Source organism: Helicobacter sp. MIT 21-1697 (assembly GCF_026241255.1).
GTDB lineage: Bacteria > Campylobacterota > Campylobacteria > Campylobacterales > Helicobacteraceae > Helicobacter_C.
The window spans coordinates 1-56,313 of record NZ_JAPHNC010000006.1 but is presented as its reverse complement, the minus strand read 5'-3'; the positions used below and the strand labels follow the sequence as shown (position 1 = coordinate 56,313).

Annotated in this window: 65 protein-coding genes and 1 pseudogene (1 of these 66 only partly in view); 31 read left to right on the top strand and 35 right to left on the bottom strand. The window is 36.8% G+C overall.

Translation table 11 applies throughout. The features are described from left to right. The 6 genes from OQH61_RS06920 to OQH61_RS06895 form a co-directional block, all read left to right on the top strand. Positions 1-404 carry the 3' portion of an HNH endonuclease gene (locus OQH61_RS06920; protein WP_266026646.1) on the top strand. 205 nt of this gene lie to the left of the window's left edge, so the window shows 404 of its 609 coding nt (coding positions 206-609); its start codon lies beyond the left edge, outside the window; it ends in the stop codon at positions 402-404. Between the two features lie 232 nt (positions 405-636). Beyond that, entirely contained in the window at positions 637-1,068 is a 432-nt protein-coding gene (locus tag OQH61_RS06915; protein WP_266026645.1) for a hypothetical protein, read from the top strand. Positions 1,069-1,105: 37 nt separating this feature from the next. Further along, a complete protein-coding gene (locus OQH61_RS06910; RefSeq protein WP_266026643.1) occupies positions 1,106-2,287 on the top strand; it encodes an MFS transporter in 1,182 nt (393 codons plus the stop codon). A 68-nt stretch (positions 2,288-2,355) separates the two neighbouring features. After that, entirely contained in the window at positions 2,356-4,110 is a 1,755-nt protein-coding gene (locus tag OQH61_RS06905) for a DUF262 domain-containing protein (RefSeq protein WP_266026642.1), read from the top strand. A 134-nt stretch (positions 4,111-4,244) separates the two neighbouring features. Continuing rightward, complete coding sequence (locus OQH61_RS06900) at positions 4,245-4,514, top strand: zinc ribbon domain-containing protein (protein ID WP_266026625.1); 270 nt, start codon at positions 4,245-4,247, stop codon at positions 4,512-4,514. A 66-nt stretch (positions 4,515-4,580) separates the two neighbouring features. After that, entirely contained in the window at positions 4,581-4,886 is a 306-nt protein-coding gene (locus OQH61_RS06895) for a TfoX/Sxy family protein (protein ID WP_323054064.1), read from the top strand. 43 nt (positions 4,887-4,929) lie between these two features. On the opposite strand, the gene OQH61_RS06890 is transcribed toward OQH61_RS06895, so the two are convergent. Both OQH61_RS06890 and OQH61_RS06885 read right to left on the bottom strand, forming a co-directional pair. Further along, on the bottom strand, positions 4,930-5,388 hold the full coding sequence (locus tag OQH61_RS06890; protein WP_266026640.1) for a YbaK/EbsC family protein: 459 nt from the start codon (positions 5,386-5,388) through the stop codon (positions 4,930-4,932). Positions 5,389-5,523: 135 nt separating this feature from the next. Beyond that, positions 5,524-6,423 carry a DMT family transporter gene (locus tag OQH61_RS06885; RefSeq protein WP_266026639.1) on the bottom strand — a complete coding sequence of 300 codons (900 nt, stop codon included), beginning with the start codon at positions 6,421-6,423 and terminating at the stop codon, positions 5,524-5,526. A 149-nt stretch (positions 6,424-6,572) separates the two neighbouring features. Between OQH61_RS06885 and OQH61_RS06880 the strand changes: the two genes are divergently transcribed. The 15 genes from OQH61_RS06880 to OQH61_RS06810 all read left to right on the top strand — a co-directional run bounded on the left by OQH61_RS06880 (position 6,573) and on the right by OQH61_RS06810 (position 15,228). Continuing rightward, entirely contained in the window at positions 6,573-7,151 is a 579-nt protein-coding gene (locus OQH61_RS06880; RefSeq protein WP_266026638.1) for a phosphoglycerate mutase family protein, read from the top strand. 99 nt (positions 7,152-7,250) lie between these two features. After that, entirely contained in the window at positions 7,251-7,400 is a 150-nt protein-coding gene (locus OQH61_RS06875; RefSeq protein ID WP_266026637.1) for a hypothetical protein, read from the top strand. Then, on the top strand, positions 7,397-7,918 hold the full coding sequence (locus tag OQH61_RS06870; protein ID WP_266026636.1) for a methylated-DNA--[protein]-cysteine S-methyltransferase: 522 nt from the start codon (positions 7,397-7,399) through the stop codon (positions 7,916-7,918). The genes OQH61_RS06875 and OQH61_RS06870 overlap by 4 nt, the downstream gene beginning before the upstream one ends. 98 nt (positions 7,919-8,016) lie before the next feature. Then, entirely contained in the window at positions 8,017-8,373 is a 357-nt protein-coding gene (locus tag OQH61_RS06865) for a transcriptional regulator (RefSeq protein WP_266026635.1), read from the top strand. Positions 8,374-8,436: 63 nt separating this feature from the next. Next, positions 8,437-8,964 carry a ClbS/DfsB family four-helix bundle protein gene (locus OQH61_RS06860; protein ID WP_266026634.1) on the top strand — a complete coding sequence of 176 codons (528 nt, stop codon included), beginning with the start codon at positions 8,437-8,439 and terminating at the stop codon, positions 8,962-8,964. Then, positions 8,961-9,617 (top strand): CatB-related O-acetyltransferase, encoded by a 657-nt coding sequence (locus OQH61_RS06855; protein WP_266026633.1) that lies wholly within the window; start codon positions 8,961-8,963, stop codon positions 9,615-9,617. The genes OQH61_RS06860 and OQH61_RS06855 overlap by 4 nt, the downstream gene beginning before the upstream one ends. Before the next feature lie 96 nt (positions 9,618-9,713). Beyond that, positions 9,714-10,106 carry a DoxX family protein gene (locus tag OQH61_RS06850; RefSeq protein WP_266026632.1) on the top strand — a complete coding sequence of 131 codons (393 nt, stop codon included), beginning with the start codon at positions 9,714-9,716 and terminating at the stop codon, positions 10,104-10,106. A 38-nt stretch (positions 10,107-10,144) separates the two neighbouring features. Beyond that, positions 10,145-10,276, top strand: a complete 132-nt coding sequence (locus OQH61_RS06845) for a VOC family protein (RefSeq protein ID WP_266026631.1) — start codon at positions 10,145-10,147, stop codon at positions 10,274-10,276. Between the two features lie 360 nt (positions 10,277-10,636). Continuing rightward, on the top strand, positions 10,637-10,987 hold the full coding sequence (locus tag OQH61_RS06840) for a type II toxin-antitoxin system RelB/DinJ family antitoxin (RefSeq protein WP_266026630.1): 351 nt from the start codon (positions 10,637-10,639) through the stop codon (positions 10,985-10,987). Beyond that, positions 10,980-11,243, top strand: coding sequence for a Txe/YoeB family addiction module toxin (locus tag OQH61_RS06835; RefSeq protein ID WP_266026629.1), 264 nt, complete (start codon positions 10,980-10,982; stop codon positions 11,241-11,243). The genes OQH61_RS06840 and OQH61_RS06835 overlap by 8 nt, the downstream gene beginning before the upstream one ends. A 216-nt stretch (positions 11,244-11,459) precedes the next feature. After that, positions 11,460-11,621 carry a hypothetical protein gene (locus tag OQH61_RS06830; protein ID WP_266026628.1) on the top strand — a complete coding sequence of 54 codons (162 nt, stop codon included), beginning with the start codon at positions 11,460-11,462 and terminating at the stop codon, positions 11,619-11,621. Beyond that, complete coding sequence (locus OQH61_RS06825; protein ID WP_266026627.1) at positions 11,615-12,442, top strand: DNA-methyltransferase; 828 nt, start codon at positions 11,615-11,617, stop codon at positions 12,440-12,442. The genes OQH61_RS06830 and OQH61_RS06825 overlap by 7 nt, the downstream gene beginning before the upstream one ends. A gap of 282 nt (positions 12,443-12,724) precedes the next feature. Beyond that, complete coding sequence (locus OQH61_RS06820) at positions 12,725-14,509, top strand: DUF262 domain-containing protein (RefSeq protein WP_266026626.1); 1,785 nt, start codon at positions 12,725-12,727, stop codon at positions 14,507-14,509. A gap of 134 nt (positions 14,510-14,643) precedes the next feature. Further along, positions 14,644-14,913: a zinc ribbon domain-containing protein gene (locus tag OQH61_RS06815; RefSeq protein ID WP_266026625.1), complete on the top strand. Its 270-nt coding sequence runs from the start codon at positions 14,644-14,646 to the stop codon at positions 14,911-14,913. A 66-nt stretch (positions 14,914-14,979) separates the two neighbouring features. After that, positions 14,980-15,228 (top strand): TfoX/Sxy family protein, encoded by a 249-nt coding sequence (locus tag OQH61_RS06810; protein WP_323054063.1) that lies wholly within the window; start codon positions 14,980-14,982, stop codon positions 15,226-15,228. A gap of 28 nt (positions 15,229-15,256) precedes the next feature. Here the strand turns inward: OQH61_RS06810 and OQH61_RS06805 are convergent, their stop codons facing one another. Beyond that, entirely contained in the window at positions 15,257-15,442 is a 186-nt protein-coding gene (locus OQH61_RS06805) for a hypothetical protein (protein WP_266026624.1), read from the bottom strand. 28 nt (positions 15,443-15,470) lie between these two features. Between OQH61_RS06805 and OQH61_RS06800 the strand changes: the two genes are divergently transcribed. Continuing rightward, positions 15,471-15,881 carry a hypothetical protein gene (locus tag OQH61_RS06800; RefSeq protein ID WP_266026623.1) on the top strand — a complete coding sequence of 137 codons (411 nt, stop codon included), beginning with the start codon at positions 15,471-15,473 and terminating at the stop codon, positions 15,879-15,881. Beyond that, on the top strand, positions 15,850-16,575 hold the full coding sequence (locus OQH61_RS06795; RefSeq protein WP_266026622.1) for a glycosyltransferase family 10 domain-containing protein: 726 nt from the start codon (positions 15,850-15,852) through the stop codon (positions 16,573-16,575). The genes OQH61_RS06800 and OQH61_RS06795 overlap by 32 nt, the downstream gene beginning before the upstream one ends. Positions 16,576-16,686: 111 nt before the next feature. On the opposite strand, the gene tcuB is transcribed toward OQH61_RS06795, so the two are convergent. The 9 genes from tcuB to OQH61_RS06750 all read right to left on the bottom strand — a co-directional run bounded on the left by tcuB (position 16,687) and on the right by OQH61_RS06750 (position 27,320). Next, positions 16,687-17,808: a tricarballylate utilization 4Fe-4S protein TcuB gene (tcuB, locus tag OQH61_RS06790; protein WP_266026621.1), complete on the bottom strand. Its 1,122-nt coding sequence runs from the start codon at positions 17,806-17,808 to the stop codon at positions 16,687-16,689. An 11-nt stretch (positions 17,809-17,819) separates the two neighbouring features. Then, positions 17,820-19,220, bottom strand: coding sequence for an FAD-dependent tricarballylate dehydrogenase TcuA (gene tcuA, locus OQH61_RS06785; RefSeq protein ID WP_266026620.1), 1,401 nt, complete (start codon positions 19,218-19,220; stop codon positions 17,820-17,822). Continuing rightward, positions 19,220-20,527: an MFS transporter gene (locus OQH61_RS06780; protein WP_266026619.1), complete on the bottom strand. Its 1,308-nt coding sequence runs from the start codon at positions 20,525-20,527 to the stop codon at positions 19,220-19,222. The genes tcuA and OQH61_RS06780 overlap by 1 nt, the downstream gene beginning before the upstream one ends. Before the next feature lie 228 nt (positions 20,528-20,755). Further along, a complete protein-coding gene (locus OQH61_RS06775) occupies positions 20,756-22,066 on the bottom strand; it encodes an arsenic transporter (protein ID WP_266026618.1) in 1,311 nt (436 codons plus the stop codon). Between the two features lie 50 nt (positions 22,067-22,116). Continuing rightward, on the bottom strand, positions 22,117-22,974 hold the full coding sequence (locus OQH61_RS06770) for a 3'(2'),5'-bisphosphate nucleotidase CysQ family protein (protein ID WP_266026617.1): 858 nt from the start codon (positions 22,972-22,974) through the stop codon (positions 22,117-22,119). Further along, positions 22,971-23,729 (bottom strand): phosphocholine cytidylyltransferase family protein, encoded by a 759-nt coding sequence (locus OQH61_RS06765; protein WP_266026616.1) that lies wholly within the window; start codon positions 23,727-23,729, stop codon positions 22,971-22,973. The genes OQH61_RS06770 and OQH61_RS06765 overlap by 4 nt, the downstream gene beginning before the upstream one ends. Before the next feature lie 11 nt (positions 23,730-23,740). Further along, complete coding sequence (locus OQH61_RS06760; protein ID WP_266026615.1) at positions 23,741-24,331, bottom strand: adenylyl-sulfate kinase; 591 nt, start codon at positions 24,329-24,331, stop codon at positions 23,741-23,743. Beyond that, positions 24,331-24,990 carry a gamma-glutamyl-CDP-amidate hydrolase gene (locus tag OQH61_RS06755; protein ID WP_266026614.1) on the bottom strand — a complete coding sequence of 220 codons (660 nt, stop codon included), beginning with the start codon at positions 24,988-24,990 and terminating at the stop codon, positions 24,331-24,333. The genes OQH61_RS06760 and OQH61_RS06755 overlap by 1 nt, the downstream gene beginning before the upstream one ends. After that, positions 24,987-27,320, bottom strand: coding sequence for a PEP-utilizing enzyme (locus OQH61_RS06750; RefSeq protein ID WP_266026613.1), 2,334 nt, complete (start codon positions 27,318-27,320; stop codon positions 24,987-24,989). The genes OQH61_RS06755 and OQH61_RS06750 overlap by 4 nt, the downstream gene beginning before the upstream one ends. Before the next feature lie 183 nt (positions 27,321-27,503). On the opposite strand from OQH61_RS06750, the gene OQH61_RS06745 reads away from it, so the two are divergent. Genes OQH61_RS06745 through OQH61_RS06735 form a run of 3 tightly spaced genes read left to right on the top strand, consistent with a single transcriptional unit; the run spans position 27,504 to position 31,205 of the window. Continuing rightward, positions 27,504-28,346 carry a DNA methyltransferase gene (locus tag OQH61_RS06745; RefSeq protein ID WP_266026612.1) on the top strand — a complete coding sequence of 281 codons (843 nt, stop codon included), beginning with the start codon at positions 27,504-27,506 and terminating at the stop codon, positions 28,344-28,346. Continuing rightward, complete coding sequence (locus OQH61_RS06740) at positions 28,346-29,461, top strand: DNA methyltransferase (RefSeq protein WP_266026611.1); 1,116 nt, start codon at positions 28,346-28,348, stop codon at positions 29,459-29,461. The genes OQH61_RS06745 and OQH61_RS06740 overlap by 1 nt, the downstream gene beginning before the upstream one ends. After that, positions 29,451-31,205 carry a hypothetical protein gene (locus tag OQH61_RS06735; RefSeq protein ID WP_266026610.1) on the top strand — a complete coding sequence of 585 codons (1,755 nt, stop codon included), beginning with the start codon at positions 29,451-29,453 and terminating at the stop codon, positions 31,203-31,205. The genes OQH61_RS06740 and OQH61_RS06735 overlap by 11 nt, the downstream gene beginning before the upstream one ends. Positions 31,206-31,397: 192 nt before the next feature. On the opposite strand, the gene OQH61_RS06730 is transcribed toward OQH61_RS06735, so the two are convergent. The 5 genes from OQH61_RS06730 to OQH61_RS06710 form a co-directional block, all read right to left on the bottom strand. Beyond that, the gene (locus tag OQH61_RS06730; protein WP_266026609.1) at positions 31,398-32,447 is read right to left on the bottom strand and encodes a DUF2972 domain-containing protein; all 1,050 of its coding nucleotides are present in this window, start codon (positions 32,445-32,447) and stop codon (positions 31,398-31,400) included. Beyond that, the gene (locus OQH61_RS06725; protein ID WP_266026608.1) at positions 32,377-32,976 is read right to left on the bottom strand and encodes a hypothetical protein; all 600 of its coding nucleotides are present in this window, start codon (positions 32,974-32,976) and stop codon (positions 32,377-32,379) included. The genes OQH61_RS06730 and OQH61_RS06725 overlap by 71 nt, the downstream gene beginning before the upstream one ends. Before the next feature lie 44 nt (positions 32,977-33,020). Then, complete coding sequence (locus OQH61_RS06720; protein ID WP_266026607.1) at positions 33,021-33,815, bottom strand: class I SAM-dependent methyltransferase; 795 nt, start codon at positions 33,813-33,815, stop codon at positions 33,021-33,023. 47 nt (positions 33,816-33,862) lie between these two features. Then, a complete protein-coding gene (locus OQH61_RS06715; RefSeq protein WP_266026606.1) occupies positions 33,863-34,711 on the bottom strand; it encodes a class I SAM-dependent methyltransferase in 849 nt (282 codons plus the stop codon). Positions 34,712-34,788: 77 nt separating this feature from the next. Continuing rightward, positions 34,789-36,363 carry a DUF2972 domain-containing protein gene (locus OQH61_RS06710; RefSeq protein WP_266026604.1) on the bottom strand — a complete coding sequence of 525 codons (1,575 nt, stop codon included), beginning with the start codon at positions 36,361-36,363 and terminating at the stop codon, positions 34,789-34,791. A 289-nt stretch (positions 36,364-36,652) separates the two neighbouring features. On the opposite strand from OQH61_RS06710, the gene OQH61_RS06705 reads away from it, so the two are divergent. After that, complete coding sequence (locus OQH61_RS06705; protein ID WP_266026603.1) at positions 36,653-37,657, top strand: lysozyme inhibitor LprI family protein; 1,005 nt, start codon at positions 36,653-36,655, stop codon at positions 37,655-37,657. A gap of 7 nt (positions 37,658-37,664) precedes the next feature. Then, positions 37,665-38,024, top strand: coding sequence for a methionine-R-sulfoxide reductase (locus OQH61_RS06700; protein WP_266026715.1), 360 nt, complete (start codon positions 37,665-37,667; stop codon positions 38,022-38,024). Positions 38,025-38,040: 16 nt separating this feature from the next. Here OQH61_RS06700 and trpB read toward each other — a convergent pair whose 3' ends face one another. Further along, positions 38,041-39,303 carry a tryptophan synthase subunit beta gene (gene trpB, locus OQH61_RS06695; RefSeq protein WP_266026602.1) on the bottom strand — a complete coding sequence of 421 codons (1,263 nt, stop codon included), beginning with the start codon at positions 39,301-39,303 and terminating at the stop codon, positions 38,041-38,043. Positions 39,304-39,435: 132 nt separating this feature from the next. On the opposite strand from trpB, the gene trpA reads away from it, so the two are divergent. Further along, entirely contained in the window at positions 39,436-40,236 is an 801-nt protein-coding gene (gene trpA / locus OQH61_RS06690; RefSeq protein WP_266026601.1) for a tryptophan synthase subunit alpha, read from the top strand. Then, positions 40,237-43,128 (top strand): DUF2339 domain-containing protein, encoded by a 2,892-nt coding sequence (locus OQH61_RS06685; RefSeq protein WP_266026600.1) that lies wholly within the window; start codon positions 40,237-40,239, stop codon positions 43,126-43,128. On the opposite strand, the gene OQH61_RS06680 is transcribed toward OQH61_RS06685, so the two are convergent. The 15 genes and pseudogenes from OQH61_RS06680 to folD all read right to left on the bottom strand — a co-directional run bounded on the left by OQH61_RS06680 (position 43,115) and on the right by folD (position 54,775). Further along, a complete protein-coding gene (locus tag OQH61_RS06680) occupies positions 43,115-43,813 on the bottom strand; it encodes a hypothetical protein (protein WP_266026599.1) in 699 nt (232 codons plus the stop codon). The genes OQH61_RS06685 and OQH61_RS06680 overlap by 14 nt on opposite strands. Before the next feature lie 79 nt (positions 43,814-43,892). Next, complete coding sequence (locus OQH61_RS06675) at positions 43,893-45,686, bottom strand: peptidoglycan D,D-transpeptidase FtsI family protein (protein WP_266026598.1); 1,794 nt, start codon at positions 45,684-45,686, stop codon at positions 43,893-43,895. An 8-nt stretch (positions 45,687-45,694) separates the two neighbouring features. Next, positions 45,695-46,006 carry a flagellar hook-basal body complex protein FliE gene (gene fliE / locus OQH61_RS06670; protein WP_266026597.1) on the bottom strand — a complete coding sequence of 104 codons (312 nt, stop codon included), beginning with the start codon at positions 46,004-46,006 and terminating at the stop codon, positions 45,695-45,697. Between the two features lie 9 nt (positions 46,007-46,015). Further along, positions 46,016-46,507, bottom strand: coding sequence for a flagellar basal body rod protein FlgC (gene flgC, locus OQH61_RS06665; RefSeq protein ID WP_266026596.1), 492 nt, complete (start codon positions 46,505-46,507; stop codon positions 46,016-46,018). A 23-nt stretch (positions 46,508-46,530) separates the two neighbouring features. Then, positions 46,531-46,965 (bottom strand): flagellar basal body rod protein FlgB, encoded by a 435-nt coding sequence (gene flgB, locus OQH61_RS06660; protein ID WP_266026595.1) that lies wholly within the window; start codon positions 46,963-46,965, stop codon positions 46,531-46,533. A gap of 67 nt (positions 46,966-47,032) precedes the next feature. After that, positions 47,033-47,806 (bottom strand): hypothetical protein, encoded by a 774-nt coding sequence (locus OQH61_RS06655; RefSeq protein ID WP_266026594.1) that lies wholly within the window; start codon positions 47,804-47,806, stop codon positions 47,033-47,035. Beyond that, the gene (locus OQH61_RS06650; RefSeq protein ID WP_266026593.1) at positions 47,806-48,051 is read right to left on the bottom strand and encodes a hypothetical protein; all 246 of its coding nucleotides are present in this window, start codon (positions 48,049-48,051) and stop codon (positions 47,806-47,808) included. The genes OQH61_RS06655 and OQH61_RS06650 overlap by 1 nt, the downstream gene beginning before the upstream one ends. 174 nt (positions 48,052-48,225) lie before the next feature. After that, complete coding sequence (gene ychF / locus OQH61_RS06645) at positions 48,226-49,326, bottom strand: redox-regulated ATPase YchF (protein WP_266026591.1); 1,101 nt, start codon at positions 49,324-49,326, stop codon at positions 48,226-48,228. Beyond that, on the bottom strand, positions 49,327-50,751 hold the full coding sequence (locus tag OQH61_RS06640; RefSeq protein WP_266026590.1) for a leucyl aminopeptidase: 1,425 nt from the start codon (positions 50,749-50,751) through the stop codon (positions 49,327-49,329). A gap of 17 nt (positions 50,752-50,768) precedes the next feature. Next, positions 50,769-51,521: a DedA family protein gene (locus tag OQH61_RS06635; RefSeq protein ID WP_266026589.1), complete on the bottom strand. Its 753-nt coding sequence runs from the start codon at positions 51,519-51,521 to the stop codon at positions 50,769-50,771. Continuing rightward, positions 51,522-52,058 (bottom strand): adenine phosphoribosyltransferase, encoded by a 537-nt coding sequence (locus tag OQH61_RS06630; protein ID WP_266026587.1) that lies wholly within the window; start codon positions 52,056-52,058, stop codon positions 51,522-51,524. 23 nt (positions 52,059-52,081) lie between these two features. Beyond that, positions 52,082-52,435, bottom strand: a complete 354-nt coding sequence (locus OQH61_RS06625) for a hypothetical protein (protein WP_011116209.1) — start codon at positions 52,433-52,435, stop codon at positions 52,082-52,084. Between the two features lie 23 nt (positions 52,436-52,458). Beyond that, positions 52,459-52,893 carry a ribose 5-phosphate isomerase B gene (gene rpiB, locus OQH61_RS06620; protein ID WP_266026714.1) on the bottom strand — a complete coding sequence of 145 codons (435 nt, stop codon included), beginning with the start codon at positions 52,891-52,893 and terminating at the stop codon, positions 52,459-52,461. 137 nt (positions 52,894-53,030) lie between these two features. Continuing rightward, positions 53,031-53,918: pseudogene (gene lepB, locus OQH61_RS06615) on the bottom strand (signal peptidase I); the annotation flags it as partial. Continuing rightward, a complete protein-coding gene (gene folD / locus OQH61_RS06610) occupies positions 53,915-54,775 on the bottom strand; it encodes a bifunctional methylenetetrahydrofolate dehydrogenase/methenyltetrahydrofolate cyclohydrolase FolD (RefSeq protein ID WP_266026584.1) in 861 nt (286 codons plus the stop codon). The pseudogene lepB and the gene folD, both read right to left, overlap by 4 nt. A 63-nt stretch (positions 54,776-54,838) precedes the next feature. On the opposite strand from folD, the gene OQH61_RS06605 reads away from it, so the two are divergent. Further along, on the top strand, positions 54,839-55,165 hold the full coding sequence (locus OQH61_RS06605; protein WP_266026583.1) for a c-type cytochrome: 327 nt from the start codon (positions 54,839-54,841) through the stop codon (positions 55,163-55,165). A gap of 46 nt (positions 55,166-55,211) precedes the next feature. Here the strand turns inward: OQH61_RS06605 and OQH61_RS06600 are convergent, their stop codons facing one another. Both OQH61_RS06600 and OQH61_RS06595 read right to left on the bottom strand, forming a co-directional pair. After that, on the bottom strand, positions 55,212-55,616 hold the full coding sequence (locus tag OQH61_RS06600) for a glycosyltransferase (RefSeq protein ID WP_266026582.1): 405 nt from the start codon (positions 55,614-55,616) through the stop codon (positions 55,212-55,214). After that, positions 55,613-56,313: glycosyltransferase (locus OQH61_RS06595; RefSeq protein ID WP_266026581.1), on the bottom strand; the 701-nt coding region annotated here is incomplete at its 5' end. The genes OQH61_RS06600 and OQH61_RS06595, both read right to left, overlap by 4 nt.

Below are 56,313 nucleotides of genomic sequence, written 5' to 3'. Positions count from 1 at the left end.
TAACTCAAAGCCAAAGTATGCAAAATATAAGGATTGGACAACAAGATTTTAGAAGAAATTTGTTAGAAACACTTAAAAAATGTCCAATTACCCACATAAAAGATAAAAAACTTTTAATCGCTTCACACATTAAACCTTGGGTATTTTGCAATAATCAAGAAAGGCTTAATGTTTATAATGGATTTTTACTTTCTCCATTATTTGATAAGCTTTTTGATAAAAGTATTGGATTAATCACTTTTACACAAGACAAAGAAATTTTATTTTCAAGTAAAATGGATAAGAGCACACGAGAATATTTGAAAAAAATAAATGTTATCAACGGACAAATAATCACAGATTTACCTATTAATGGTAGAGAGGATTTCTTAAATTATCATTATAAATACATTTATCAAAAATAATCATTATTAGAATCTTTACATATTTTGAAAAAATAAAAGCCTTTGTCAAAGGAGTTTGTAAAAATTGAAAGACATCTGCAAATAAATTGTGCAATGAGCTAAGCATAATGCACATTTTTGCTTCGTGCAGATTGTTGTTTAGACTTCACCATTTGCCCATTTAAGCTTAGTTTATCATTTAAATATTATAATGCGCCGATTAAATATTATACTTATTAATGAAGGAGCAATGATGAAAATTATCAACTTATCTTTGGTATCTACCCTTGCTTTATCCACCCTACTTTTTGCAGCACCTCCCGCGCCACCACACGAAGCTCCAAAGCCTCATATTAAAGGCATTTTGCCAGAAATTTTCAATAATGCAAGTTTTGAAAAACGAAAACAAGCCCTAAAGGCAGAATTTAAAGAACAAGAAGCAATTGATAAAAAAAGAGAATCTTTTAAAGCTAAAATCAAAGCCCTAGAATTAGACAAAAAAATCTTAGAAATCAATTTAGAAGAGGCAAAAGCAGCACGAGATGAAAGCAAAATCAATGCGACTTTAGCCCAAATCGTGCAACAAGAATCTAAAATCGCTCAAGAAAGAAGCACAGAGAAACAAGTCATCTCCGAAATGGAGCAAAATGCAATCAACAAAATCAATAAGATTCTAGGCTACTAAGGAGGATTGCATCAATCCGCACCATACGCTTGCTTGGTTGAATTTCTTTGTTGCCGATGTGCGTGATGGCTTGGGTCCTTATTTGGGTGTGTTTTTGCAGCAGCACGACTTTATGGAATCCCAAATCGGGCTAATTTCCACGATTACTTCGCTTTGTGCGCTAATTTTTGGGATACCTTTAGGGATTTTGATAGACAAGACACCGCACAAAAAGTCCCTGATTGGCTTGTGTATCTGCGCTATCGTTTTGGCGACTTTGGCAAATTATTTTTACCCCCACTTTAGCTTTACGCTTTTGGCTCAAATGAGCGTGGCTCTATGTGCAGTGTGCCTTGCTCCCGCATTTGCAGCCCTCACACTTGGTATCGTGGGACTTGCAGATTATAGCAGACAAGTAAGCCTCAATGAAGCCTATAAACACGCAGGGACAGCCTTTAGCGCATTGCTTAGCTTTGGATTTGCACTTTGGTATGGGATTGGCTCAATCTTTGTTATTACCGCTGCGATGGGTATCTTTTCGCTTATATTTCTTAGTTTTATTCGCAAAGAAAGCATTAATCACAAAGTCGCAAGGGGACAAGAGGGCGACACACGCATTGGCTTATGGGAGGCATTGAGTGATAAATCGGTGCTTATCTTAGGTGGGGCGATGTTTTGCTTTCATTTGAGCAATGCGTATATGCTACCCCTGCTTAGTCAAAGAGCGCATACGCTTGGCATTGATTCAAGCGGGGCGTATGCAGCTGCGACAATCCTCATCGCCCAAAGCACGATGATTGTCATCTCGCTTGTGTGTATGAAACTTTTAAGTGCAAATAACGCGCCGCATTTTTCTAAAGTGTATTTTGTCCTTATGGGGAGCTGCTTTGTCGCTCTTATCGTGCGTGGGGGCATAGCCGCACATTTTGAGAATCTAGCTGGAATGATAGCTACGCAGATTCTTGATGGCGTTGGAGCGGGGATTACAGGTGTGATTCTGCCCATTTTAGTTGCAATAATGCTGCGTGGAAGTGGGCATATTAACGCAGCTCTTGCAAGTGTAATGACTTTTGGCGGCATAGGAGCAGCACTAAGCGGGAGTTTGGGAGGATTTATCGCGCAATATTTTGGATATTTTTATGCCTATATCGCTCTTGCTTGTGCTGCTGGTGTGGGATTAGTGCTGTGGATTGCCTCTTTTGGAATGCTAAAGGCACAAAATAACAAATTTACCCATTAATGATTTGCAATTTTTTTTTGATAAAATGCTGGGTTGAAATGAATAAAAGAAAATAAAAGGAGAGGAAAATGACGCCTAACAAAACAACAATTAAAGAATTTTTTGAGGGAGAAAAACAATACATAATCCCTGTTTATCAAAGAGCATATTCTTGGGAAGAGGAACAATGGAAAGACTTTTTAGCAGATTTAGAGGAAGCAACAAAGGGAGAAAATCATTATTTCTTTGGCAATGTTTTACTTGAAAAATTAAGTGGAGACAAAACAAACGATATTATTGATGGACAGCAACGCATTACTACAATTATTATTTTTGTAAGAGCTTTATGTAATGTTTTAAAAGAAAAAGCGAAAAATGAGCGACTAGACAATGAAATAAGCAACGAGGATTTTCTAAAATATATAGAAGAGGATTATTTGATTAATCGCTCTAAAGCCAAGCTCCAAGCGGTAGAATACGATAGAGACTATTTTAAAGATGTGATTATCAACAATGATGATAAAAAACACGAACCACAAACTCCCTCACAAGAGCGTATCAAAAAAGCAAAAGTATTTTTTATAAAAGCCTTAAAAAGCAAAGAAAACAAGGAAATTTTAGATATTTTTCAAGCTTTGCAAAATGCCGAGATTTTAAGCATACCTTTTGCTAACAAAAAAGATTCTGTTTTAATGTTTGAGTTGCAAAATAATCGTGGCAAAAAACTTACAAATATGGAAAAGCTTAAATCTTATCTTGCTTATCAAATTTATACTTATTGTGATAAGGAAGATTCAGAGGTGAGGCTTAAGGAAATAACAAGTATTTTTGAAACAATTTATCGTTTAATTAATGACATAAAAATTGCTGATGAAGATTCCATTTTAAATTATTTCAATATTTCTTATTCTAAATTTGGTTTTAATTACAGAGAAAATGACAATGATGTAAATTATAAGAAACAATACAAGCAGGACACAGAAAATAAAAGTAAAAGTAATGGTGAAAAAATTGCTTGGATTGAAAATTATGTAAAAGAGCTTAAAAATGCCTTTATCAATTTTAAAGAATTTGAAAAAATGGAAAGTGTATATAAAGATTATTTGCTAATGTTAGATTCTTATGAATCTTACCCATTTGTATTAAAAGCCTATCATTTATTCGGAGACAATAAAGAGAAATTAGAGGAAGTTTATAAAGCTTTAGAAATTATGATTGTTCGCCATAAGATTGTAAAAACAAGTGCAAATCTTGCTGCAAGACTTGATAATGTATTGAAAAATTTTAATAACATTGAAAGCCTTGTTGATGGGCTAAAAGAAATATGTGTTGGCAATGACAGAAATTGGTATTGGGGAGATGAAGAAATAAAGAGGGGTTTATGTAATATTTATGAACAGAAGAAGCAAAAAATAAGGATAGCACCTTATTTGCTTATGCGATATGAAAATTATTTAAGGAATGATGACATACACACTAAGGGCTATAAATTTTCATTAAAAGAGATACAAACTCCAGAGATAGAACATATCGCACCACAAACAGAAAATGGGGAAGAATTAAGTAGTGGATATTGTGAATATGATGAGGAATTTTACAATGATTACTATCTGCATTGCATTGGTAATTTGTTACTCATAAACAAACCACATAACATATCCATTGGCAATAAACCTTTTAAAGATAAACTTGCAAGTTATGAAAATTCCCCTTTAATACAACAAAGAGAAATAAAGGATTTTGTGGTAAATAAAGGTGTATGGGATAAAGATGCGATTAATACAAGACACGAAGAATTGGAAAAATTCGTGCTTGAAACTTGGAGTTTTGAAAAAAACCTATAACCCCAACCCAAAAGGAACAATATGCCCCATTACTTCATCGGTGTAGCGTCAAAAAATCATATTGACATAGGGCATTTTGAAATCTCCCAAGAGTTTTTTCACTTCCTCGCAGAGTATATGCGAAAGGATTCTTAATGCAAAATCTAATCTGTCAAAGTTGCGGTATGCCCCTTGCTTCCAAAGAACAAATGGGCTTAGAAAAGAACGGAAGCATAAGCGCGGATTATTGCAAATATTGCTATGAAATGGGTGAGTTTATCCATAAAGTTTCACTGCAAGAGTATATAGAGATGTGTTCGCTCTATGGCGCACAAGCGGGAATGAGCAATGAGCAATTCAAAGCGCACTGCACGAAATTATTTCCGACACTAAAAAGGTGGCAAGAAGATTCTAAAAGGCTATAAATTATGATAGAATCTGTGCGCTTAATACTCGCCTCAAGCATTTTGATGTAAAGGAGTAGCAATGCAATCTCTCACCTCTTTAAAAACATTGGCAAAGAAATCGCCAAGAAGCTAGAATCTGTGGGGATTTGCTCATCAGAGGATTTAAAAAGTCTTGGCGCAGAGGAAGCCTTTGTGAGACTTAAAGAATCTTATCCCAAATGTTGCCTTGTGCATTTATACACACTAGAGGGCGCAATCACAGACCAAGACTACAACAATCTCCCACCCTCTCGCAAAAAGGAGTTAAAAGAGTTTAGCGACTTCCTCAAACCTTTAGGACAAAAAACCTTGAACGTGCATTCAGCAGCCAAAGTCCGCCCGAAATTTTAAAACTTTATCCTAGAGATACTTACAAATGCGCTTATACCCTGCTTTAGCACACATCTATCCATTTTTCATAGCAAGAAGCAAGTTCTAGCTCTGCTAAGCTAAGGCAAACCGCACTATTTGCACTCCCACACGCAGGATAGAGAGTTTTAAGATTCTGCAAGGAACTATCCAAATACACCGACACATTTTCATTTACACCAAAGGGGCAAACCCCGCCAACTGCGTGTCCAATCAATACTTCTACACTTTCAAATGGAATCATCTTTGCCTTTGTGTGAAATTCCGCTTTAAACTTAGCATTATTGACTTTGCAATCTCCAGCAACAACGATAAGTATAGGTTTCTCTCCTAGCATAAAAGAAAGCGTTTTTGCAATCTCTTTTTGTGTGCAGCCAATCGCGCTTGCCGCCTCTGCCACACTCGCCGATGAGACAGGAAACTCCATAATTCTATCCTCTAAATGATATTGTGCCAAATGCGCCTTTACCCTCTCTAGCGACATTGCGCCTCCTTATGTTTTAGATGAGATTTTGGCTTTAATGCGTAATTGCAGCCCGATACATAAATTCTCCACTTTGCCTAAAAACACAAGCTAGAAATTTAGTTTCATAAAGAGGACAATAAATAGCCTATTTCCTCACTTCTGCGACAAAAGCAGTCCTAGCACAATCAAAATACCCCCGATAACAATAAACCTATCCAAAGGCTCACCAAGTGCTAAAACTGCGCTCAAAATACCAAAAAGTGGCACAGAGTAAATATACGCACTCGCCCGATATATACCTAGAATCTTCATTGACGCATTCCAGCTTAGATAACACAGAGCCGAAGCGACTAAGCCTAGAAATAAGAGATTGAGCAAATTTGGTATCTCCACAAAGCGATGAAGCGGGAAATCTCCACGCGCAAAAATGCCAAAAAGCGCAAAGGGCAAGGTAAATAAAATCCCATAAAAGAACACTTTACGCGTGATAAGCAGCGGACTTTGCCCTTTGAAAAGTTCAAAGACTTTGTCTAAAATCAGCGTATAAAACGACCAAACAAGCCCAGCCAAAAGGCAGAGTAAATCTCCCAAAGGAGAGAGTGTGAGGGAAAAATCCCCACGAAACACCACAAACACAATCCCCACGCTTGCGATGACAAATCCGAGCAAAAATGTCCATTTAATGGGCTTTTTGAATAAGAAAAATCCCAAGATTCCTGTAAAGATTGGATTAATCGCGACAAGTACACAGGCATTAGAAGCACTTGTGAAATACAGCGCAACATTTTCTAGCAAAAAATACAAGCACCCGCCACTTAGCCCAGCAAGCATAAGCAATCCCTCTGCCCTCAATCCGCGAAATACTAAGGTTTGAGGGCGCAAAAAGAGCAAAAGTAAAAAGGCAATGCAAAAGCGAAAAAGCAGAATCTTACTTGCTAAAAAATCTGCTAAAAGTGCTTTGGTAGAGCTAAAAGTCGCACCCCAAACTATCATCGTGCCAAGTGCGAGAATATGCCCTAGAATTAGGGGCGAACTTTTAGCTTTTTGTGTCATTCCCTCTCCTTTTATGTTTCTTGATTGATTTTCAAAATCCGCATTGTATCAAAAAACAAGTTACAAGAATGAAGAAAACAGGATAAGGGCGAGTTAATGCTATAAAGCTTTTTTGATATAATACATTTAGCTCACTCTAAAGGCATTCTATGTCCCCTCTCCACATTGCTTATAGCAACCAACAAAAAGCTTTTGAAGTTATAGAGGAAAGCAAAGTTTTGGAATGTTGGCAAAGCATTGGTGCGGAAATTAACCTGATTGGCTCACTCAAAATGGGCTTGTTGTGCAAACATCTTGATATTGATTTTCATATTTACACGCCTACACTTGAAGTTGCCCGAAGCTTTGAAGCAATAGCAAAACTTGCCAACAATCCTAAAATTATCCACATAGAATACCGCAATCTTTTGAGTGAAGAGGATAAATGTTTGGAATGGCACGCATTCTACCAAGACGAGCAAGTATGGCAGATAGATATGATTCACATTGTGCAAGGCAGCAGGTATGCGGGGTATTTTGAAAAAGTGGCAGAGCGCATTCTGCAAGTGATGAGTGAAGCACAAAAGGAGCAGATTCTAAAGCTTAAGTTTGAAACGCCAGATAACCTAAAAATTGCGGGGATAGAATATTATCAAGCCGTGTTGCAAGAGGGCATTACAGACTTTAGAGAGTTTATGCAATGGCGTAAGAATCGCCCACAAAACGCTATTATAGAGTGGATTCCTTAATTTACTTTACACAAAGTGCGATGTTTTAGCCTAAAAACACAAGCTATTTAAATTTATTTAGGGGTAGAATGTTAAAATATCTTTTTATAAGGATTGCTAATGCCAAGTAAGCAAATTATTGTGCTTTTTGAGCTCAAGCCTATTACACATTGTCAAATCACCCTTTGCGCCCTGCTTCGCACTTACTTCCACACCCAAAGGGAGGAAGCCTCCGCAGATTCTAATGCCTCTTTTGGTAATGCGCAATGAACTATGTGCAGCAATATCCCTCACCGCTTGGCAACATCATCTTTGCAAGTGATGAAAACGCACTATTTGGCTTGTGGTTTGAGGGACAAAAGCACTTCACACTGCCAAAGGATTATGTGCAGAAGCAAACGCCGATTTTAGCCCAAACGAAGCAATGGCTAGAACTCTACTTCAGCAGGGAGATTCCGCCCTTTACTCCGCCTCTAGCTCCACTATCCACGCAAAGCACAGCCTTTAGAGAATCTGTATGGGCGATTTTGCGCACAATCCCCTATGGACGCACGATGAGCTATAAAGAGATAGCCCAAATTCTAGCGCACCAAAGAGGCATTGCCAAAATGTCTGCGCAAGCTGTGGGCAACGCAGTAGGAGCAAATCCCATTGCGCTACTTATCCCCTGCCACAGAGTGATTGGAAGTGATAAAAGCCTCACAGGCTATGCGGGAGGACTGAAACGCAAAGAGTGGTTGTTAAAGCTTGAGAGGGAAAATTCTAAAATACAACTTGGGATTCTTTGAGAGGGAATTTTAGATTCCAAAATAAAAGCACTCAAATGCAAAAATTATTAGAATCGGTGTATAATCCACTTTGCAAAACTTTGATTATAGGAGTCCCAATGCCCACAACTGAAAACTTCAAAGACTTCGTGTTAGAATCACTTTCAAGCGCAATGGCAGACACGCCCTATACCTTTAGTGCCAAAAAGATGTTTGGTGAATACTGCATTTATGTGCTTGAGAGAGAGCAGAGTGTGCCTAAGCCGATTTTCTTACTCTGCGATGAGGCGCTTTTCGTCAAGCAATTTGAAATTTTAAAGCCCCTTTTAGAATCCGCCCCGCTTGGGATTCCTTATCCGGGCGCAAAAGAATCTTATATCCTTGATGTGGATTCTCACACTCTTTTAAGAGAAGTGGTGCTAACCTTAGCCCCCACTCTACCTCCACCAAAGCCTAAAAAACCAAAGAAAAAGTAGATTCTAAAAATCTATAAATTGTGATAGAATCTATCCCTTAGATTCCAAACCCAAAGGACTCCTATGCCCCGCCCTACCAACAAAAGCGACTTACTTACCCTAAGCCAAAGCAATTATAAATCTCTGCTTACGCTGATAGAACAAATCCCGCTTGAGCAACAGAGCGCACCTTTTGAGTATAACGAACGCGACAAGACTTTGCGTGATGTGCTAGTGCATTTGTATGAATGGCAGATGCTTTTGCTCCACTTTGTGCGCACAAATCTTAATAAGACAAGTGATTTTGTGCCTTTTCTCCCCGCACCTTATAATTTCAAAACCTATCCTGCGATGAATAGAGAAATTTGGCAAAAGCACCAAAGCACAACATTAGAGAACGCAAAGGCAATGCTTAATAGTAGCCACGCGCAATGTATGGAACTCATAGAAAGTCTGCCACCACAGGAGCTTTTTATCAAAAAGCATTATAAATGGTGTGGAAATACAAGTCTTGGGAGCTACTGCGTGAGTGCGACTTCAAGTCATTATGATTGGGCGAGCAAGTGCATTAAAAAGAGAATGCGACAATACAAAGCCAAAGGAGACAAATGAAAAATAAAATCGCACCAAACCCCAACAATCCCTTTCCCATCAAAGGCGTGGATTCCCTCTCCTATGTGAAGCCAACGATTAAGAATCCAAATGTTATCGTGGGTGATTTCACCTACATAGCCGATAGCGATTTTGAATCCCATATCAGCCACCATTATGAGTTTAATAATGACAAACTCATCATTGGCAAATTCTGCCAAATCGCTGCTGGAGTGGAGTTTGTGATGAATGGGGCGAATCACCAAATGAATGCACCTAGCACCTTTCCATTTTATATTTTTGAGGGCTGGGAGATGAGTGCGCCGCCGCTTTGTGAGCTACCACTCAAGGGCGATACAATCATTGGCAATGATGTGTGGATTGGGCAAAATGCCACGATTTTGCCCGGTGTGCGCATTGGCGATGGAGCGATTATCGGTGCAAATGCTGTTGTGGCAAGTGATATTGCACCTTATAGTATCGCAGTGGGCAATCCTGCAAGAGTTATCAAAAAGCGATTTGATGAGGAACTGACTATGCTTTTACTTGCGTTGAAATGGTGGGATAAAAGCATAGCAGAGATTCAGAATCTTATCCCACTGCTTACTTGTAGCAATCTCACAAAAGTTAAAAAAGAGCTAAAAAAGATGATAGAGGCAAAAGCCGATAAATAGGAATTTTGACTTAATTTATACCCTATCCCTTGCAATTTGTTTTTTTTTTTTTTTTGATAAAATGCGAGGTTTGAAAACCAATAAAAAGGACTTATAATGTTACACAATGATGATTTGGGCAAATTGATTGTGCGCTTATGTGTGGGAGGGCTTATGCTCTTTCACGGAGTCTCCAAAATCACAAATGGCATAAGTGGCATAGAGGGCTTTATGGAATCTCACGGATTGCCTACATTTTTCGCCTATGGTGTATATATCGGTGAAGTTCTTGCGCCATTGATGATTGTTGTAGGCTTTCAAGTGCGAATTGCAGCCGCTTTAGAGGCTTTTACAATGCTTGTGGCAATTTATGTCGCACTAGGCTTTGAGATTTTTGCCCTTGATAAGCACGGCGCTTGGGTGATTGAGCTACATTTGCTCTATATGCTTCCTTGTATCGCACTAATATTTATGGGTGGGGGCAGATATGGCGTGAGATTCAAAAAATAAGGTAAAAATAGTCTTGCAATAATACAAAAGGGGATAAGGTGAAACTTAGAGCAATCGTTTTATTCGTTACAGATATGGCTAAAATGGCACATTTTTATAAAGAAGTGATAGGCTTAAAGACACAATGGGACGGAAAAGAGTCGCATTTAGAGTTTCACTCAATACCATAGCTCTTATGATGATGAAGCCCGAAGTCTAGCTAGGTTAGAGGATTTCATTACCTGCAATGGCTTACACAATGACATTGGCAAAGATAATCTCACAAGGGCGCACCACGAAATCTATTTGAGCAATCCAAACAAAACTCCCGCACACAAGTTAAAAACGATTTTGCGCATTCCTGTGAAAGAAGCATAAAACAAGCGTGAGGAAAAACACAAGAGAGAATCACTTTAGCCTAAATCCATAGCAATACTTTAAGATTCAACATTCCACAAGATTTCACTTACCTTGATTAATAAAACATTACAAAATGATGAAAATTGATGATTTTAGTATATAATTTTATAATTTTTATATAAGGAGAAACAATGACTGCTTTAGTGCAAGTAAGAGTAGATAAAAAGCTAAAAGAAGAGGCAGAGGAGCTGTTTAATGAGTTAGGGCTTGATACCACCACCGCTTTAAGAATGTTTTTAAAAGCGGCTGTGCGGGAGCAAAAAATCCCTTTTAAACTCAATAGGCAAAAGCAAGACCCCTTTTATAGTGAGGAGAATTTAGCAGAGCTACGACAATCCATAAAAGAGCTAGACGATGGCAAACGCATTACATTCACTTTAGAGGAATTTAATGCGATGAACGAAGCAATAGAAAATGCAAAAAGCAAAGAGGAAGTAATGGCAATTTATAAAAAAGCAGAGAAAGAACACAGCAATGCTTAATATAACCTTTTCACCGACTGCTTTAAGGGGCTATATAGAATTTCAAGATGATAAAAAAATGAGAGACAAAATCAACGCTTTAATCAAAGACATCGCACGAAATCCCACAGGCGGACTAGGAAAGGTTGAGAAGCTCAAAGGCGACTTGAGCGGGTGCTATTCGCGCAGGATAGATGCCAAACACAGAATCGTCTATCGCATTGGTGAGCAAAGTTGCGAAATCTTGCAAGTAGGACTTCATTACAAGGATAAATAGGGAATTGCGCTATTTATAAGCATACATTGCGCTGCATTGGCAATTTACTCAACCTATGGAATGTTTGTCTTTTATTATGATTGCTTCCATTATAATTGCTTTTTGGCAGCTTTGAAGATTCTGTATTGTGTGGATTTTGGCTTGATTTGTATAAGTTGATTTGGGATTTTGTTTTTGATAGAATACAGCTTTTGAAAATCAAACAAAGAGAGCGAAATGACACAAAATTTACAAGAACTCATTAAAATTTATTCATTAAACTCTCATATTGATTTTAGCACACATTTATTGGGACAATCAAAAGATACGCTTATCGCCCTTTTAAGCGAACTTTTAACAATCTATATTAATGACAAAAATAGCTCCACCAAATGTTGATTTGCGGCGATACTTTAAGTGAGCTTAAAAAGCTAGAGGATAACAGCATAGATATGGGTGTAACCTCGCCACCTTATAACAAGCAGGAGAACAAAAAAGGTTGGCTTGTTAAAAATGTTTTATATGATAACACTTGCGATAAACTAAGCGAAGGGGAATATCAAGCAAACCAAATCGCTGTGCTGAATGAAATGTATAGAATCACAAAAGAGGGAGGAAGTTTCTTTTATAATCACAAAATTCGCTGGGAGAGAGGTAAATTACTCCACCCATTGCAATGGATTTTGCAAACAAAGTGGAATCTTAGGCAGGAAATCATTTGGGATAGAGGGATTGCAGGAAATATACGCGGTTGGAGGTTTTGGCAAGTGGAGGAGCGAATTTATTGGCTGCAAAAGCCAAAAGGTAAAAATCTCATTGGAGAGGAATTGCAAAGTCGCCACGCACTTTTAAGCTCTATTTGGAGAATCCGCCCAGAAAACAATAATGCTCACCCCGCCCCTTTTCCACTTGCTCTGCCTTTGCGTTGCATTTTTTCCATTTTAAATGAACAAGTCGGTATTGTGATTGACCCCTATTGCGGGAGTGGGACGACAGGAATTGCTGCGAAGATTCTAAATTGCGATTTTATAGGGATTGATAATTCTAAGCAGTATCTTAGCCTTGCAGAAAATAGAATCACAAATTACCAACAATTTTTAAAAGAAGCGCAATTAGAACTTAATTTGCACGAAGTCAAAGAAACCTTTAAGCAGAAAAAAGCAAAGGGCAAGACGAAAAATAGATTTATCTCACAAAATCAGAATCTTTTAAATCTTTAAAGCAAATCCTAAAGGTGAATTGCAACAGCACAAAAGCACTCAAACCAACCAAAACACAACTTTTAGCTTGAATTTGTATCTATTTATTTGCAATTTGTTTTTTTTTTTTTTTTTGATAAAATGTGAGGGTTAGAAAGTAGAAATATAAGGAGAAAAATGACTTTAGAGGAAAAATATAAAGAAATTGATAGCAGAGGACTAAAGAGTTAGTAAAACTAGACTGCTTAGAAATTTCTTAATTGTTTTACGCTATAATAAATGGGTTAGTAAGGAGGATTAATAATGGCTGAAATGAAAACAGAACGCAAAAGCGTGTTGGAGTATTTATCCAAAAATAAATTTTTGATTCCAATGTATCAACGAGCTTATATTTGGGAAGAAGATGAATGTGAGCAACTATGGGAAGATATTTTTAGCTTCTTTAGTAGTGAGCCTAATGAAAATGATGAGTATTTTCTAGGTTCTGTTGTGATATACAAAGAAAATAACAAACAAAATATCATTGATGGGCAACAAAGAACAACGACTTTAAGTCTTTTAATTCGTGCCCTATATGAAAAAGCTACCAATCAGCAAAATAAAAATATTTCAGAACTTATTAGCAAATTGTCTTCGTGTCTTTGGGATAGAAATCAACTTAATGGAGAAATAGACTTTAAAAAACCTCATTTGCAAAGTGAAGTAGCTATTGATTCAGACAATAATCTTTTAGAAAAAATTTTAAGCAATGGTTATAAGTTTGAAAAAGAAGAAATAGAGAATGTTATAAAAAAATCTTCTTCAAATTATGAGAAAAATTATCTCTTTTTTATAAAGAAAATTGATGAATTGGCACAAGAATACCCTGCTGATTGGTTTAATTTTTGCCTTACTTTATTAAATTCTTGCATTGTCTTACCTATTGAATGTGATGGGCAAGAAAATGCTTTAAGAATCTTTAATACATTAAATAATCGTGGCGTTTCTTTAAGCGTATCAGACATTTTTAAAGGACTTATTTTTACTAGCAAAAGAAATGACCAAGAAAGAAAAGAATTTGCAACAGAGTGGAAAAAGCTAGAAGAAAAAATCACTAACTCTTATTATTTGAATAAAGAAAATATAGGTTTTTTATTCACACAATATGAACACATTATAAGAGCATTAAATAATGAAGTAGATACGGTTATCCCTAGCACTTTAGATTTTTTCACAAAAAAAGATAAAGCAAATTCTAAAAATAAAAAAGTGAATTTTGCTGCCAATGAGGGTTTGCTTAATAAAAATGAAACTTTTGTATTTATACAAGAATTAGCAGAATTTTGGTGCAATCCTAAAGATTACTTTTCACTTCAAGCACAAAAATACTTTGATATTTTAAACATTTATCAAAATAAACTTTGGCAAATGGTTGTAAGTATGTGTTTTTATGAATATAAACCAAAGAAAAACAATGGAGATGAAAGTAATATTTTTGATATTATATTGCCGCAGCTTGTGAGCTATTGCGCACTTGGGCTTATTTATGGAAAAGGTGGTAGTTCAGGTTTATTTTGGGGATTTATGAAAGCAAATATTCTTATCCACGAAAGAAAAAAGAAAATTTTTGAACCCTCACTCAACATTCCAGAATTAGTTATGCCACAAATTGATTATTTTACAAGTTTTTGTGTAAAAGCCCTATCAAAACAAATAAGATATATTTTGGTAATTTATACATTGATTTATGATGAAAATCAAGAATGGGAATGGAACGCTGATAAGAAAAATTATAGTGTTATCAAAGGCGAAATTGAACATATTTTTCCAAAAAAATGGACAGAAGCAAATTATGCAGGTTGGAATGAAAAAGATGCCGAAAAATTTTTGGAATATATAGGCAATAAAACTTTACTTGAAAAAAAGCAAAATATTCAAGCAAGTAACGAATATTTTGCCAAGAAAAAACCGCAATACCAAAAATCAAAATTCCTTGAAGCACAAAACTTAGGTAAATCTCTCAAAAATGATTGGCTTAAAGAGGATATAGAAGCAAGAAATGAGGAAATCTATAAAAACCTAAAAACATTTTTTGAAAAAAACCTATAACCCCACCCCAAAAGGAACAATATGCCCCATTACTTCATCGGTGTAGCGTCAAAAAATCATATTGACATAGGGCATTTTGAAATCTCCCAAGAGTTTTTTCACTTCCTCGCAGAGTATATGCGAAAGGATTCTTAATGCAAAATCTAATCTGTCAAAGTTGCGGTATGCCCCTTGCTTCCAAAGAACAAATGGGCTTAGAAAAGAACGGAAGCATAAGCGCGGATTATTGCAAATATTGCTATGAAATGGGTGAGTTTATCCATAAAGTTTCACTGCAAGAGTATATAGAGATGTGTTCGCTCTATGGCGCACAAGCGGGAATGAGCAATGAGCAATTCAAAGCGCACTGCACGAAATTATTTCCGACACTAAAAAGGTGGCAAGAAGATTCTAAAAGGCTATAAATTATGATAGAATCTGTGCGCTTAATACTCGCCTCAAGCATTTTGATGTAAAGGAGTAGCAATGCAATCTCTCACCTCTTTAAAAACATTGGCAAAGAAATCGCCAAGAAGCTAGAATCTGTGGGGATTTGCTCATCAGAGGATTTAAAAAGTCTTGGCGCAGAGGAAGCCTTTGTGAGACTTAAAGAATCTTATCCCAAATGTTGCCTTGTGCATTTATACACACTAGAGGGCGCAATCACAGACCAAGACTACAACAATCTCCCACCCTCTCGCAAAAAGGAGTTAAAAGAGTTTAGCGACTTCCTCAAATAAATGACACCTTTGCTTACAACTACTCGCCTTATGCGTGGCTCAATATTTTAGAATTTTTAGTCGGAAGTGCGGTTGTAGTAAGCCTTATCTTGCTAGATTCACAACAAAAATCTAAAGGTAAAAGATTATTTGTATCTTGCAATGTTGTGCTTATGTGTGTATTACATCGCGTGGATAGGTTATTTTCATTAGAATCTATGATATAATCCACCAAAAGAACAACCCAATTAAAGAGATACAATATGGAATGGATAAAACAAGCACAATACGCTACAATCTATAATCAAGGCATTCGGATTCTATCTGGCTTTATACCCACAAAAAAGCTTCGCAAGAAGTTTAGAAACCGCTTTTTTAAAAAGATTCCACTCTACTTTGCAGAGCATTCCCTCTATGGCAAAATTTATATGCCCGCTTATAATCTCGCACACCCCATTTGCGACCAAGAACCCGAAATCTACAACGCACAAGGAGAGAAAATGCGCACATTTTTCTATCGGGATTATACAAGTGCGCATCACCCAAATAGTGATTCAAAGTATTTTTTATGGGATAGATTCAATATCGCTTTGCCGGTGCATTTTTACAAAGAAAAGGCAATTTTAGAAACAATGAATAATAATGGGGGGGGGGGCGAAATATGCTCTTTTTAGCGAAAGTGAATCTATAATCCCTGATGATTATCGCATATTTGACACACAGAAGGGAATCCACAAGGATTTCAAAGCTGTTTTTACATATTCTGAAAAACTCCTCAATGAATTAGAAAACGCCAAGTTTATCCCTGCTGCAGGCTTATGGTATGGGCAAGAGAAAGGGTGTAACATCGCACTTGATGATAAAGTGTATCAAATCAAAGATAAAAATGTCTCAATGATGTGCTCAAATAAAATCTTCTGCGAAATGCACAAAATCCGCCACTCTATCGCTCAAAAAGCCTTGCAAAGTCAAAAAGTAGATGTGTTTGGGAAATTTAATGGAGGGGTGTTTCTACCGCACAAAGCGGATTCTTTGCAAAAATATCGCTTCCAAATTGTCGTAGAAAACGACTGCACTGCGTATTATTTCACAGAAAAGATTTTGGACTGCTTCGCGGCGCAGTGTATTCCTATCTATTTGGGAGCAAGAGAAATCCATCAATTCTTTAATAATGAGGGCATTATTACTTTCACTCCAAAGACGCCACTAGAGGAAATCCTAAAAATATGCAATGAAAAGGAATATCTCACACGACTAGAAGCAGTGCTGGATAATTACCAAAGAGTGCTTAAATACCAAAAGGGCAGCGATTTGTTTTATGAGGAATATTTCACAGATAAGCCCAAACACTTTGCAGGGATTAGGTAGGTGGGCGTAAAGAGCCTAAATAGCGTTTAGCGACTATGCGACTAACACTCCTCTAAAATCGCACAATGATGATTTTATTGCTTAAATAGCACCGCTAAAATAATATAAATCTTATTCTGGCTTTTCAATATTATATTTTAATAACGCGATAAAACGATAAAAGATGTGCGTAAATTTAGAATAAGGAATCATAATAAAAAATGCCAAAATCGTGCTTAAATGAAACCAAAGAGCATAAGAGAGCATTTCGCTTTCTCGCACAAACATCAAAAATAAACCACTAAAACTTACGATAAAAAGCATAAATAAAAATGCGTAATCCATCGCTACACTTTTTGTATCTACAATTTTTTTATCGGCAATGAGTTTTAAGAAAAATAATCCCAATGTCCCAATACAAAGGAAGACTCCGCCCACTACTCCAAAAAGCTTTGGTAATTGCGTGATGTCATAAGGCGCATAAATATGTAAAAAATGATGATAAAACGCCGCTAAACTCGTAGCAATAAAGCAAAACAAAAATCCATAAGCTGTAAAATGATGAAAGATTCTGCGCACATTGCTTCTGCTTGCATTTGGATAGGTGCAGCCCTCACTCTTATGTCCGCCTAGATACCTAAGTGTTAAAGCGTCTTTGATACTTTCCAAAAATACTTTGAGTGTGATATTTTTGAGCTCTATGGATTTAGCAAAATTGATAAATCCAATTACCAAAGCCGCCAATACAAAAAGTGAAACAATGCTAAATGTGCCAACCATATATGTATAGGGGATTATCGCGAAAAAATCACCATTTGCATCTTGCTCTGTTAAAGTCTGATGAGAGGCTAAAAAGAATCCTGCGAATAAAGTTACAATTAAAAGTATCATCACAAACCACGCATTTTTATCAAAGGCTTTACCCAAAAAGTGAGGGAATGCGTATTTTTTGTAGCTTTCTTTACGGATTTGTGCAAATTGTGTTGGTATGGCGACATTAAATTCGTGCGGTGGGGCATACTGACAATCATAAAAGCATTCGCTACATTGATGGCAGAGATTGGCTAAATAATCAATATCCTTAGGTGAAAATTCCCTATATTTCTCCATTGCTGGAAACACTGCACAAAGTCCCTCGCAATATCTACAAGAATTGCAAATAATGCACGATTTTGTAGCAGTGGTATAAATATTGGAATCCTGTGTAGAATCTGCCTGCGGGAGATTCCAAGAATGTTGTTGTGTTGTTTGCATTGATAATCCTTTTATTTTATAGCATTAGCGGCATTTTGCCCTGCGATTCTACCAAATACCGTGCCAATACTCATACCAAAACCCGCCACATAGCCTTGCGTAAGAATATTTCCTGCCATAATTTCTCCTGCTGCGAAAATATTAGTAAAAAACTCATCGTCATCAGCATAAACTTGTGCGTTTTTACTTACCTTAACCCCCATATAAGTAAAGGTAACGCCCGGACGGAGAGGATAGCAGTAAAAGGGAGGTTTATCAAGTCGCAATGCCCAATGTGTTTTTTCTATTTTTAAGCCTTTTGTATGGCAATCATCTTGTATCGTGTGATTAAATGTGCCATCAACTACACTTGCATTGTATTCCTCTATGGTTTGCTTGAGTGTTGCAGAATCTAAATTGATTTTTGCTGCGAGTTCGTCTATGGTTTGTGCGACAATGGGAGGAAAAAGTGAAGGCATATAATGCTTTTGCACTTTAGAATCTGTGATAGAATATGCGATTTGTTCTTCCTCATTTGCTACAAGTCTGCCCCAAATTGCATAACGTTTGGGCCAAAAATCCTCGCCCTCATCATAGAATCTTTGTGCATATTTATTCACCACAATGCCTAGTGAAACACAATCCACACGCGAAGCAATGCCTCCATCATATTTAGGAGTTCTCGCATCAATAGCCACCATATGCCCTTGTGTAGGGTCTCCAATGATCTTTGCCTTGCTCTTTTGTAAAGCTTTAAGCATTTTGCCTTGATTAAATCGTGTTCCTCGTATGATAAAATTCTTTGCTTTTTCTCCCCACGCCTCTTGTAGCCATTCTAAATTTGATTCAAAGCCTCCACTGGCTATCACAAAAGCTTTAGCTTTGAATCGTATCTCCTCATTATTTTTTTTATCTTGTGCCAAAATTTCCTTGCAAGTTTTGCCCTCTACCACTAAATCCAAAGCTTCACATTCATAGAAAATCTCCACACCAAGTGTAGAAGCGCAATGAAAATAAGCATTCACAAGAGACTTTCCGCCACCTAAGAAAAAGGCATTTGTGCGCCCCAAGTGCAATGTGCCTCGCATAGAAGGTTGAAATCGCACGCCGTGCTTCTTTGCCCATACGACTGCTTCTGGCGTATGGGAGATGACAAACCTTGCGTATTCCTCATTTGTTTGCCCTTTTGTTACCTTAAATACATCATCAAAAAATTCATCTTCACTATAAGAATCAGTCAAGACATCAGTTGGTGCATCGTGCATAGAACGCAAATTTCTTGTATGCTGGGAATTTCCTCCTCTCCATTCTTTTGGTGAAGATTCTAAAAGGGCGACTTTGAGGTTTTTATTACTCTCTTTTGCACTAATTGCCGCACACAAGGCAGCATTCCCTCCACCAACAACAACAATATCAAAATCTTTTATTTGCATTAAAGCTCCTCTTTTTGTTGTCTGTCATAGAATCCACCTTTTCTAAAAATAAGCAAACTTGCAATAAATGAACAAATTGCTGCAAAAGTGAGCCAAAGAGCTGGACTTGCAGGATTGTCAGTCCATTTTGTAAGGGCAGTTGCAACCGCTGGGGTAAAGCCTCCAAAAATAGCCACCGTAATAGAATAAGAGAATGAAAAGCCCAAAGCTTTAACGTGTTTTGGCATTATTTCGGAGAGTGCGCATACCATTGCTCCATTATATCCACCAAAAATAAAGCTAAACCAAAGTTCAACCAAGACGAGATTAGTAAAAGTAACATTATGTGTTAAAAAATTAAGTGCGGGGTAGGCTGAAACCATTCCTAAAAAAGTCATAAAATACACTATCTTTTTTCTACCTATTTTATCGCCAATAAACCCAGATACAGGAAGCCAAAAGAGATTGCTTAATCCAATAATTGCTGTGATAATAAAACTTTCTAATTTTGAGAAATGCAAAATATTACTTGCAAAATGTGGCGTAAAAGAAGTGATAAAATAAAAAGTTACCGTAGTCATCATAACAAAGAACACGCCCGTAATAATGACAGGATAATTTTCACTCATATTTTGAAAAATAGCACTAAAGGTTTTGGGTGCGTGATGTTTGTTTGCCTCAAATTCTGGAGTCTCCTCCAATGTGCGTCTGATATAGAAAATGAAAGGCACAACCATACAGCCAATGAAAAAAGGAATTCTCCAACCCCAAGCTTCCATAATTGCATCACCAATCCAATAATGCAAAGCCACACCAATAGCTCCTGCAAATATAGTAGCTACTTGTTGGCTACCACTTTGCCAAGATACATAAAATCCTCGCAAATGTTTAGGAGCAATCTCTGAAAGATAAACACTTGCACCGCCAACTTCAGCTCCAGCGCTAAAACCCTGCAAAAGTCTCCCAATCAAAATAATGATAGGTGCGAGAATGCCAATACTCTCATAGCCCGGACAGCAAGCTATTGTAAGTGTGCCTATTGCCATTAAGGTAAGCGTGAGCAAAAGCCCTTTTTTGCGCCCGTGCTTATCCATATACGAACCAAGAACAATCGCCCCCAATGGACGCATCAAAAAACCCATTCCAAAGGCAAGAAAACTTTGCATAATGGATATAAACTCATTTTCAGCGGGAAAGAAAATTTTGGCAATAAATGCTGCGTAAAAACCATACACAGCAAAATCATACATTTCTAAGAAATTGCCACTTGCTACACGAAAAATCGCCTTTGCATCTTTTTTTGCCTTGCTCTGGGTGTGAGTACTCATTAATATCTCCATTATTCAAAGGTGTAAATTTTAAGAGTGTCTCTCTAAAATCTTTGGAACTAATTATTAAGAAATTATTTAAACATCATAAACTACTTGCTATATTTATTTATATATATTAAGTGTATTGCTACAAAATACTACATATAGTAGTAATAAAGTGAATAATTATTGATTATATATCGTCTGAATTTTTGATACAGTACCTAATTAATCATATATATAAAATCACCCAATCCAATACCCCACAATCAATCCAAGAAGTGCAAAAAGCAACACAGGCAGAGTAACCACAAATGCTACAACCATATAGTGCATAAAGCCAATGTGGATTCCGTGAATTCTAAGGCTTTCTAGCCAAAGCAAAGTCGCCAACGAACCTATGGGTGTAAGCTTTGAGCCAATATTGCAGCCAAGTAAATGTGCCATTACTAAACTCTGCATAGAATCTTGTAAATGTGGTGCAAAATCAGCAAGTGCGAGATTCCCAAACATCACCATAGGTAGATTATTTATCACGCTACTGCCTATGCCACTTGCAAAACCCATACTTACAATCTGCCATTCTTGGGATAATGAAACAAACAATGATAAATTATCGTTGAGAATCTGCAATGCACCACCATTTTTGAGCCCAAAAACAACAACAAAAAGCCCAAGAGAAAACAGCACGATACTAAGTGGAGCGTTTTTCAGACAAGGAAATATCTCTAGCTGTCCTTTTATCTTGCCATAGGACAATGCCAAAAATACGCACAAAAGTGTAAAGCTTGAAAGTGGCGCACCTAATGTATGTGCAAATAAAATCCCGACCAAAAGTAGCCCCAATAAAGCAAAACAAAATGCTATTGTGGATATGGAAATATTGCTTTGAAAATGCGTAAAAGTAAGTGTGGGTGGCACAAACCTTTTAACCACCAACCAAAAGCCTAAAGAACCAAGAATAACAAAAAATTGAGGTAAAAACATCAATGTGCTAAAGCGGAGTGAGGGAATCTCAAAGAACTGCGCTGTGATGATATTTGTAAGATTAGAAATAACAAAGGGATTAGAGGCAAAATCACTCACAAAGCTCACAAGAAGCAAAAACACAACTAAAGGCGTAAAAAATACCTTTGTAGTATGCGCCTTAAAAAGTGTAATAATGAGGGGTGTGAGGATTAAAATTGCGCCATCATTTGCAAAAAATGTGCTTAAAAATGCACTAAAAAGCACAAGAAAAATATAGAATCTCGCAGTGCTTATACTTTGAATATGTCGCATTTGTGAGCTTTGTAGTATGCGCAAAAGTAAGACGGCAAGAAATGTAAAAAAACCTAATTTTTCAAGCGCAAAAGTGAGCAAAATAAGCCCGATAAGCGTGAGGGTGCTATCCCACACCATTGCCCACACGCGCCAAATATCGCCTAAACTCACCACATTCAAACAATAAACCCCCACCGCCCCCAAAGTGCTAAACACCCACAGAGGTAACCTGAAAGGACGCCAATAAATAAGAAGCATTGTGAGAGTAAAAAGACTAAGAGCTACAAAATCCATAAGAGACTACCTCTATTCATATTTGCTTTACTTGAAATTTGTGTGAGATTTTAGCATAGGGGACATAAGTGCGAAAAAAAATTTGTATAAATCACTCCTCCCACTTGCGACTTGGCAAAAGCTAGAAAATAGGGATTCCTCACACTTGGCTTATTATACTGCAAGGGCTTCTTACTCTCATAATCTAGCATTACACCGCCTGCTTCTTCTAGCACAATATCCGATGCTGCGGTATCCCATTCACTCGTGCCATTCAAACGCGGATAAATATCTGCTTTGCCCTCTGCAAGTGCGCAAACCTTAAGCGATGAGCCATATTTTTGCACTTTTAAATGATATTTTGCAACAAAATCTTGCGTTTCTTGTGTGCTATGAAACATAGAATCACAAGCGATAATCTGCTCCTCTTTTACGATTCGCTCTCCATTTAATTTTTGCTTATTTTGCTCTAACCAAACGGGATTGAGAGATTTAGAATCTAGTGCATTTTTTAATGTTTGAGGCTCACAAGTAAAGCTTCCAAAGCCCTTTAGCGCAAAGTAGAGCTGATAAAATGCAGGAGCATACACGACACCCAAAATCGGACGATTCTTGTGAATTAAGGCGATATTAATCGTAAAACCGCCATTTTTTGCCAAAAAGTCCTTTGTCCCATCAAGAGGGTCAATGAGCCAATAATATTCTAAGTCTTTGCGCTCCTCATAGTCTAATACCGCTTCTTCAGAGCAGACTTTATAAGGGGATTTGACTTGTAATTCCTGCGTAATTAGCGCATTAGATTCTAAATCTGCTTTTGTAACGGGAGAGGAATCCGATTTCAACTTAAAATCCTCTAAGCCATAGTATTGCAGCACCAACGCTCCTGCATTGATTGCAATCATAGCACTTTGATAGAGTAAAGCGTTCATATCATAATCTCCAAATCACTCTTAAAGTCAATCTCACACCAACCCCCCTTAATCTCCACCGCTCTTGCCCCACCATAGGCATTAATCAAGGCTTGTAGGAAGCTTGTCATATACATATTATCAAAATCCTTGCCATCATACATTGCATTTCTATCCAAGCTATCATAAAATGTCAAAACTTGCGGTAAAAAGCAATGCGAAAACTTAAAAAGCCCGATATACTGCCCCTGTATCTCCTCATAACTCTTAGGCTTTTGCCCAATCTCTATGACTTTGCCCTCTTGTATCTTTAATGTCTCTGCGTCCAAAAGGGGATTTTCAAATCGTCTCTCCCAAAGTTTGCGCCAATTCTTATCCACCACGATACTTAGAGACTCTTGCGATTCTGCCAATAAGCGCACAATCTCTGCGCTATACACAATATCCGCATAAGAAACCACCAAATCTTGCTTCTCTTTGATACAAGATTCTATAAATTCTCGCGCACAAAAGAATGTTTGCACCATATTTGTTTTATCATAATTTATATTTTGATAAATATTTTTTATATTAAATTGTGATTCCACATAGCCTTTTAAAACATCAAACAAATATCCACCCACCACTGCAATATCCTCAATCCCAGAGTCCTTTAAAGCCCAAATTTCATAATCAATGAGCTTTTTTCCGCGATATTCCACCATACATTTTGGATTTTCTTTCGTTAGAGGCATTAGCCTTGAGCCAAATCCCGCCGCTAGAATCATTGCTTTCATTATTTTACTCCTTATCTTTGCATTAAAAATTTTTCTACCACTTCATAAAGCTCACTGACTTTAGAATCTAACTTATCTGCAGTGTTATTTTGAAGCACATAGTGTGCATTGGGCGTATCATAGGTTAAATCTATGCCCATAACATCTTTTATCTCTCCCTTTTGGGCTTTAGAATACAAGGATTTTTTATCTCGTCTTAGCAATTCTTCCATAGAACATTCTACAAACACTTCAAAATAATGCGAAATATGCGCACGATTGAAAGCATAAATCTCATCAAAGAGTGAAATAGTTGCACACACTACAATTAAACCACTTTTTGAAAGAAAAACGCATAATTTTGCAATCAATCGTGCGACTTCCAAACGCTCCTCTTTGCTAAAACCACTGCGCCCAAAAATCTCTCTAATCTCATCACCATCAAGGAATATTACATTACTATACTTTTGTTCTAAAAGTGCAAAAACTTTTTGGGCAATCGTAGTTTTTCCAGCCCCTGCTAATCCACAGACCCAAATTACTGCACCCTTTTGGCTTTTTTGAGTGCTTTGAATGACTTTACTTTCTTCCTGTGTTGTTTGTTTTAGGGTAGCTTGTTGCATTATTTCTCCTTAGATTCTATTAACTTTTTCCACTCTCTTATTACTTCATTGTTGATGAGTCCATTATTTTCTGCTTGCTTTCCTTGTGTCTGCAAAGTGCGTTCAATATGCCACATAAGCGCAAAAATAGGCTTTTGTTTATGCTTGAAAGCCTCTATGCTCTTATCTTGTGCTAAAATTAGAGGCTCTAAGCATTCTCCCAAAGTTCTAATGCCATAGTTATGAAAAGAATTGACCTCAAATGTATCGCCATTGCGTAGATTAAAAACTTGATGATTGCCGATATGCCCCTCTAAAAGCTCTAATTGTGAGCTAAAATACTCCGCTATCATCTGCGCCCCACGACAGATTCCAAGCAAAGGCACATTATGTTGCATACAATGCGTAATGATTTGCGCCTCGTATTCATCACGCCTCAACGATAGCGGATTGGGATTAAGAGAGTTCAAATCATTCCCACCGCTTAAAAGCACACCACCTAAAGAATTTCCTAGAGACTTTGCATAAATACTAAAGGGAATCGCATAGCTTAAGGGCAAGGGCAAAAAGCCTTGCAAATGCTCCTTAAAAAATGCACCCCACTCTACGCTTAAAGCCTCTCGCAGTTCATAATAGCTTGTGTTCTCTAGCAATCTTTGTGTCAGTGCGATAAATTTCATAAGACTACAATCTGCCCACTTTCACAATCTAGCTTAATGCGCTTTGCCTTTAAAAACTTAGTAAAGTTTTCCTCACCTACACCAATCGCCGCTGGTAGTCCTAGCTCACTTGCGCGAATTGCCATATGGGAGTTTGCCCCACCATAGCAAGTAATGAGTCCTGCAATATTTTTCGCAAACAAATAATCAAATCCGGGGTCAGCAGATTTAATCAGCACAATCTTGCCCTCTAATTCCTCATTACCGCTTAAATCACTTGTAAGCGCACTCACAGACTTCTGTGTGATGAAATTTGGCACAATCTCCGCACTTTTAAAGCTCACAATCTGCTCTACATCGGTAATCAACACAGGGAGTTTTAAAGCAAGAGTTAAGGCGTATTCCTCTTTGTGCCTTTTGATTTCCTCTACAAATCTCTCTTTGGGATTCTTAGAATAAAGCGAAGCATAGAGGTTTAGAATATTTTGAATATCCAAATGTGCCATTTCCTCTTTTGGGATTCCATAATAATCCCCTAGTTCGCCAATGAGACTTAAAGCGCGGGAGAGCAGTTTAGTAAATTCAAACTTCGCATACTCCCTACCCTCAATAGCTCTTTTTAGAAACTCTAAAAACTCCTTTGCACCAATCTTAAGCCCGTGTTCGCTTAAAAGCATATTGAGAGATTCTAACTTTTTAGAATCTAGCGCAAAGGGCGTTTCATCTAATGCCAAATTGCCCTTTGCGCCCAAATCAAAATAACTTTCAAAATCCTCATCATAACGTGGGCTTAAAATATTATAAGTGCTAGGGCGCAAATGCCCAAATTTGCTTAAAAATTCCGCTTTGTTCTCTTGCTTAAGCGTGGCGACATTGAGGCTTAACTCTTTGCTGATTGTTTTGAGAGAATTTAAAAATGCCTGTTTTTCCTCTAAAGTAAAAAATCCAATTTCTACAAGCGAATTAAGCAAACTCATCGCCACAAACCCCGCCCTTGCAATCCCTGCAAAAGGTAAAGTCCCATATCTCTTGCAAGATTCTAAAAGCCAATAAATCTTATCCAAAATAGGCAAGTTAGAATCTTCTACCTCCTTACAAATCTTCTCTAGCCTTGCAATCTTTTTTAAATCCTTGATATACAAGCCTTTTTTGGGATTGATGATAGAATTTGTCAGCTCCAAAAGTGCAAATTCTAGCCTTTTGGTCTCATTCTCATTAAAGCCTTTTGCAAGGAGGTTTTTTAATTTGCGCGGGATATTAAAATCATAGCACGAAAAGACAATGTTAAATTCTATCTTATCGTGTAAATGCGGGTTTGCCTCTAGCGTATCTAAATAATAATCCACCAACTTACTTGCGATTTTTTTATCTAAGGCTTTGGGGATAAAGGAGTTAAAAGACAAGCGCACATCAATATAGGGAATCCCCAAAAAGCAGTGCATTAGCGGGTGAGAGCGTAGATTAAGATAGCCATAATTATCTCGCTGATATGCCCAAATATTATCGGTAATGATTTCTTTATAGAGGCTTAGAGCTAACCGCTTAGGCTTTAGTCCCAAAATCTCGGCAGGATTCCAATCAGGCATTACGCCAAAAATCGCGCGTTTGCCATAAATATCTGATGTTTGCTTCTGCAAGGATACAATGCGTTTTTGCAATCTCTCTAGCGCACTAAATGGCAGGGCTTCATAGAGATTAAGCTTATCTTTAATTACAAGGGGGCGCACTTGCAGACAATACAAATCCCTTTGAGAGTCTAACGCAAATTCCACATCTAAAAAGGGATAATCAAAAAGCTCCTCAAGCTCCCTTAGCATTAAAATAATAGATTTCAAATCCTCCTCTTTGGGCAATGCCGCTTGCTTGTGCGCAAAAAAGCTTAAGCCTTTGGCACTTCCCTCTGTAATCGCACTATTTGAACCGCTTTTATCCCATTCAATGCAGTAATAAGGCGCAAGGGTATCTTTGTCCGCACTCATCGCCACGCCACACATTGAAATCCGCTCTAGCATAGGTTGGATTAAAATCTCATCGTCCTTATTTGGCATAGACGCTCCGACTTTGTGCAAAGCTTCCAAAATCGCCTCTTGGGATTCCACATTGATATTTGCAAGGCTCAAGAATGCTCCCGCATTAGAAGTCTGCGCACTATCTTCACTTTTAGAACTACTGCGAATAATGAGTTTTTGCGCTTTTGTGCTAAAGAATTTTATTCTAGCCAATACCTCTGCCTCATTGGATTCTAACTCCTCTAAGGAAGTTAAGCACAAAGGCAAGATTTTCGCACTCTTTAGTGTGGTGGATAAAGCCTCTAAATTACGCGCTTTGGTAGAGAAAGATAATGTGTGCATTATAAACCTTAATTTTGCAAATAAGGCAGTATTATAGTTTAAACTTGCTTGAAAATTCTTTATTTTGTGCTTGCTTTATCTGTGCGAAATCCTTAAACTTCACTAGATAAAGCTGCATTGTTTTAGGAGTTTATTTAGATAACATTTGCTAGAATATCCGCAAATTATTTTAAGGATATTTATTTGAATAAAACGCAAATTTCCTTTAATGGTTTAAGCACACAAGAATGGGCAAAAAACTCTCGTTCTGTATGGAATGATGTGTCTTCTCCTCGTTCCAAAAATGCCTTAAAGCACGGAGCTACTTTTCCCAAAAAACTCAGTGATAGAATTATTGCTTTATATTCAAGCAAAAACGACTATGTGCTAGACCCATTTTTGGGGATAGGCACGACTGCAAAAAGTGCTTTAGAGTTAAAGCGCAATATGATAGGTTTTGAGCTTTCAAGTGAGTTTTACTCTATGGCTTCACAAGATTTAAAAGAATCGTATTCTTTATTTTCTAATGAATTTACAAATTGCACAATTTTGCAAGGTGATTGCTTAGAATTGATAGAAACTTTACAAGACGATTCTATTAGCCTCACTTTCACCTCACCACCCTATGCAGATTTAATTCATAAAGTCATTGATGATAGGACAAAAAGACATAAAAAATCTGCTTTTGTTGTGGATAATAATGCCACGACAAAGATTTACTCAAACCACGAAAAAGATTTTGGAAATATGGATTTTCAATCCTATATCAATGCAGTTAAATCTCTTATGCTAAAGATTTTTGCTAAAACAAAACCAAAAGGCTATAATATTTGGGTAGTAAAAGATTATAGAGATACAAAAAATAAAATTCCTTATGTTGATTTACATTCTCATATTGCAAGAGCTGGAGAAGAAGCTGGGTTTAAATACCACGATTTAATTATTTGGGACCAAAATGAAAGGCGAAGATTAGTTTTGCTTGGTTATCCTAGTGTATTTTATGTCAATCAAAACCACTCTTTCATCGTAGTTTTAAGGAAATCTTAATGACGCAAATTTTGCAAAATAGTATTGATGATTTACTCTATCCAAGAAAGCTTGACAAAATACACCCTTACCCAGCAAAATTTACTATTGATTTAGCAGCACAATACATTAAAAAATATTCAAGAGAAAATGATGTAGTTTTAGACCCTTTTTGTGGCTCTGGCACAACGCTTTTAGCTTCACGACTCCTAAAGAGGCAAAGTATAGGACTTGATATTAATTTTATTGCTGTATTAATTTCGCAATTTAAACTTTTAAATTTAAATAAAAAAGACATACAGGAATTGCAACATTTTATTATAAATCCCCTTTATCAAACAACAAAGTTCCATTCTTACGACAATATCACGCATTGGTTTAAACAAGAATCCATTAAAGCCCTCTCAAGCATAAAGGAGCAAATCTACAACTATGCACAAAATAATGAAAAATATATGACTTTCTTACAACTTATTTTTTCTAGTATTATCAACATAGCTTCAAATCAAGATTCCGACACACGATATGCAAGTATAGAAAAACCCTATATTGATGAAAAATATATTTTTGCAAAATTTAATGAAAAGCTTAAAAATGCGTTGGAAATTTATCAAAATATTTATAGCCAAGATTTCAAACAATCTCAAGTATTTTTACATAATGCGAAGCAACTTACACAAAAAATCAACAAAAATTCTATCTCTTTAATCTTTACTTCTCCTCCCTATCCAAACACTTATGATTATTATCTCTACCACAAACATAGAATGCTATGGTTGGATTATGATGTCAAATTTAGTATGAGTAATGAAATAGGTTCAAGAAGAGAATATTCAAGCCTTAAACTGCCTAAAGAAAAATTCAACAATGATTTAATGGAGATTTTCACACAATGCAATAAAGTTTTAAAACAAAATGGTATGATAGGAATCGTAATGGGCGATGGAAAAATCGCAGGAAACATTTACAATGCTAAAGACGAGATTTTAGAAATTGCTACAAAATTACATTGGGATTTACTAGATTATTCTTTTAGTGAGCTTGATAAAACAAGTCGTTCTTTTGCACAAAGTTACCGCACAAAAAATAAAAAAGAGCATATTCTAGTTTTTGCGAGGAATAGCAATGCAAATTGATGAGATAAGAATTTATGCAGAGTGCTTAGAACAAGGCTTAGACTTCAAAGATTATTTTTTAAACATAAATAAACATTTTATTATCAAAAATATTTACCCGACCAAAGCAAGAGGGACAATTTTAAAAACAGATTCTAATTTACAAAAAATTGCCAAACTCAAAGATTTTGATATTGTAATTACTATCCTTTCAAATTCTTATGAGATTCCTATTTTGCTTATAGAGTATTCCACAGCAGTGCCTACTGATGACCATAAAATGCAAAGAAGTGATGTATATTTTTGGGCAAGTATTTTTCAAGTGCCTGTCTTAAAGATTAGTCCCACTCTGAAAAACTCTTTAGCCAAACACGGAGGAGGCGATAAAATCACGCTTGAACAAGAAATAAATTTAGCCTTAAAACATAAATCTCTTGTATATTTCGTTGATTGGAAAAGCGAAAATTCTCTTTTATTGACACATTCTACAAGGTTGTCTTGCATTGCTTGTAGCGATGAAATTGCATATATCTTAAAAAATCTTTGCTGCAAAATTGTGGAGTGCGTGAGCTTTACAGAAGTTTATGCTTCACTTTTAGAAGAGGAAATCACAAAATATTCCAATGAAGTAACACTGAAGAATTTAAAAAATAATTTTGTCAATTCCACAAGATTTCAAAAAAGCAAAAATGAACTTATTGTCAAAATCAATCGCTTTGGACACGCAATGGACCCAGATAGAGGAATTTTGTTTTTTGTTAGTATGCTTTTTGGGCTAGAAAATATCACGACAAAATTTATTATTATGCGAGAAAAGTTAATTGGAAAAGAAAGTTATCAAGGGCTTTTTGATGGATTATCAAAAAATATAAAAGCAAGACTAGAGCCATTTATAGAAAAAATCAATAAAATACCAAATGCAAAAAATGCACTAGAAATATTTAAAGTAGCGACAGGTATTCATTTACAATTTGAAAAAAGAGATTCCATTCACTATCATATTTCAAATGAAAAACTTAGAGAATTTTTGCAAAATTATACAAGCATTACTTATAAATCTATTTTTCTTAATTCAACAAAATTACAGCTATGCGATTATCATCAAAATATCTTATGTGAAATTTCTTGGGATTTTAATATTGTTAAAGAGTATTTGAAAAGTTTGCATTCTCATAATGAAATACCTTTAAATCTTTCCTATTTATCCTTTCAGAATGCTAAAGAAGATATTATTACTTACGCTAGTGTTTTATTGTTTAGGCAAATGGGTTGCGAAATCTTAGCGTTAAGTTATCCCGGCGCACAAGGTGATAGGGCAATTATTATAGGAAGTGGTAGGCAAACAAAAAGAATTTATCTTGATATTATTGCCTATAAACATTCTCAAAAATATTTCGTTTTACTCCACGAAAATAAAGAAAAACACAATGACTTAAAAGAAGATGAACGAAAATTACTCAATCTCAAAAACAATCACAGAGATTCCTTACAAAAATTGCTTGAAAAACTACACTTTACGCAGAATATTAATGAAAATAATCTTTACTTAGGGCTTGGCTCTAAATATCAAAACAATTTATTCGCTCCTTTATTGGAAGTAGATTATATTTTTGGTTTTGATTTAATCTCTAAGAATTTTCAAACAAATATTTTATGGAATATAGCAGTTATCAATATAGATTTATTAGAAATTTTTAAGCCTTTAGTTAATACAGAAAATAAATTACAAGGAAGTATTAATTTAGATTTAATTTATAAAGCATAATGCTTTTTTATCAATAAAATTATAAATGGTTATTCGTCAAGAAATTTTACTAATATTCTAAAAGCATTGCTTTTATCTGCCTATTTTAAAAGAAAATAAGTGGCAGATAGAATGCTTTGAAAATGGAGAGGGCAAGACAATTCATAATGTAAAAGACTTGCAAGAGAAACTAGAAATGCACCTAAAAGGGCATTAACGCATCTCCTCACAAATTTGCAAAAACTCCTGATAATACTTCCAAGATTCTATAATATCTGGGCGCACAGAGGATAAAAACTCTAAATGTCTTGCAAACACTACTTTGGCTTCAAATGCGAGTTCTTTATGAGTGCCTAAATATTGCAAAATCTGCTCTTCACTTATCTTTTTAGATTCCTCAATTTTCCTTTGCTCCTCTAAACGTGGTATAAATGTAAGGAGATAGGTTTTGATTTGCTCACAAGTTTTTGTATCTTGTTTTAGAATCTCAAAGTCTTTTTTCTCAATACACACAATAATACGTTCATAAAAACATTCTTGTTGAAAGAGAAATTGTGTGATGTCTAAAAAATTATCCAAAGCCTTTTTGTGCTGCCAAATATCCACTTCATCTACAGGGACTTTGACATAAATCCTCTCATCAAATGCAAAAATCTTATCTATTAAATGAAGCGCAATGCTTTCTTGCTCTGTTTGGATTCTAAAAACAAGAGGTAATAACCCCTCATAATAAGACACATTGACTTCAAACTTCTCTTTATCACTAGGCTTTGGAGCAGGGAAATGAAATTCTTTTGCCAAAGTATTCATTGTCTCAAAGGCTTTTTCACCTACAATGTCAGACATATCAATACATAGTATATCTTCATCTGCTATATTAATCAAAGCTTTTCTTAAATCTGTGTCGTGGAAATCTGTGAAGTTGTATTTCAAAGAACCCCTAATCGTCTCAAAACAAGGCTCATCTCCTTTGCCAAAAGTAGATTCATTCTTTTGCGTATCAAATCCATTGTAGCCTATAAGGTTTTCACAAATGAAATCTGGCTCTAGTGTGAGGCTTAGATTCTCCTCTTGCGCAACTTGCAGTCGCTTTCTCCTAAAGTTTATTCCGCTTTTTAAAACGCTTATGGGGTCTCTAACAAGATTTAAAGCTTTGGTTTGAGGGATTAACGCATACAACTTACCGCTATCTTTATCTTGCATATATTCTCGGATAGACAAATAGCCAAAATATAATGGGGGGGGGGGGCGAAATATAATCATAAGAGAGAATCTGCTCCCAATATTTTTCGTAGATTATTTTTGAAGAAGAGGGATAGCGAATGTAATCCATTCCTCCACAATTTAAGATAAAATGATTTAATCCCCTATTGCCTGAAGCGTGGCTACCAAAATAGATAAAAGAATAGCGTTTGGGCAAAGGGATATTTAACTCCCAAGCGATTTGAGGTGAAATGCGCTCATAATCTAAAGTGCTAGGATTAAGCAAAGGTGGATAGGGGTGATTGGCATACTTTTCTTTAAATGTGTCAGAAGTAAGCCAGAGTTTGATATTGTTGTATTCCTTGATAAAATACTCTAAAAAAGCATTGCTGGCATTATAAATATGGTGTTTTTTGCAAAACAAAATCATCTCTTTGGAACGAGCAACATCTAACCTACGCAGGATTTGAGCCATCATAAGCCGCTGAAGCAAAGCATAGATTCCACCTTTATGCGCCTTTTTATCTACGACATATTCAAGGGCATTTTTCAAGCCCCTTTGTTTTAAAATCTGCATTGTTTTGCTCATTCTTCCACTCCTTATTTAACTCAACTCGCCCTATTAGATTGGATTTACCCCACCTTTCTCGCACTCCAACAACGTGTAGTGTATTTGATGTCAAACTCTTTAGGTAAGCTTTGGCGCATTTTTGCAGTGATTTTATCAAAAATCTCTTGCCCCTCACTCGTCTCCAAATCCCAATAAGGATTTTTCACGCTTCTCCACGCTAAAATATAATTTTCCAAGCTTTGATGAAAATAAAAATCCTCTTCAATGTAAATAATATTATCAAACAAATCTTGATGTGCTTCAATCACAGGGCGTTGGTCTTCGCGTCTCACACCTCTTGTATAATTTGGCACGATAGATACAATCGCATTTTCTGCCTTTTGCTGAATGGGGTCGTTTAAATCCCTGTGATTCCACATACACGAAAAGTATCCCTTGCTCTTAAGCAATCTGTGTGCCTCTTTTAACGCCTCTGTCCTGTCCATTACATTAAAGCTACTGCCAAAAGTTACCCAATCAAAACTCCCGCTTTGCAATGTGGAATCCACACCGGTGGCTCTCACCCACTCTATCTTTTGCCCTTTGGTTCGCTCAATGCCAATCTCACGCATTGCGTCATTTGGCTCTACGCTAACTACTTCGCACCCTCGCTCTAGCAGCATTATGCTTAAGTTCCCTGTCCCAGCACCAATGTCGGCTACTTTTAGACTACCTGTCTTTTCCCCACGCGCTAAAGTAATCAGCATATCAATGCTCTTAGGTGCGTAATTTGGGCGAAACTCATAAAATTTCGCGTGCTTTGTATAGTCCCAAACTTGTTCTACTATCCTATTCTGTCCTGTCTTGTTCTCTTGCATTGTTGTTTCCTTTGTACGTTGCCCAATGCAAGAGAAAAGAAAGAGAACTATGCCTTAGAACCTCCTTTCGCATTGGACTTTCTAGCCGTCCAAGCGCGAATCTTGTAAGGAATCTCTAAAGTTTGCAATCCTAAGATTTTGGATTCTATCATTTCCAAAATCTTTTTCCATCTTTGTTCCCCTGCTTGGGCTTGTATATCATTTACCGAGTGCCACGCTCCTAGATAACGCGCCTTGTCCATTATCTCTATATAATCGCACTCCATAAAAAAGCAATCTGTGAAATCCCCTGTGGAGACGAGGATTTCTTCCCATTTTTTGACATTTTGTGTCCCGCTACTCACTCTAGCAAGCTCTGGAACAATATTCTTAATCTCTTGTTCAATTTCATAGAATACAGAACCCTCTAGGATATTTCTAGGATTCCATATAGCAGTGAAATACCCCCCCCCCCCCGCAGAAGTATTGTGAGCAAAAGTATTGTAAGAGCCATTTTGAGCCGCAGAATTTTTTAAGATTCTCGCAAACTCGGGCAAAGATTTCTTAGGGTCAGTCCAATGGAAGCTACTTGCCATAATCACCCAATCTGCGATTCCACTTTGCACACCGGTTTCCTCTCCACTTCCTTTTTGCCACTTGATATTTGTGTCTTTTGTATAGGCGATGCCCTCCTCTCTCATTGCGTCATTTGGCTCTACGGCTAAGACTTGCATTCCAAACTCGCTTAGCATTTTGGTTAGTTTCCCTGTCCCCGCACCCACTTCTACGATTTGCAAATCTTTAAGATTCTTTTGCTCATCATTAATACAAGCAACGAGCTTCTCTAGCAACATCGGGCTATATGCCGGACGATTATGATAGGCTTTCGCCACTTGTGTAAAATCACCTTGTTTCATTATTTGAGTCTCCTTGAATTTTTTTTTAATTAACGATTAAATCAAAGTATAGCAAAACATTAATAACCTTAACTTGCCTAAGATATTTCCTCACAAATTCGTAAAAACTCCTGATAATACTTCCAAGATTCTATAATATCTGGGCGCACAGATTTAAGAAATGTGAGATGAGAATCAAATACTTCTTTTGCTTTAAGACATAAATCTTTATGCAATTTAAGATATTCTAAAATGTCTTTTTCGCCAAATCTCTTTGCCTCTTCAATTTTCCTTTGCTCCTCTAAACGTGGTATAAATGTAAGGAGATAGGTTTTGATTTGCTCACAAGTTTTTGTATCTTGTTTTAGAATCTCAAAGTCTTTTTTCTCAATACACACAATAATACGTTCATAAAAACATTCTTGTTGAAAGAGAAATTGTGTGATGTCTTGATAATGCTCAAAAGCATTTTTGTGCTCAACAAATTGCCCTAATTCTATGTAGAATCTACTATCCGAACAATAGGCATTATCCAAGAGGTAAATATATATATTCTTGTAAGCAAACTTTATGGGCAACACTCCCTCATATAAACCTGCCTTGACTTCAAACTTCTCTTTATCACTAGGCTTTGGAGCAGGGAAATGAAATTCTTTTGCCAAAGTATTCATTGTCTCAAAAGCTTTCTCACCTACAATGTCAGACATATCAATACATAGTATATCTTCATCTGCTATATTAATCAAAGCTTTTCTTAAATCTGTGTCGTGGAAAGTCATATCCAATAAACTTAACCGAAATGCACTTGTTCGCAGTGTAGGATACTTGCTGTATTGCCAATCCCAAGTAGCGCATTTTTCATTATAATACCAATCTGGATATTGTATGAGTTGCTCAAAAATCTCACTAGGACTAAGAACAAGCTCAAATACTTGTGTAAAACTATGCCTACAATGATACGAAGTATAGCTCTTAAGCATACCTATTGGATCTCGAACCAAACAAAGTGTTTTTCCTTTGGGGATAAGGGCATAAAGCTTGTCTTTATATTTATCATTAAGCATATATTCTCGGATAGACAAATAGCCAAAATATAATGGGGGGGGGGGCGAAATATAATCATAATTCCTCATAATTTGCTTAAAGAAACAAAAATAAGATTCTTTTGCCCAAGATTTGCCATTACACGGAGATGATTGCACACAATAATTTAATCCCCCACATCTCCTCAAAAAACTCTCCAATCCCCTATTACCCGAAGCGTGGCTACCAAAAAACACAAACAGATAATAAGGTGGTAAAGGCAAATTCAAATCCCACGCAACTTTAGCAGTAATTTTCGTATAATCCAACTCTTGGGGATTAAGCAAAGGTGGATAGGGGTGATTGGCATATTTTTCTTTAAATGTATCAGAATCAAGCCAGAGTTTGATATTGTTGTATTCCTTAGTAATCAAATCTAAGCTAGCTTCATTCTCAATCAAAATATGGTATTTTCTCAAATAAAAATAAAATAATGGGGCATAACCTGATTTTATAATTAAGATAAACATTCTTGTAGTGAGATAAAATTTACTTCTTTTAATTTTGCTTGTTTTTTTCTTAACTTGATATGCAAAAGCATATTTTAAGCCCATTCTTTTATAAATTTTTGTTGTTTTAGATTGTTTCATTATCATTCCCCCTAATCATCTTAATCATTTATATTATTAATGAATCTAAGTAATTTTTCACAAAAACGTAGTGCTAAACCCAAATCCAATACCCCACAATCAATTCAAGAAGTGCTAAAAACAGCACAGGCAGAGTAATTACAAATGCTACAATCATATAACGCATAAAACTAATGTGAATTCCGTGAACTCTAAGGCTTTCTAGCCAAAGGGTAATATAGCACATTTTAAGTAACCGCAGGGTATCATTAAACACTTTACCTTAAAATTTACAAAAGAAGTCTCAACAATGAAAAATAAGTCTCAATTTTTGAAAATATTATGTGCCACTTTGTTTGCAGGAATGCTTCTAGCAAACATTGGCGTTGCAAGCCAAAATAATCCAACAAAACAAACCAACGCTACCTTATTGGAACATTGGAGTGATATAGAGGAATTTTCCCACTCTGATTACTTCTATGCCCCATATTCTGGCACATCAAGGCTAAGTAGCAATGCTTTTAGCATAAAGATTCTAAAGCACAATGAAAATACTTTACAACTAGGCTTTTTGCTTGAAAGCGCGATAAATGGTGGCGCAAGATTGAGAGAATGGGGCAATGAGGGTTCTTGCTATAAAGAAAATGAGATTAAAGATGAACCCATTGTGCTTTTGCAGCCTTTAAGTCCTACAAAAGCACAGATTCTCTTTCCCGCTTTTCCACAATGCACCCTAATAGCACAAAGAGATTCTAGTCATTTGCGCATAGATATAGAGGAACACAAAGCAAATAAAGCCTGTGCATTTTTGAAGCAGAAATGCACATTTGATGTGGGAGAAGAGTATTATATCGCAGATGAATATTACAAGCTTAAAGCTGGATTTGACTGCACAAAGGCAAGAAGTGCGAGTGAAAAGAGCATTTGTTCTAATCCCTCTCTAGCAGACCAAGATAGAGTCAATAATGTCTTGTATCTTGGCGCAAGAGAATATATAAAGACTCTCGCTTTAGAAGAAGTAATGTCATACACATACAAAGACAATCAAGAATCTATCAATATCAATGAGTTAGATTCAAAACTTATAAACACTCTGCAACAAGAGCTAGAGGCACAAAAAACCCTTATGTTAAAAGAGCTTTTAAACACTCAAAGAGCGTATTTAAAAAAGAGAGAATCTTGCAGAGGAAATGCAAAGTGCATAAAAGAAGTGATGAGTGAGAGATTTTATGAGCTAGACTATCCTAGCCCAAGAGAAGAAATAAGGGATATAGACGAAGCATTGCAAAAATTTATACCTCAAAGAAAGGATTAATATGAAAATGCCACCACTAAATGAACAAGAACGCGCGGTTCTTTTGCATAAAGCCACTGAAGCACCCTTTAGCGGTATTTATACAAATCATTTTGAAGAAGGCACATATCTCTGCCGACAATGTGGCACACCACTTTATGATTCTGTGTCTAAGTTTCCTACCCATTGTGGTTGGGCAAGTTTTGATGATGAAATCAAAGGCGCGATACAACGCATACCCGATAGTGATGGTGTGCGCACAGAAATCATCTGCGCTCATTGTGGCGGACATTTAGGGCATATATTTGAAAATGAGGGCTTTACACCTAAAAATACGCGCCATTGCGTAAATTCACTCTCACTTAGCTTTTGCAAAACTCAACAATAAAAAGCAAAGAACAGAACTACCCCATACGAGCGAGTTCTTCGCTTAAAAAGCTCTTCCAATGTTCAGGTGTAAGGGCTTTAGCAGTAATAAATATATCCTTATCACCGCGCCCAGAAATATTAGCAATGATTTTTTTACCCTTTATATCTTTACATAAATGTATCACTGCCGCAAGTGCGTGGCTAGATTCCAAAGCAGGGATAATACCCTCACATCGTGCGAAAAAGGCGAGTGCTTCTAGGGCTTGTTTGTCTGTGGCAGATTGAAATTCCACGCGTCCAACCTCATACAAGTGCGCTAATTGAGGTCCAATTCCTGCATAATCAAGTCCTGCAGAAATAGAATGAGTTTGACTTAGCTGACCATCTTCATCTTGTAAAAAAAGGCTCTTGTAACCTTGTGCAATGCCCTCACTCGCATTTGCTGTATTAATCCTAATAGCGTTTTCTCCTATTCCATTTCCTACACCTCCAGCCTCAACGCCAATAAGTCGCACACGCTCTTCTTTAAGATAATGAGTAAAAAATCCCATAGCATTACTTCCTCCACCTACACAAGCCACCATAATATCAGGCAAGGAGCTAAAATAAGCCTTTGTTTGCTTTTTAAGTTCCTTGCTTATCACACTTTGCAAATCTCGCACAATATCAGGATAAGGATAAGGTCCAAGTGCGCTCCCTAGCACATAAAAACTATCTTCACTTCTTTTACTCCACTCTCGCAATGCTTCATTAACTGCATCTTTAAGTGTTTTGCTTCCGCTGCTCACACTATGAACTTTTGCGCCAAAAAGTTCCATATTAAATACATTAGGACGCTGTCTTGCCATATCTATCTCGCCCATAAAAATTTCACAATCTAGTCCCAATCGTGCGCACGCTGCTGCTGTGGCTAATCCGTGCTGTCCTGCTCCGGTTTCGGCAATGACGCGTTTTTTCTTCATATGCTTTGCTAAAAGTACCTGCCCTAGCGCATTATTAATTTTGTGCGCACCTGTATTTGCCAAACCTTCAAACTTCAAATAAATATCATTTTTGAGAATCTTTGAGGCATTCCCCGCATAAATAAGTGGTGTCGGACGCCCTACAAAATGCTTAAATAAGCTTTTAAGCTCTTTTTTATAAGGTTTGCTCATAAACACACCACGATATGCTCTCTCTAATTCCTTTAAGGCAGGGAGCAAGATTTCAGGAATATATTGCCCTCCAAAAGCGTGATTGCCACCTTTTTCTTCCCCAAAATAACCATTTTTGGATTCTGTAAATATTTTCTTTTTCATTTCTGCCACTCTTTATTTTAAAATCACTTAGATTATAGAAAAAAACGCATTAGCTTCACTTTAAATAGCATTCTTTTTAAGCAAATTTGGTATAATCATCGCTTTTTAACTTTACACACATTGGAGGATACTATGAGCGCACTTACAAAGCCACAGCTTATGGGACATATCATTGCAGGGTATCCAAGCTTTGATTTCAGTTTGTATGCGGCACTTGGTATCTGCCAAGCAGGTGCAAGTTATCTTGAAGTGCAGTTCCCATTTTCTGACCCAAATGCCGATGGAATCGTTATTGAAGAGGCGTGTAATAAGAGTATAGCACAAGGATTCAAGGTATCTCAAGGTTTTGCCTTGTTACACACACTCTCACAACATATAAACAAAGATAATAAACAGCCCACGCGGCTTATCATTATGACTTATGCTAATCTTATCTTTCGCTATGGCGTTGAAGCATTTATTAAAGAAGCCAAAAAAAGCGGTGTATGGGGGATAATCGCACCTGATTTACCCATAGAATCTGATGAATCTCTTCGCAAACTTGCAAAAAAGCACCACATTTGCATCATCTCTCTTATCGCTCCAAAGGCAAGTCTGCCACGCATTAAGAAAATTGCTCAAATCAGTGATGAAATCGTATATGTCGTGGCACGCGCTGGAATCACTGGAGAAAAAACGCATATTGATAACACACTTTTTGATTGGATACATTGTATTAATAAACATTGCAAAAAACCTATCGCACTGGGCTTTGGGATAAATTCCTACGAACAAGTAAGTGCATTAAAAGATAAAGTAGATATTATCGTGGCTGGTAGCTATTTTGTGCGCTATATTAGCGAACTTAGCACGCAGCAGTTTAGTCCGCAAGATTATACGCACAAACTTGAAAAACACACACAAATGTTAATGGGCTGGAACAAAGAAACATAAATGGAACTTTTTATACTTTTATTCATCTTGCTGTCTATCCTTGTGGTATGCGGAAGTATTGCCGGTCTTATAGCATATTTTTCCACCAAAAGGTTACAGGAGCATTTAAACACTCTCAATACGCAAATTATTGCTCTTAAATTTGCCCTCAATAAAGATAAACAAAGCGAAGTTTTACAAAAGAAAAATCAAATCAGCGAAAATGGAGAATCTACCCCGATTCCACAAGTATTTTCACAAAGCTCAATTCATTTGAACAATCCTACAACAAAGCCATCACATACACAAGAAAACTCAAAGTTTGCTCTAAGCGAAGATTCTAACCCAAAAGCCACCTCAAAAACTATGCAATCAACGCAATCACAAGCTCTTAAACAAAAAGATTTTTTTGACTTTGAGTGGCTTTTCACGCAAAAGGTAATGGTGTTTTTAGCCGGAATTTTCTTTATTTTTGCAGCTTTTTTCCTTATCCGCTATTCCTTAGAGCATAATTTGCTTACCCCTGTGGTGCGCATAAGTCTGTGTATAGGCTTTGGAGGGATACTTTTTGTAAGTGGTATATCTTTGCACGTTGCTCATCATCGCAGTATTTTTTATAGAATCTACAACCTTTGCACCCTGTATTTTAAACGCATTGCAAAAATACAGCCCTCAATACCCCTTAATACTTCTACTTTAAATTCCTCTACGACAAAAACACTACAAACAATCGCTCAAACCCTCGTTGGTTCTGCGCTTGTAGTGCTCTTTTTTAGTTTTTATGGAGGCTTTAAGGTTTATGGATTCTTTGGCGATTTCTTTACTCTTGTAGTTTTAAGCTTTATAGCACTTGTAGGCTTAGTCTTAAGTGTGCGTTTTGGCATAGTTATTGGCATTTTTGGGCTACTTGGTGGCTTTGCCACGCCTCTTTTACTCTCAAGCGGTGCTTATAATGCTATTTTTGTTTTTAGCTATTTGGGTATGTTTTATGCGATAAGTCTCTATTGTACGCTTAGATATGCGTCTTCTCAAGTGCAGATTCTCTATTTAATAACCCTTGCAAATGCCCTTATGTTTTTATATATGTGTCATTTTTTGATGTTTTTTGCTTTTATAAATTCTGCTCCGCTAATTTTCTTTATCCTCTGTGGTGGTATGTTTATAAGCAATATAATTTTACTCGCAAAGTTTTCTTTGCCTAAAGATTCGTATTTATTCCTTGTTTTTGTGGGCTTTAGTGCGCTCTGCCCTTTGCTCTTTATATTTTTCCTCATCAACCGAGAGGATATGGGCGTAGCTTTAGATTGGCTAGAATATGCTTTTTTAGCTGCACTTTGCATATTGAGCTTACTTGTGCCTTGTATGCGCTCATTACAAAAGCAACTTAGCCTATTTGCGCTACATCTGCCCTTGATAGCAAGCTTTGCTTTTATAGTATTGCTTTTTTGCATAATGCGAGAACACACACCTTTTGTAATTTTTAGCATAATGTTTTTTGGAGCAATCTCTGCTTATCTTTTACTAAGCAAAGCTAAAATAATGTATCTGTGGCTACAATTTGTGGTTGTATGCGGCTTTAGCATAATGATGTATGCAAATGGCAAAGACACATTATATGTATATTGCGTATGGTTTGCAATGGGCATTTTTGCATATAGCTATGTGTGCAAATATATCAGCGCACAATGGGCGAAAGCAAGAAGCCTTGATTATCTTTTATTGCTTTATAGTATTTTATGTGCCATAGGTGCAACTGATTTAAGCGGTATGCCCTTTGTAATATGGGTGCTAAGTGGGCTTATTTTCGCATATCTAGGTGGGCAGATTCTCAAACGCAATATCGCATATTTTGAATATATTTTTATCACTCTTGGGATATTAGCAAATATATTCTCAAGCGAGGGCTTATTGTTTATAGAGTGGTTAAGAATACCGCTAACTGAATATTCTCCGCATATTTTCAATACATTACTTGCTCTACTTGGAGTAATAGGCACTCATTATGACTTAAGCATTCTTTTACTCTCTTTTGGCTCTTGTGCGGTTTTGCTTTTTATCTTAAGGCACAAAACTTACACATTTCACACTCTTGTCAATATCACTTTGCTGAGTATCTGCTGTATAAGTGTGATTTTAATGATACAAAAGCCAATCTCTATCAATCTCTTTAGGGAAAATCACCATATTCCTTATCCTCTTGGCACATTATGTATTGGGTTTTTAGCACTTATTATGGGAAAATATATGTATGTCATCAATACCCTAAGCACAAAGGCACAATCGGCTTATGTTTTTGTATTGAGCTTTTTGGGTGTGAAGTTTTATTATGATGTGATTATTTTTGGCATATTTGCATACAATCCGCTTATAGTGTTTCTTCCTCATTGGAATCTTGATGATATGACTCTTTTCCTTGTTGGATTAATAGCTTGCCTCCTCATTGCGTGGCATTTCCAAAGTATATTGAGATATTTTCAAGATTCTGCATATTATAGGCTAAAAGTTATCCTCTATGCAAATTATAGTCTTGTTTTTATACTTGGGCTTATAGCGTTGCTTTTTAGTGTGGCGTATGGGTTTTACTTTTATGAGATTCTTACACAACCTAATGGCGCAGACCTAAATTGGCATTTTTGGCATAGGAGTGCATTGCAAGATTATACTTATTCGGTATCTTTGGTGCTATGTGGAGTGATACTCTTATACTTTTGTATCAAAAAGAATATGAAAATTTTTAGAATCTACTCTCTTTTACTCTTTATCCTTGCTGCCCTAAAAGTTTTTTTGCTTGATACAAGCTCATTTAGTGGCATTGCTAAGATTGTGCTTTTTATCTTTATGGGCATTATTTTTCTTGCACTCTCTTATATCTATTCTCGCTATATGGGCAAAGAAGAAACTAAGGCTCAATGATATAAGGCACAGAGCGCACACCTGTGCCTGCCACAGCTTGTGTAAGTGCCATAGCAGCTTTTGTGTCCATAGGCTGCCCTTTAGATTGAGGCGTGTAAAGCTTTTTGAGCATAGCAATATCTTTGGCTTGATTACCGCTTTTATTTTTGAGTGCATTTGCAGCTTTGAGCATAGAATCTTCACCCAAAAATCCTACAACCAACAACTCCACATTTGTATTCTCTAAATGCTTATTGAGATTTGCAAATTCTTTTTGGCAGTAGGGACAATTAAAATCAGATACGATATACATTGTTTTGTTACTTGGCTTTTTTGCCTTAAAAGAAAAAACATTTGCTTTTTGGGCTTTAAAAACTGCTTTGAGTTTTGCACTCACTTTTAACTTTTCTTTTTCATATAAATTTTTATAAAACTCTTGCACACGAGATTCTATATTTTTATCTTGGGCAATCAACACTTCAGCTTGAAATAACATTTTGCCATCATCAGTAGCTAAAAAAGGCGCTTGCTGATTATTCACCTCCACTATAACCATACTCAAGCCACTCCCCAAATCACTGCTTGAGATGATAGTTCCTTGAATCTTATTGGCTTGGAGTGTTTTTTGTAGCTGTGCCTTATCAGCCGCGCCATAGCTCACGCTCCATATCAAAAATAATGCGATTAATCCTTTTGTAATATTCATTTTCTACTCCTTTATTATAAAGAATATGTGATTATAGTCTTTATGAGTAATTTTTTAGAATCTTTGTCAATCAGCATTTTTACATTGCTTGGGCTTCATCAGACTGCACAGGAGCAGATTCTATCCGTTTGAGGTAGCCTTCTTCAATCATAATTTCCACAATGCGTCTAAAAATTGGAGCGGCAGTGCGTGCGCCATAATAATCATCTTTTATATCAGATTCAAAAGCCACGACACCAATCGTATAAGCATTGCTCTCATCTTGTGCAAAGCCAAAAAATGAGCCATTATACTTACTATCATATCTGCCATTAAGAGCAATTTTAGCCGTGCCTGTTTTACCACCTGTAATAATGCCCTCCACTTGAGCTATTTTAATCACCTTTTGCACAACTTCAATCAGCGTATGATAAACTTGTTGCGCTGTTTGTGGGGAAATAATAGCTATTGGCTCAAGTCGTTTTGGGACATACTTTTCTCCACTTGGAGAGGTTACATATTCACTCACGCGAGGTGTTATCAAATATCCACCATTACTAAAAATTGCATAAGAGCGCAAGAGCTGCATAAAAGTTGCGCGCATTCCATAGCCATAGCTCACGCTTGCGCGATATACTTCGTTATTAAAAGTTTTAGGACTTGGCACTAAACCCGTTTTCTCATAAGGTAAATCAATCCCGCTTAATTCCCCGAATCCAAAAGCGTGCAACGCAATATGATATTCATTAGGCTTTAAATCTTTAGAAATTTTTACCATACCAATATTGCTAGAACGCACAATAACATCTTGGACACTCGCACTTTTGAGAGGGTGCGTATCGCGTATAGTATAGCTTTTAAGCTTATAGTAGCCATTATCAAGCTCAATTATATCATCTGGACTTACCATACCCTTTTGCAATAAAATCGCATAAATAATGGGCTTAATCGTGCTACCGGGCTCATAAGAGTATTCAATAGCATTAAGATTAAGATGTGGATAATCTTTTCGCTGAATATTCTTTGGGTCAAAGCGATTTGAAGTTGCAAGAGTAATAATCCTGCCTGTTTTAGAATCCATAACTCCTGCGATAATCTCACGCACTTTGTAACGTTTTTTTGCCTCATCAAGTTCAAACTCAATTTTGCGCTGTAAGCTCAAAGGAATGCTAAGCGTAACATCAAAGCCATCTTGCCTGTTTTGAATCTGCGCGGATTTATTGGCAATCACATTAAAACCTACATCTCGTTTGCCCGTGATATTGCCATCTTGCTTGGGAGAGAGTATATCATTATAATATTTTTCCACACCCTTGACACCATCAACGCGCGTGATATTTTGATTCTCAAATTTACGCGTATAGCCTATGAGCGGCTCAAGGATATTTTTATATACATAATTTCTATTATTGCCGCTCACTTCAATGCTAAGCCCCATTTTTTGTATCACGCGTCCCCTCTTGTCTTCATATTCACGAAATACATCATATCGGATAAGAATAAGGTTGAGATTCTTTAAATTTGTCGCCACTGCGGAATTAAGCGTATAAGAAAGCACTACATAGCCCTTTTGAGATAATTTTTTACTAATCTCATCTTTAGGAATCCCGCTATATATGGAAAAAAGCGTAATAAATAGTTCTTTTTTGTCTGGGTCAATGCTTTGAGTATTCACACTTGCTTTGTAGAGCTTATCACTATATGCAACCTCAAAGCCATCGCTTGTATAGAGACTACCTCGCACCGAAGTATCACTCTTGGTTGCTGTCATTGTGGGGAGTTTGCGGGGAGTTACCATTTTGACATACACAATGCTCAAAAAAATAACAAAACATAATACAATCAAGAAAAAAACAGATATAATCACACCTGTTTTTTTCGCATAATACGCCACAAATGCCCTTAGATTTGAGTTCTTAGAATCTCTTTATAAGCATTAATTGCTTTATTTCTCACTTCAAGCATTACTTTCATACTATTTTCTGCACGATTAATCGCAATCGCAGCTTGATGCAAATCTTTCACTTGTCCGCTTGCTATGTCTGCAAGAGCTTTTTCTGAAGTTTGCTGCTCTGTATTTACATCTTGAATAGAATCTTTAAGTGTTCTAATAAAATCAAGTCCATCTTGTCTATTTTTTGCACTCTCTAAATTCTGATTGCTTGTGCCAATAGGTTGAATATCATTTGTAATCACACCAAATTTATTAGCCATCTATTTCTCCTATGCTTGAAACATTGTAATTGCATTGCTCGCCATATTTTTTGCGCTCTGAAACGCTGCAACATTTGCTTGATATGCACGAGTTGCCTCTATTAAATCGGCCATTTCAACAACGGGATTAACATTAGGATAAGCGACATAACCTTCAGAATTTGCATCTGGGTGGCTTGGGTCATATTTCATAAGTGGCTCCCTGTCATCACGCACGATTTTTGGAATATAAACGCTCATTATAGCAGGTTTTGGTTCTTTTCCCAAATCGCCCTCATTTAATGGGTCTTCATATCGTAATTGCTGGTTATCTTTACCCAATTTTTCATTTAATACCTTATAAAAATCAAATGCGCGAAAAATCACTTCCCTTCTACGATATGGACCACCCTCATCAGTGCGCGTAGTATTTGCATTGGCAATATTTGATGAAATCGTATTAATACGCACTCTTTGTGCTGAAAGCCCATAACCGCTAATATCAAAACTTGAGAGAAACATATTTGCTCCTTTAATTTTATACCTTAGATATTTCTACCTGAATCCATAGCATAAGCGAAAATACCCTTATGCCGCTTCAAAGCACTTGTAAGTGCTTGATACATTGTGCTATTTTTACCCATTTCGCTTGTCTCTACATCTAAATCCACACTATTGCCATCATTTTTTGCCAAATGTCCATCGCGCCAAAACATTGTCGCAGTATCCTTATCTATGCGTCTTGTATCAAGGTGTTTGCTTGAAGTCTTAGCAAGTTCAAGCTTATAGCTTCTAGGTGCACCGCCAAAGATTTTTTTATTTTCTCGCGATAAATATTGCTCAAAATTCACATCTTTAGGGCGATAAAGGGGTGTATCAACATTGGCAAGATTTGAAGCAATCATATCTTGACGAATTGAACGATAATCAAGCGCTTTATGGACGATAGGATAAACCTTTGAAATATCTGCAATAGCCATTTTTAACCTCTCTTTGAGATAAATTATACAAACTATTAAAGCAAAATACATTCCAAAATTTACTCTCTTAATGTCCTCTATAAGTTTTTACGAATGGATATGCTCTAATGTCCTTAAGCTGCATTTTAGATTCTAAAATATCCTTATAAACCTGTTGCTGCTTAGAATCCCCAATTTCATACAGATTCTCTTTTGCAATCGCACTCGCACTTATTAGATTAAACCAAATGAGTGCTATATCTTTTTTCTCCTCATCACCAAGTCTTGCGTATCTACCATCAGTTGCTCGTAAAATAAAGCCATAAGCCACATAACGCCAATGAGCAATACTTTCAAAAATATTGCTTAAAGCATTACTCTCGGTAACTGCAAGGCTTTTTGTAATCATAGGATTATTTTTAAGCGCATTTTGATAATCCCCATTTGTAATCGCAATTTTAAGCATTTGTGTCGCTATTTTATTAATGGGGAGATAAATACCATTATCAAACAAAAAGAGTATGAGAGTTGCCGCGTCTGCATTACCCCAAAGTGCTGCTTGCATAAGAGCATTGAGTGCGCAAGTATTTAGCCCAGAGAGTGCAAAATGCGCATAAGCACTTACAAGCAAGATAGAATCTTGTTTGCTTAATCCCTCACACAGCAATTTTTCACCACTTAAAGCATACGAATCCAGAGCGATAAGCCGCCCTAAAAGTTCTTTGCTTGGTTGCGAATGTGTAAAATCCATAAAATACTGCACCTCTTTATCATTTATTTTTTGAGGCATAAAAGTCAAAATAAAGCCTATTTGCTCCTCTGCTACGCGTAAGCAAGTAACGCAAGGTGAGTGATAGTTCATTATCGCTCATTGCATAAGATAGACTTTAGCAAGTGTAGAATCTTTTGCCAATGTCGCAAGTTCTTTGATATGGGGATATTCTCCGCATCTCTTAGGGGCATTTTGCGAGACTTCATAATAGAATCTACAATCAAAGAAAGAGTTTTAGATTCAGCTTTTGCATTATATTTATATTTGATTGTATTGATATTTTTAAGATTCTCACATTGTAGCTTCCCGCCTAAATCTACCTTACTTACTTGCAAAAAGCCTTTTTCATAAATGCTTCTTTAAATTACGGCAGAGTAAAATCACTTGCATACACTAATGCCATAGAGATAACAAAACCTATAATATATCGCATTCACTTTCCTTAACTTGCTATTCACCTTGAGATGTAATGATATTTATATTGCAGATTCTATCGTTTTTAAGCAAGATTACACATTGAATCTAAAGTGCATCACATCGCCATCTTGCACGATATAATCTTTCCCTTCAATGCGCATAGCTCCGGCTTCTTTTGCCTTTGCCTCACCACCATATTTGATAAAATCCGCATAGCTAATACACTCTGCACGAATAAAGCCTTTTTCAAAGTCTTTGTGTATCACAGCTGCAGCTTTAGGTGCGCTATCTCCTTTTGTAATCGTCCAAGCTCGCACTTCTTTAACCCCTGCGGTAAAATAACTCATAAGCCCAAGTCGCGCAAAGCCCTCTCTAATAATCTGCGTTAATCCACTCTCCTTTGCTCCAAGACTCGCTAAAAACTCTCCTCGCTCCTCATCACTCATACCTACCATTTCCTCCTCAATCTTTGCACACAGCTTAATTGCTATGCCACCATTTTGGAGTGCGTATTCGCGCACTTTTTGCACAAACTCATTATCAGATTCTAAGCCCTCTTCATTCACATTTGCGCCATAAATCACTGCTTTATTGGTTAAAAATCGTAGTTCGCGATTAAGCGCGATAAACTCCTCGCTCTCGCATTTTGCAAAGCTTCGCACAGGCTTATTAGATTCCAAATGTGCTAAAAGCTCTTGTGCGATTGTGAGTTGCGCATTTGCGCCCTTTTGTGCCTTGCTCTCTCTTTGGAGTTTCTCAATGCGTTTATTTAAACTTGCAATGTCTGCAAAAAGTAATTCTAACTCAATGATTTCAATATCACTAATCGGGTCAATACGCCCCTCAATATGTGTGATATTAGAATCTTCAAAACAGCGCACAATATGCAAAATCATATCAGATTCTTTAATATTGGCTAAAAATTGATTCCCTAGTCCCTCACCTTTACTTGCTCCACGCACAAGCCCAGCAATATCTACAAACTCTACGACAGAATACTGAATCTTTTGGGGATTGACAATCTTAGCCAACTCTTGCAATCTTACATCTGGCACACTCACAACCGCCTTATTTGGCTCAATCGTGCAAAAAGGATAATTTGCCGCCTCTGCATTTTGCGCTTTTGTTAAAGCATTAAAAGTCGTGGATTTGCCGACATTTGGCAAACCTACAATACCAATTGATAATCCCATTTATGCTTTTCCTTGTGCTAAAATAAACTCTACCCCTGCTCTCACACCCGCGCCACTCGCGCCACTTGGATTAATATCCCATTCACGCTCCACATACGCAGGACCTGCAATATCAATATGAAGCCATTTTTGCTTAAATTCCTCTCTAATAAATTGGCTCAAAAACAATCCTGCGCTTATCGCCCCTCCATAACGCGAAGAGCCGACATTGCATACATCTGCGATTTTAGATTCTATGAGTTTTTTGAGATGGGCATTAAAAGGCAAGGTTGCCATAAGTTCGCCACTTTCAAGGGCGCATTTTTCAAATTGTGCCTTAAGCTTGTCATTATGTCCCATAATGCCACTTGTATATTCGCCCAAAGCAACCACACACGCTCCTGTAAGCGTGGCAAAATCAATAAGAATATCTGGCTTTAAATCCTGCGCATAACTCAAACAATCAACAAGCACCAAACGCCCCTCTGCATCGGTATTCCTTACCTCAATAGTTTTACCCTCACGCGAATAAAGCACATCATCAGGCTTATACGCATTACCACCTATCATATTTTCAGCTGCTCCCACGATTGAATGCACTTCAATCTTTGCACCTAGCTGTGCTATGGCTTTGATAATCCCCATAACTGCACAACCACCGCTTTTATCAGCTTTCATCGTTACCATAAAATCCGCAGGTTTAAGCGAGAGCCCACCACAATCATAAGTAAGCCCCTTGCCCACAAGCACAATGCGTTTTGTTGCACCTTTAGGCTTATAGCTGAGGTGTATCAAGCGCGGTGGATTGCACGAAGCACGATTAACCGCCAAAAAGGCATTCATTTTTTCCTTTTGCAAAGCTTCCTCGTCTAATATTTTGCATTCAAGATTCCCCACTTCTTTGCTCAAGTCTTTAGCATACTTCGCAAGGTATTTAGGCGTTGCCACTTGTGGAATCGTATTGATAATCTCACGCACTTCATTTACGCTTTGAGCAACTATATGCACCTTTTTAAGCACATTCACGCTTGCAACTTCATTGTCTTTATCAAGCAAGATAAACTCTTTAAGGGCAGAGCTTGGTGTTTTGCTCTTATAGCTCACGCATTCATACACTCCAAGCAATGCTCCCAAAAGTAAGGCGTACGCTTTAGAATCATCAAGTTTGCCATTGAGTGCCACACTTACACTTTTATAAGGCAATGCCCTAAAATACCGCGCGATACTCGCTCCAGCCTCTCGGATAGAATCAAGATTGATTACTTCCACACACACCAAAAGCAAAGCTTGCTCTTGCAAAAAAAACTTGCCCTCCCCCTCAAAACCAAAGCTTTTACAGAGCTTTGCATAAGGGGATTTTACAAAGGCACTTTTACTTATTAATAATGCTTGGGCACAACCTTTTGTGCCACTGAATGTATTGGTTTTAGAAATACTCACTTTCATACATTGCTCCTTAATGTTCATTTTGTTTTCTCTTTTTGCTCAAGCTCACTTTGAATCTTGGCTATCTTTTTATCCACCTTTTTTGTTTGTGAATGAAAATACCACCATACACCACCACCAATGATAATTGCAAGGGGTATAAGCAAATAAGGGTGTCCCTTAAACCAATCAAGGACGATAAAAATTTCTTCACCAAAATACCAAGTAAGCACGATTGTAATTGCCGCCCACACTTGCGCACTCAAAAAATTAATGGTAGCAAACTTAAGCGCACTATACCGCGTTGTGCCAATGCTCATAGGAATAATCGTTCGCATACCATACATATAACGTTGGATAAAAATAATGGGCCAACCATATTTTGTCAGCAGTAAATGTGCAAGAGCGAATTTGCGCCTCTGGGAAGTAAATTCCTCCTGAATCTTTTTGCGATTAAATCGCCCAATATAAAAGTAAATTTGATCCCCCACAAATCCACCAAGTCCGGCAATAAAAATAGCCATAAATAGATGCATTTTGCCATCGTGTGCAGCAAGTCCGGCAAAAATTAACCCTAATTCTCCCTCTAAAATACCCCAAAAAAACAAAATCACATAGCCCCAATTTTCTACATATTGTTCCCATAGCTGCGTGATAAACTCCTCCAATGAAAAATGAGATTGCTTATAAAGTATAAAAAATCCCACAATAAGCGCAATTATAATTCCCCACGCTAGAATACGTTTGGGATTCTCCTTTGCATAAGCAACCAACTTTTCTTTGGTATTCATTTATTTCCCCTCATACTCTACGATACTAAAAACTTTTGTATGAGATAAAAGTCTGCTCTCACCCTCTAGCCCTTTGAGATTAATAACAAACGCAGCTTCAACGCACTTTGCTCCAGCAGATTCTATAAGTTTTATACTTGCTAAAGCTGTGCCTCCTGTGGCTATTAAATCATCAATAAGAACAACTTTAGCATTTTTCTTATCTCTAAAAGCATCTATATGCAACTCAACTTCATCAAATCCGTATTCAAGGCTATATTTTTCACTGATAGTCTTATGGGGCAATTTGCCTTTTTTGCGTATAGGGACAAATCCTATGCCCAGCGCGTATGCAAGAGCTGAACCAAAAATAAACCCTCGCGCTTCAATAGCAGCTATAAAGTCAAGATTTTGATTCTCATATCGGTTTTTGAGGATATGTATCACTTCTTGGAATACCTCTGCATTGCCTATGAGTGTAGTAATATCCCTAAAAATAACTCCGGGCTTATAATCATATATTGCTCTTATAGAATCTGCTATTTTTTGCTTGTCCATTTGCTCTCCTTGTGTGTTAGATTCTAAAGCAGTGCTTCAATCTTTTGCTCTAAATCCTTAATGCGAGCCTTATATTTATCTGTTTCAATTCTATATTGAGAATTACGCGATTTAAGCACTTTAACCTCATTTTTTAAAGCATTCATCTCTTGGGTGAGAATATCTATGTTACCCAACGCCCTTTGAAGCTGAAGTTGATGTTTGCGGATAAGGATTTCTGCTTCATTGAGTGTGAGTTTCATAGAGGCAGAATTGCGCTCTTCTTTTTGAGCCACAGAGCGATAGAAAAATGTCCGCACAATCATATACAACACAAATAAAATAAAACCGGTTAAAAAAAACCATTTTGCAATGAAATTTCCTACACTTCCTTCCATACTTTCTCCTTACTTGATAGAATCTATCCTAGATTCCCTAGCTTTTCCACACGCACAAGGTGTCGCTCACCCTCAAATTCACTGCCTATAAAGTTCTCAAGGATTGACTCCACTTCGCCTATGCCACTAATGCGTTCTCCCATACATAGCACATTTGCGTCATTATGCGCACGCGCCATTTTTGCCATATACGCATCTGTGCAAAGTGCAGCACGAATATGCTTAAAACGATTAGCAGCAATGCTCATTCCAATTCCGCTTCCGCATATCAAAATACCTCTGCGATTTGCTCCCTCCCCCACTGCTTCACATACTTTTTTTGCATAATCAGGATAATCTACCCTTTCATCATTTTGAGGTGCTAAATCTATAACTTCAAAACCTTTTTGTTGCAAAAAAGAAATGACAAATGCCTTAATCTTAATCCCTGCGTGGTCTGTCCCTATGATATAAGTCATTTTATCTTTTTTCACTTTGGCATTGCCTCCCTAGCAGCTCTCTCAAGCCCCTCTGTGGTTTTAAACATTCTATCCCAACGAATTGTATAACGTTTGCTTTTATCCTCATCTGCCCCTGCTTCTTGAGAATTTGCCTTATTGAGGCTAAAGTATATAAACCACGGCTTACCAATAATATTTTTATAAGGCACACTTCCCCAAAATCTAGAATCAAAGCTATTGTTGCGATTATCGCCTACCATAAAAAACTCATCATCATCAATTTTTTTATAATACATACCATCAAGTTTAACCATAGAGCTTATCATTCGCCCATTGCTCATATCTGTATAAGCAATATTAGAATCTTGAACAAAAGATTCTTTTGATTCTGAAGTATATTTTTTCTGCCATAACTCGCAACTTTCCTCACCATCGCCCATATTTATCCCTTGATTACCCTCAACACACACTCTTTGATACAATTTTCCATTTTCATCTGCAAAATAACGCTCTGCACTCATTGGATTCTTATAAAATACACTTTGATAGGCAATACCGGGGTGTTGCCCACGATAAGGGTCTTTTACAAAAAGTTTGCCCAATCGCTCCACAATAATTTGCCCAGAATAATGTTCTCTCACATACTCATCTCCCTCAAATGGGTGGAGATACAAACCATCTTTATCAAAAATCACTTCATCACCACCTACTGCAAAAGTGCGTTTGACAAAATAAGTTTTTTCTATGTGCGGCGGAAGAAATACCACTACATCGCCTCTTTTTGGACGCTCACCTGCAATTAAATGCCCATTGCCAGAAAAATCAGGTAAAACATTAACTTCAATCCAAGGGATTCTAGGCGTGGGAATCCCATAGCTAAATTTTTTCACAAATAAAAAATCTCCCTCAAAAAGTGTCCCAACCATTGAACGCGTAGGAATCACAAATGCCTGCATAACAAAAAATATTAAAATAAGCACGATAATAATCGTTCCGCTCCAGCTTGAAGCAAATGCCCATAATATATTGAAAAACTTTTTCATACTTGCATCCTTTGTTCTAAACGATACATTGCAGCTTTATAGGTATTTTGGAGCAATGTAACAATAGTCATAGGACCTACGCCACCGGGCACAGGAGTGATAAAACTGCTCTTAGGTGCGACACTCTCAAAATCCACATCGCCAACAAGCACTCCAGATTCTAAACGATTGATACCAATATCTATCACAACTGCGCCCTCTTTAATCATATCTGCACTAAGCAATCCTACTTTACCCACAGCCACACATACAATATCTGCATTCTTTGTGTATTGCTTCACATCACGTGTAAGAATATGACAGCAGCTCACACTTGCTCCTGCATTAAGCATAAGGCTTGCAAGCGGCTTGCCCACGATATTGCTCATACCTACAATGACGACATCTTTGCCACTCACATCAATATCATAAGATTGAAGGAGATTCATTACACCAAGTGGGGTAGCAGGGACAAAGGTATCAACATTCACGCTCAATCGCCCTATATTAAATGGGTGAAAACCATCAACATCTTTTTTGGGATTGATTGCCTCAAGCACTTTGCTTGTCTGAATATGTGCAGGTAAAGGCAGCTGGACAAGTATGCCATCAATATTTGGGTCATTATTTAAAATCTCAATAACAGATAAGAGTTCATCTTGTGTAATTTTTGAAGGCATTTCGTGAGTAACAGAGTAGATTCCCACACGTTTGCACGCTTTTGCTTTCATCTGCACATAAGCGCAACTTGCAGGATTATTGCCAACTAAAATTACCGCCAAACCCGGCGTTACACCTTGAGAAACAAGCGCAGCAATTTGTTCTGTCAAATCACGCTCAAGGACTGCGCTCAAGGATTTGCCATCTAATAATGTCATTTTAAAACCTTTGTGATTATCATTGTGCTATTATAATATAAGATATTAAAGAAGTGAGGATTTATGAAAAAAAAGCTAATATTGCTTCTAGCAATAAGCCTAACAAATGCCGATGAGGGAATGTTATCAGAAAATCAATATGGCAAAAATCTCTATGAGAATCCACGAGGTATAGCTTGCAATAAATGCCACGGAAATAAAGGTGAAGGTGATGTTATAGCACGCTACAAACATAAAGGTATAGAAAAAACTTTGTTTGCGCCACGTATTAATAATATTGAATTTAGTGCATTTGCCAAAGCACTTCATACACAAAAGGGAGTTATGCCTATATATTTTCTCACTGATGAAGAGATTACAGCCATTTATATGTATCTTTATCGTCCTTGAGAGAGCTATCACAGATTCTCTCAAATGCTATTCTTGTATTATATATTCATTCACCTAACACCTCCTCCCACAAGGGCATAATGGCTTGCTTACTCAATCTTTGTGTTACTCTTATCTTTGCTGCCTCGCCTAGAGTTTTGCGCTTAGATTCATCACTCATTAATTCTATGAGTTTATCTGCAAAACCTTGTAAATCATTATCTTGCACAAGAAAGCCGGTTTTAGAATCTTCTATAATCTCACTTGGACCTGTTTTAATATCAAAGGCAATGCAAGGGAGAGCATAAGAACTTGCCTCTGCTAACACCATACCAAAACCTTCATTATGGCTTGTCATCGCATAAATACTTGCATTGAGATATTCAGATTCTATATCTTTTGTAAAGGGTTTTAGAAGTATAGAATCTTGCAGATTCTTTTCTTTAATTTTAGATTCTATTTGTGTTTTCATCTCGCCTTCACCCACAATGATAAGCTGCCAAGAATGTAATGGGGGGGGGGCATAGATGATTGCATTCTCTTTTGCGCTAAAGCCCAAATATCAATGAGACGCAAAAAGCCTTTCTCTTCACAAAATCTTCCTGCGCTTAAAACTACCTTTTGGCTTAAATCGGTATTTTTATTTGGTATAAAGGGAAGAAAATTTGGGATTAAAGCTATATGTTTGTAATATTTTTGATAGGCAAGCATATCTTGTTTTGTGAGAATGACAAGTGTGTGAAAATACCTATTTCTTGAGCGATATTTTTTAAAAATTTCGTGGATAATCCTAATGTAACGCACATTTTTTCGCTTCAAAAAGGGTGTGTAGCAATTATCATTAGCTATGGTAACATCAAAATTTTTGAGGATAGAATGCACCTGTATGTTGAGATAATGTTTGTAAAAGATTCTATAAAAAAAATTTCTTAAAATATCGCTCCTCATATACTCCTTGAAAGCGATTTCTGATATATTTTTATGTAAAAAATGCACTTTTATACTTTTATCTATGTGATAAGGTAAGGTTTCATTTGTCTGATAAAAACTTAATATTTCTACCTTGTGTCCTTTTTCATTTAAAGCATTAGCAAGATTCACAACAACTCGTTCAGCCCCACCAAATGTGCTTATATCAAAGATTGTGAGTAGGATTTTCTTCATAATAT

What these genes read in the sequence shown, in the direction of transcription:
- OQH61_RS06705 (WP_266026603.1), top strand. Translation starts at nt 36,653, where the DNA reads ATGAAAAATAAGTCTCAATTTTTGAAAATATTATGTGCCACTTTGTTT.
- OQH61_RS06725 (WP_266026608.1), bottom strand. Translation starts at nt 32,976, where the DNA reads ATGAGCAAAACAATGCAGATTTTAAAACAAAGGGGCTTGAAAAATGCC.
- OQH61_RS06780 (WP_266026619.1), bottom strand. Translation starts at nt 20,527, where the DNA reads ATGAGTACTCACACCCAGAGCAAGGCAAAAAAAGATGCAAAGGCGATT.
- OQH61_RS06700 (WP_266026715.1), top strand. Translation starts at nt 37,665, where the DNA reads ATGCCACCACTAAATGAACAAGAACGCGCGGTTCTTTTGCATAAAGCC.
- OQH61_RS06625 (WP_011116209.1), bottom strand. Translation starts at nt 52,435, where the DNA reads ATGGAAGGAAGTGTAGGAAATTTCATTGCAAAATGGTTTTTTTTAACC.
- OQH61_RS06685 (WP_266026600.1), top strand. Translation starts at nt 40,237, where the DNA reads ATGGAACTTTTTATACTTTTATTCATCTTGCTGTCTATCCTTGTGGTA.
- OQH61_RS06835 (WP_266026629.1), top strand. Translation starts at nt 10,980, where the DNA reads ATGCTTAATATAACCTTTTCACCGACTGCTTTAAGGGGCTATATAGAA.
- OQH61_RS06655 (WP_266026594.1), bottom strand. Translation starts at nt 47,806, where the DNA reads ATGAACTATCACTCACCTTGCGTTACTTGCTTACGCGTAGCAGAGGAG.
- OQH61_RS06870 (WP_266026636.1), top strand. Translation starts at nt 7,397, where the DNA reads ATGAACTATGTGCAGCAATATCCCTCACCGCTTGGCAACATCATCTTT.
- OQH61_RS06860 (WP_266026634.1), top strand. Translation starts at nt 8,437, where the DNA reads ATGCCCCGCCCTACCAACAAAAGCGACTTACTTACCCTAAGCCAAAGC.
- OQH61_RS06890 (WP_266026640.1), bottom strand. Translation starts at nt 5,388, where the DNA reads ATGTCGCTAGAGAGGGTAAAGGCGCATTTGGCACAATATCATTTAGAG.
- OQH61_RS06760 (WP_266026615.1), bottom strand. Translation starts at nt 24,331, where the DNA reads ATGCAACAAGCTACCCTAAAACAAACAACACAGGAAGAAAGTAAAGTC.
- OQH61_RS06795 (WP_266026622.1), top strand. Translation starts at nt 15,850, where the DNA reads ATGGGGGGGGGGGCGAAATATGCTCTTTTTAGCGAAAGTGAATCTATA.
- trpB (WP_266026602.1), bottom strand. Translation starts at nt 39,303, where the DNA reads ATGAAAAAGAAAATATTTACAGAATCCAAAAATGGTTATTTTGGGGAA.
- folD (WP_266026584.1), bottom strand. Translation starts at nt 54,775, where the DNA reads ATGACATTATTAGATGGCAAATCCTTGAGCGCAGTCCTTGAGCGTGAT.
- OQH61_RS06715 (WP_266026606.1), bottom strand. Translation starts at nt 34,711, where the DNA reads ATGAAACAAGGTGATTTTACACAAGTGGCGAAAGCCTATCATAATCGT.
- ychF (WP_266026591.1), bottom strand. Translation starts at nt 49,326, where the DNA reads ATGGGATTATCAATTGGTATTGTAGGTTTGCCAAATGTCGGCAAATCC.
- tcuB (WP_266026621.1), bottom strand. Translation starts at nt 17,808, where the DNA reads ATGCAAACAACACAACAACATTCTTGGAATCTCCCGCAGGCAGATTCT.
- OQH61_RS06865 (WP_266026635.1), top strand. Translation starts at nt 8,017, where the DNA reads ATGCCCACAACTGAAAACTTCAAAGACTTCGTGTTAGAATCACTTTCA.
- OQH61_RS06730 (WP_266026609.1), bottom strand. Translation starts at nt 32,447, where the DNA reads ATGATTATATTTCGCCCCCCCCCCCCATTATATTTTGGCTATTTGTCT.
- OQH61_RS06765 (WP_266026616.1), bottom strand. Translation starts at nt 23,729, where the DNA reads ATGAAAGCAATGATTCTAGCGGCGGGATTTGGCTCAAGGCTAATGCCT.
- OQH61_RS06840 (WP_266026630.1), top strand. Translation starts at nt 10,637, where the DNA reads ATGACTGCTTTAGTGCAAGTAAGAGTAGATAAAAAGCTAAAAGAAGAG.
- OQH61_RS06875 (WP_266026637.1), top strand. Translation starts at nt 7,251, where the DNA reads ATGCCAAGTAAGCAAATTATTGTGCTTTTTGAGCTCAAGCCTATTACA.
- OQH61_RS06775 (WP_266026618.1), bottom strand. Translation starts at nt 22,066, where the DNA reads ATGGATTTTGTAGCTCTTAGTCTTTTTACTCTCACAATGCTTCTTATT.
- OQH61_RS06710 (WP_266026604.1), bottom strand. Translation starts at nt 36,363, where the DNA reads ATGAAACAATCTAAAACAACAAAAATTTATAAAAGAATGGGCTTAAAA.
- OQH61_RS06755 (WP_266026614.1), bottom strand. Translation starts at nt 24,990, where the DNA reads ATGAAATTTATCGCACTGACACAAAGATTGCTAGAGAACACAAGCTAT.
- OQH61_RS06770 (WP_266026617.1), bottom strand. Translation starts at nt 22,974, where the DNA reads ATGAACGCTTTACTCTATCAAAGTGCTATGATTGCAATCAATGCAGGA.
- OQH61_RS06825 (WP_266026627.1), top strand. Translation starts at nt 11,615, where the DNA reads ATGTTGATTTGCGGCGATACTTTAAGTGAGCTTAAAAAGCTAGAGGAT.
- OQH61_RS06885 (WP_266026639.1), bottom strand. Translation starts at nt 6,423, where the DNA reads ATGACACAAAAAGCTAAAAGTTCGCCCCTAATTCTAGGGCATATTCTC.
- OQH61_RS06600 (WP_266026582.1), bottom strand. Translation starts at nt 55,616, where the DNA reads ATGAAAACACAAATAGAATCTAAAATTAAAGAAAAGAATCTGCAAGAT.
- OQH61_RS06635 (WP_266026589.1), bottom strand. Translation starts at nt 51,521, where the DNA reads ATGAATACCAAAGAAAAGTTGGTTGCTTATGCAAAGGAGAATCCCAAA.
- OQH61_RS06735 (WP_266026610.1), top strand. Translation starts at nt 29,451, where the DNA reads ATGCAAATTGATGAGATAAGAATTTATGCAGAGTGCTTAGAACAAGGC.
- OQH61_RS06905 (WP_266026642.1), top strand. Translation starts at nt 2,356, where the DNA reads ATGACGCCTAACAAAACAACAATTAAAGAATTTTTTGAGGGAGAAAAA.
- fliE (WP_266026597.1), bottom strand. Translation starts at nt 46,006, where the DNA reads ATGGCTAATAAATTTGGTGTGATTACAAATGATATTCAACCTATTGGC.
- rpiB (WP_266026714.1), bottom strand. Translation starts at nt 52,893, where the DNA reads ATGACTTATATCATAGGGACAGACCACGCAGGGATTAAGATTAAGGCA.
- trpA (WP_266026601.1), top strand. Translation starts at nt 39,436, where the DNA reads ATGAGCGCACTTACAAAGCCACAGCTTATGGGACATATCATTGCAGGG.
- OQH61_RS06880 (WP_266026638.1), top strand. Translation starts at nt 6,573, where the DNA reads ATGTCCCCTCTCCACATTGCTTATAGCAACCAACAAAAAGCTTTTGAA.
- OQH61_RS06900 (WP_266026625.1), top strand. Translation starts at nt 4,245, where the DNA reads ATGCAAAATCTAATCTGTCAAAGTTGCGGTATGCCCCTTGCTTCCAAA.
- tcuA (WP_266026620.1), bottom strand. Translation starts at nt 19,220, where the DNA reads ATGCAAATAAAAGATTTTGATATTGTTGTTGTTGGTGGAGGGAATGCT.
- OQH61_RS06915 (WP_266026645.1), top strand. Translation starts at nt 637, where the DNA reads ATGAAAATTATCAACTTATCTTTGGTATCTACCCTTGCTTTATCCACC.
- OQH61_RS06640 (WP_266026590.1), bottom strand. Translation starts at nt 50,751, where the DNA reads ATGAAAGTGAGTATTTCTAAAACCAATACATTCAGTGGCACAAAAGGT.
- flgB (WP_266026595.1), bottom strand. Translation starts at nt 46,965, where the DNA reads ATGGCTATTGCAGATATTTCAAAGGTTTATCCTATCGTCCATAAAGCG.
- OQH61_RS06820 (WP_266026626.1), top strand. Translation starts at nt 12,725, where the DNA reads ATGGCTGAAATGAAAACAGAACGCAAAAGCGTGTTGGAGTATTTATCC.
- OQH61_RS06850 (WP_266026632.1), top strand. Translation starts at nt 9,714, where the DNA reads ATGTTACACAATGATGATTTGGGCAAATTGATTGTGCGCTTATGTGTG.
- OQH61_RS06630 (WP_266026587.1), bottom strand. Translation starts at nt 52,058, where the DNA reads ATGGACAAGCAAAAAATAGCAGATTCTATAAGAGCAATATATGATTAT.
- OQH61_RS06720 (WP_266026607.1), bottom strand. Translation starts at nt 33,815, where the DNA reads ATGCAAGAGAACAAGACAGGACAGAATAGGATAGTAGAACAAGTTTGG.
- OQH61_RS06605 (WP_266026583.1), top strand. Translation starts at nt 54,839, where the DNA reads ATGAAAAAAAAGCTAATATTGCTTCTAGCAATAAGCCTAACAAATGCC.
- OQH61_RS06815 (WP_266026625.1), top strand. Translation starts at nt 14,644, where the DNA reads ATGCAAAATCTAATCTGTCAAAGTTGCGGTATGCCCCTTGCTTCCAAA.
- OQH61_RS06750 (WP_266026613.1), bottom strand. Translation starts at nt 27,320, where the DNA reads ATGCACACATTATCTTTCTCTACCAAAGCGCGTAATTTAGAGGCTTTA.
- OQH61_RS06830 (WP_266026628.1), top strand. Translation starts at nt 11,460, where the DNA reads ATGACACAAAATTTACAAGAACTCATTAAAATTTATTCATTAAACTCT.
- flgC (WP_266026596.1), bottom strand. Translation starts at nt 46,507, where the DNA reads ATGTTTCTCTCAAGTTTTGATATTAGCGGTTATGGGCTTTCAGCACAA.
- OQH61_RS06855 (WP_266026633.1), top strand. Translation starts at nt 8,961, where the DNA reads ATGAAAAATAAAATCGCACCAAACCCCAACAATCCCTTTCCCATCAAA.
- OQH61_RS06680 (WP_266026599.1), bottom strand. Translation starts at nt 43,813, where the DNA reads ATGAATATTACAAAAGGATTAATCGCATTATTTTTGATATGGAGCGTG.
- OQH61_RS06800 (WP_266026623.1), top strand. Translation starts at nt 15,471, where the DNA reads ATGGAATGGATAAAACAAGCACAATACGCTACAATCTATAATCAAGGC.
- OQH61_RS06740 (WP_266026611.1), top strand. Translation starts at nt 28,346, where the DNA reads ATGACGCAAATTTTGCAAAATAGTATTGATGATTTACTCTATCCAAGA.